Source organism: Streptomyces sp. NPDC041970, from assembly GCF_055588985.1.
Window position 1 is genome coordinate 166193 of record NZ_JBVJCD010000003.1, and the last position, 53094, is coordinate 219286.

At 72.5% G+C, this 53094-nt stretch carries 49 protein-coding genes and 1 pseudogene (1 of these 50 running past the window's edge); 23 read left to right on the forward strand and 27 right to left on the reverse strand.

Annotated elements, in window-relative coordinates; genetic code table 11:
* The 3 genes in view from ACZ6EJ_RS03285 to ACZ6EJ_RS03295 are tightly spaced (each overlapping or abutting the next) and all read right to left on the reverse strand, a layout consistent with a single transcriptional unit that may run on beyond the window.
* Positions 1-238, reverse strand: partial view of an ABC transporter ATP-binding protein gene (locus ACZ6EJ_RS03285; protein WP_469264175.1) — the beginning only. It extends 674 nt beyond the left edge of the window; 238 of the gene's 912 nt are visible here — the first part of the coding sequence; its start codon is at positions 236-238; the stop codon falls past the left edge of the window.
* Entirely contained in the window at positions 235-1143 is a 909-nt protein-coding gene (locus ACZ6EJ_RS03290; protein ID WP_469264177.1) for an ABC transporter permease, read from the reverse strand. Before ACZ6EJ_RS03290 ends, ACZ6EJ_RS03285 begins: the two co-directional genes overlap by 4 nt.
* Positions 1133-2128: an ABC transporter ATP-binding protein gene (locus ACZ6EJ_RS03295; RefSeq protein WP_469264259.1), complete on the reverse strand. Its 996-nt coding sequence runs from the start codon at positions 2126-2128 to the stop codon at positions 1133-1135. The genes ACZ6EJ_RS03290 and ACZ6EJ_RS03295 overlap by 11 nt, the downstream gene beginning before the upstream one ends.
* Before the next feature lie 410 nt (positions 2129-2538).
* On the opposite strand from ACZ6EJ_RS03295, the gene ACZ6EJ_RS03300 reads away from it, so the two are divergent.
* The 3 genes from ACZ6EJ_RS03300 (at position 2539) to ACZ6EJ_RS03310 (ending at position 6721) form a co-directional block, all read left to right on the forward strand.
* Positions 2539-4311 (forward strand): SDR family oxidoreductase, encoded by a 1773-nt coding sequence (locus tag ACZ6EJ_RS03300; RefSeq protein WP_469264179.1) that lies wholly within the window; start codon positions 2539-2541, stop codon positions 4309-4311.
* Entirely contained in the window at positions 4308-5294 is a 987-nt protein-coding gene (locus tag ACZ6EJ_RS03305) for a MerR family transcriptional regulator (protein WP_469264181.1), read from the forward strand. Before ACZ6EJ_RS03300 ends, ACZ6EJ_RS03305 begins: the two co-directional genes overlap by 4 nt.
* Positions 5295-5818: 524 nt before the next feature.
* The gene (locus ACZ6EJ_RS03310) at positions 5819-6721 is read left to right on the forward strand and encodes an LLM class flavin-dependent oxidoreductase (RefSeq protein ID WP_469264182.1); all 903 of its coding nucleotides are present in this window, start codon (positions 5819-5821) and stop codon (positions 6719-6721) included.
* A gap of 172 nt (positions 6722-6893) precedes the next feature.
* Here the strand turns inward: ACZ6EJ_RS03310 and ACZ6EJ_RS03315 are convergent, their stop codons facing one another.
* Positions 6894-7766, reverse strand: a complete 873-nt coding sequence (locus tag ACZ6EJ_RS03315) for a DUF72 domain-containing protein (protein ID WP_469264183.1) — start codon at positions 7764-7766, stop codon at positions 6894-6896.
* 260 nt (positions 7767-8026) lie between these two features.
* Between ACZ6EJ_RS03315 and ACZ6EJ_RS03320 the strand changes: the two genes are divergently transcribed.
* The gene (locus tag ACZ6EJ_RS03320) at positions 8027-8902 is read left to right on the forward strand and encodes a Cof-type HAD-IIB family hydrolase (RefSeq protein WP_469264184.1); all 876 of its coding nucleotides are present in this window, start codon (positions 8027-8029) and stop codon (positions 8900-8902) included.
* Between the two features lie 70 nt (positions 8903-8972).
* Here ACZ6EJ_RS03320 and ACZ6EJ_RS03325 read toward each other — a convergent pair whose 3' ends face one another.
* The 5 genes from ACZ6EJ_RS03325 to hisC form a co-directional block, all read right to left on the reverse strand.
* Positions 8973-10679: a GAF domain-containing sensor histidine kinase gene (locus ACZ6EJ_RS03325; RefSeq protein WP_469264186.1), complete on the reverse strand. Its 1707-nt coding sequence runs from the start codon at positions 10677-10679 to the stop codon at positions 8973-8975.
* 102 nt (positions 10680-10781) lie between these two features.
* Positions 10782-14291 (reverse strand): thiol reductant ABC exporter subunit CydD, encoded by a 3510-nt coding sequence (cydD, locus tag ACZ6EJ_RS03330; protein ID WP_469264187.1) that lies wholly within the window; start codon positions 14289-14291, stop codon positions 10782-10784.
* A gap of 91 nt (positions 14292-14382) precedes the next feature.
* The gene (gene cydB, locus ACZ6EJ_RS03335; protein ID WP_469264189.1) at positions 14383-15384 is read right to left on the reverse strand and encodes a cytochrome d ubiquinol oxidase subunit II; all 1002 of its coding nucleotides are present in this window, start codon (positions 15382-15384) and stop codon (positions 14383-14385) included.
* 16 nt (positions 15385-15400) lie between these two features.
* Positions 15401-16909 (reverse strand): cytochrome ubiquinol oxidase subunit I, encoded by a 1509-nt coding sequence (locus tag ACZ6EJ_RS03340; protein ID WP_469264191.1) that lies wholly within the window; start codon positions 16907-16909, stop codon positions 15401-15403.
* 406 nt (positions 16910-17315) lie between these two features.
* Positions 17316-18395 carry a histidinol-phosphate transaminase gene (hisC, locus tag ACZ6EJ_RS03345; protein ID WP_469264192.1) on the reverse strand — a complete coding sequence of 360 codons (1080 nt, stop codon included), beginning with the start codon at positions 18393-18395 and terminating at the stop codon, positions 17316-17318.
* Positions 18396-18790: 395 nt separating this feature from the next.
* Here hisC and ACZ6EJ_RS03350 point away from each other — a divergent pair, with 395 nt between their 5' ends.
* The 3 genes from ACZ6EJ_RS03350 (at position 18791) to ACZ6EJ_RS03360 (ending at position 22218) form a co-directional block, all read left to right on the forward strand.
* Positions 18791-19903, forward strand: a complete 1113-nt coding sequence (locus ACZ6EJ_RS03350; protein WP_469264193.1) for a LacI family DNA-binding transcriptional regulator — start codon at positions 18791-18793, stop codon at positions 19901-19903.
* A gap of 174 nt (positions 19904-20077) precedes the next feature.
* Entirely contained in the window at positions 20078-21223 is a 1146-nt protein-coding gene (locus ACZ6EJ_RS03355) for a metallophosphoesterase (protein WP_469264194.1), read from the forward strand.
* A 185-nt stretch (positions 21224-21408) separates the two neighbouring features.
* Positions 21409-22218: a hypothetical protein gene (locus ACZ6EJ_RS03360; RefSeq protein WP_469264196.1), complete on the forward strand. Its 810-nt coding sequence runs from the start codon at positions 21409-21411 to the stop codon at positions 22216-22218.
* Between the two features lie 99 nt (positions 22219-22317).
* Here the strand turns inward: ACZ6EJ_RS03360 and ACZ6EJ_RS03365 are convergent, their stop codons facing one another.
* Together ACZ6EJ_RS03365 and thiC are read right to left on the reverse strand one after the other, a co-directional pair.
* Positions 22318-22674, reverse strand: a complete 357-nt coding sequence (locus ACZ6EJ_RS03365) for a DUF805 domain-containing protein (RefSeq protein ID WP_469264198.1) — start codon at positions 22672-22674, stop codon at positions 22318-22320.
* Between the two features lie 280 nt (positions 22675-22954).
* The gene (gene thiC, locus ACZ6EJ_RS03370; RefSeq protein ID WP_469264199.1) at positions 22955-24730 is read right to left on the reverse strand and encodes a phosphomethylpyrimidine synthase ThiC; all 1776 of its coding nucleotides are present in this window, start codon (positions 24728-24730) and stop codon (positions 22955-22957) included.
* Positions 24731-24927: 197 nt separating this feature from the next.
* Here thiC and ACZ6EJ_RS03375 point away from each other — a divergent pair, with 197 nt between their 5' ends.
* Positions 24928-26274: a YibE/F family protein gene (locus ACZ6EJ_RS03375; RefSeq protein WP_469264201.1), complete on the forward strand. Its 1347-nt coding sequence runs from the start codon at positions 24928-24930 to the stop codon at positions 26272-26274.
* A 109-nt stretch (positions 26275-26383) separates the two neighbouring features.
* Here the strand turns inward: ACZ6EJ_RS03375 and ACZ6EJ_RS03380 are convergent, their stop codons facing one another.
* The 4 genes from ACZ6EJ_RS03380 to ACZ6EJ_RS03395 form a co-directional block, all read right to left on the reverse strand.
* Complete coding sequence (locus tag ACZ6EJ_RS03380) at positions 26384-26821, reverse strand: SsgA family sporulation/cell division regulator (RefSeq protein ID WP_030115079.1); 438 nt, start codon at positions 26819-26821, stop codon at positions 26384-26386.
* Positions 26822-26922: 101 nt separating this feature from the next.
* Positions 26923-27693 (reverse strand): IclR family transcriptional regulator, encoded by a 771-nt coding sequence (locus tag ACZ6EJ_RS03385; protein WP_469264202.1) that lies wholly within the window; start codon positions 27691-27693, stop codon positions 26923-26925.
* A gap of 361 nt (positions 27694-28054) precedes the next feature.
* A complete protein-coding gene (locus ACZ6EJ_RS03390; RefSeq protein WP_469264204.1) occupies positions 28055-28267 on the reverse strand; it encodes a DUF5326 family protein in 213 nt (70 codons plus the stop codon).
* A gap of 126 nt (positions 28268-28393) precedes the next feature.
* A complete protein-coding gene (locus ACZ6EJ_RS03395) occupies positions 28394-28711 on the reverse strand; it encodes a cupin domain-containing protein (protein ID WP_469264205.1) in 318 nt (105 codons plus the stop codon).
* A 78-nt stretch (positions 28712-28789) separates the two neighbouring features.
* Between ACZ6EJ_RS03395 and ACZ6EJ_RS03400 the strand changes: the two genes are divergently transcribed.
* The 5 genes from ACZ6EJ_RS03400 to ACZ6EJ_RS03420 all read left to right on the forward strand — a co-directional run bounded on the left by ACZ6EJ_RS03400 (position 28790) and on the right by ACZ6EJ_RS03420 (position 32556).
* Positions 28790-29167, forward strand: coding sequence for a phage holin family protein (locus tag ACZ6EJ_RS03400; RefSeq protein WP_469264206.1), 378 nt, complete (start codon positions 28790-28792; stop codon positions 29165-29167).
* 89 nt (positions 29168-29256) lie between these two features.
* The gene (locus ACZ6EJ_RS03405) at positions 29257-30393 is read left to right on the forward strand and encodes a cystathionine gamma-lyase (protein WP_469264208.1); all 1137 of its coding nucleotides are present in this window, start codon (positions 29257-29259) and stop codon (positions 30391-30393) included.
* Positions 30394-30503: 110 nt separating this feature from the next.
* Positions 30504-30983 carry an NUDIX domain-containing protein gene (locus ACZ6EJ_RS03410; RefSeq protein ID WP_469264209.1) on the forward strand — a complete coding sequence of 160 codons (480 nt, stop codon included), beginning with the start codon at positions 30504-30506 and terminating at the stop codon, positions 30981-30983.
* 146 nt (positions 30984-31129) lie between these two features.
* Entirely contained in the window at positions 31130-32011 is an 882-nt protein-coding gene (locus ACZ6EJ_RS03415; RefSeq protein ID WP_469264211.1) for a GNAT family N-acetyltransferase, read from the forward strand.
* 92 nt (positions 32012-32103) lie between these two features.
* Entirely contained in the window at positions 32104-32556 is a 453-nt protein-coding gene (locus tag ACZ6EJ_RS03420) for a GNAT family N-acetyltransferase (protein WP_469264213.1), read from the forward strand.
* A 114-nt stretch (positions 32557-32670) separates the two neighbouring features.
* Here the strand turns inward: ACZ6EJ_RS03420 and ACZ6EJ_RS03425 are convergent, their stop codons facing one another.
* Together ACZ6EJ_RS03425 and ACZ6EJ_RS03430 are read right to left on the reverse strand one after the other, a co-directional pair.
* Positions 32671-34047 (reverse strand): serine hydrolase domain-containing protein, encoded by a 1377-nt coding sequence (locus ACZ6EJ_RS03425; protein ID WP_469264214.1) that lies wholly within the window; start codon positions 34045-34047, stop codon positions 32671-32673.
* 71 nt (positions 34048-34118) lie between these two features.
* Entirely contained in the window at positions 34119-34703 is a 585-nt protein-coding gene (locus ACZ6EJ_RS03430; RefSeq protein WP_469264215.1) for a dihydrofolate reductase family protein, read from the reverse strand.
* Positions 34704-34869: 166 nt separating this feature from the next.
* Here ACZ6EJ_RS03430 and ACZ6EJ_RS03435 point away from each other — a divergent pair, with 166 nt between their 5' ends.
* Positions 34870-35520 carry a TetR/AcrR family transcriptional regulator gene (locus ACZ6EJ_RS03435; RefSeq protein ID WP_469264217.1) on the forward strand — a complete coding sequence of 217 codons (651 nt, stop codon included), beginning with the start codon at positions 34870-34872 and terminating at the stop codon, positions 35518-35520.
* On the opposite strand, the gene ACZ6EJ_RS03440 is transcribed toward ACZ6EJ_RS03435, so the two are convergent.
* A complete protein-coding gene (locus ACZ6EJ_RS03440; RefSeq protein ID WP_469264219.1) occupies positions 35478-36392 on the reverse strand; it encodes a LysR family transcriptional regulator in 915 nt (304 codons plus the stop codon). The two genes, ACZ6EJ_RS03435 and ACZ6EJ_RS03440, sit on opposite strands and share 43 nt — an antisense overlap.
* Positions 36393-36497: 105 nt before the next feature.
* On the opposite strand from ACZ6EJ_RS03440, the gene ACZ6EJ_RS03445 reads away from it, so the two are divergent.
* Entirely contained in the window at positions 36498-37343 is an 846-nt protein-coding gene (locus tag ACZ6EJ_RS03445; protein WP_469264220.1) for an oxidoreductase, read from the forward strand.
* A 102-nt stretch (positions 37344-37445) separates the two neighbouring features.
* Here ACZ6EJ_RS03445 and ACZ6EJ_RS03450 read toward each other — a convergent pair whose 3' ends face one another.
* Together ACZ6EJ_RS03450 and ACZ6EJ_RS03455 are read right to left on the reverse strand one after the other, a co-directional pair.
* Positions 37446-38321 (reverse strand): MBL fold metallo-hydrolase, encoded by an 876-nt coding sequence (locus tag ACZ6EJ_RS03450; RefSeq protein WP_469264261.1) that lies wholly within the window; start codon positions 38319-38321, stop codon positions 37446-37448.
* Positions 38213-39658 carry an MFS transporter gene (locus ACZ6EJ_RS03455; protein WP_469264222.1) on the reverse strand — a complete coding sequence of 482 codons (1446 nt, stop codon included), beginning with the start codon at positions 39656-39658 and terminating at the stop codon, positions 38213-38215. Before ACZ6EJ_RS03455 ends, ACZ6EJ_RS03450 begins: the two co-directional genes overlap by 109 nt.
* A 127-nt stretch (positions 39659-39785) precedes the next feature.
* On the opposite strand from ACZ6EJ_RS03455, the gene ACZ6EJ_RS03460 reads away from it, so the two are divergent.
* From ACZ6EJ_RS03460 to ACZ6EJ_RS03475, 4 genes and pseudogenes are all read left to right on the forward strand, one after another.
* A complete protein-coding gene (locus ACZ6EJ_RS03460; protein ID WP_469264224.1) occupies positions 39786-40013 on the forward strand; it encodes a hypothetical protein in 228 nt (75 codons plus the stop codon).
* The gene (locus ACZ6EJ_RS03465) at positions 40000-41391 is read left to right on the forward strand and encodes an amidase (protein WP_469264226.1); all 1392 of its coding nucleotides are present in this window, start codon (positions 40000-40002) and stop codon (positions 41389-41391) included. The genes ACZ6EJ_RS03460 and ACZ6EJ_RS03465 overlap by 14 nt, the downstream gene beginning before the upstream one ends.
* A 92-nt stretch (positions 41392-41483) precedes the next feature.
* Entirely contained in the window at positions 41484-42062 is a 579-nt protein-coding gene (locus ACZ6EJ_RS03470; RefSeq protein WP_469264228.1) for a TetR/AcrR family transcriptional regulator, read from the forward strand.
* A 155-nt stretch (positions 42063-42217) separates the two neighbouring features.
* A pseudogene (locus ACZ6EJ_RS03475) lies at positions 42218-42646 on the forward strand (dihydrofolate reductase family protein); the annotation flags it as partial.
* A gap of 20 nt (positions 42647-42666) precedes the next feature.
* Here the strand turns inward: ACZ6EJ_RS03475 and ACZ6EJ_RS03480 are convergent.
* The gene (locus ACZ6EJ_RS03480; RefSeq protein WP_469264263.1) at positions 42667-43008 is read right to left on the reverse strand and encodes a hypothetical protein; all 342 of its coding nucleotides are present in this window, start codon (positions 43006-43008) and stop codon (positions 42667-42669) included.
* Between the two features lie 136 nt (positions 43009-43144).
* Positions 43145-44605, reverse strand: a complete 1461-nt coding sequence (gene dnaB, locus ACZ6EJ_RS03485; protein ID WP_469264265.1) for a replicative DNA helicase — start codon at positions 44603-44605, stop codon at positions 43145-43147.
* Positions 44606-45080: 475 nt separating this feature from the next.
* Between dnaB and ACZ6EJ_RS03490 the strand changes: the two genes are divergently transcribed.
* Positions 45081-46418, forward strand: a complete 1338-nt coding sequence (locus ACZ6EJ_RS03490; protein ID WP_469264229.1) for an MATE family efflux transporter — start codon at positions 45081-45083, stop codon at positions 46416-46418.
* 242 nt (positions 46419-46660) lie between these two features.
* Here ACZ6EJ_RS03490 and rplI read toward each other — a convergent pair whose 3' ends face one another.
* From rplI to rpsF, 4 genes are all read right to left on the reverse strand, one after another.
* Positions 46661-47107, reverse strand: coding sequence for a 50S ribosomal protein L9 (gene rplI / locus ACZ6EJ_RS03495; RefSeq protein ID WP_030576021.1), 447 nt, complete (start codon positions 47105-47107; stop codon positions 46661-46663).
* Positions 47108-47125: 18 nt separating this feature from the next.
* The gene (gene rpsR, locus ACZ6EJ_RS03500) at positions 47126-47362 is read right to left on the reverse strand and encodes a 30S ribosomal protein S18 (RefSeq protein WP_003967857.1); all 237 of its coding nucleotides are present in this window, start codon (positions 47360-47362) and stop codon (positions 47126-47128) included.
* Positions 47363-47406: 44 nt separating this feature from the next.
* Positions 47407-48018 carry a single-stranded DNA-binding protein gene (locus ACZ6EJ_RS03505; RefSeq protein WP_469264231.1) on the reverse strand — a complete coding sequence of 204 codons (612 nt, stop codon included), beginning with the start codon at positions 48016-48018 and terminating at the stop codon, positions 47407-47409.
* A 74-nt stretch (positions 48019-48092) separates the two neighbouring features.
* Positions 48093-48383 (reverse strand): 30S ribosomal protein S6, encoded by a 291-nt coding sequence (gene rpsF / locus ACZ6EJ_RS03510; RefSeq protein ID WP_030930552.1) that lies wholly within the window; start codon positions 48381-48383, stop codon positions 48093-48095.
* A 300-nt stretch (positions 48384-48683) separates the two neighbouring features.
* Here rpsF and ACZ6EJ_RS03515 point away from each other — a divergent pair, with 300 nt between their 5' ends.
* The 3 genes from ACZ6EJ_RS03515 (at position 48684) to ACZ6EJ_RS03525 (ending at position 51391) form a co-directional block, all read left to right on the forward strand.
* Positions 48684-48995 (forward strand): hypothetical protein, encoded by a 312-nt coding sequence (locus ACZ6EJ_RS03515; protein ID WP_469264233.1) that lies wholly within the window; start codon positions 48684-48686, stop codon positions 48993-48995.
* Positions 48996-49155: 160 nt separating this feature from the next.
* Entirely contained in the window at positions 49156-50274 is a 1119-nt protein-coding gene (locus tag ACZ6EJ_RS03520; protein WP_469264234.1) for a lipid II:glycine glycyltransferase FemX, read from the forward strand.
* Positions 50275-50359: 85 nt separating this feature from the next.
* Positions 50360-51391 (forward strand): alanine racemase, encoded by a 1032-nt coding sequence (locus ACZ6EJ_RS03525; protein WP_469264236.1) that lies wholly within the window; start codon positions 50360-50362, stop codon positions 51389-51391.
* A gap of 23 nt (positions 51392-51414) precedes the next feature.
* Here the strand turns inward: ACZ6EJ_RS03525 and ACZ6EJ_RS03530 are convergent, their stop codons facing one another.
* A complete protein-coding gene (locus ACZ6EJ_RS03530) occupies positions 51415-52929 on the reverse strand; it encodes a glycosyltransferase family 87 protein (RefSeq protein WP_469264237.1) in 1515 nt (504 codons plus the stop codon).
* Between the last annotated feature and the right edge of the window lie 165 nt (positions 52930-53094).

Genomic DNA, 53094 nt, shown 5'->3' on the forward strand with positions numbered 1-53094 from the left:
GGACGATGCCGACCTGCTGGTAGACGGCCTCGTTGCGCCAGATCGGCCGGCCGTCGAGCGTGACCTTCCCCGTCGAGGGGGCGAGGAATCCGCCCATCATGTTGATGAGCGTGGACTTCCCGGCGCCGTTCGGGCCGAGCAGCCCGGTGACGCCGGGGCCGATGGTCATGGAGACGTCGTTGACGGCGACCACGTTGCCGAACCAGCGCGAGGTGTGGTCGATCTCGATGGTGGTCACAGCCCGACCCTCCGGTAGCGGCGCATCAGGACGGCGTACGAGCCGGCGACGAGCGCGAGAACAACGATCAGGTAGACCACTCCGGCGCCGGCTCCCGGACCTTCCCCTCCGGGGAAGGCGGACGTCGCGCCGAGGAACGCGGTCTGGACCCCGTCGATCAGCGTGATCGGCGAGAAGAGGCCGAGCCACTGCACGGCCCCGTCCGACCCGGTCTCCCAGGCGATGGCCTGGACGGTGGAGACGGCCCCGTAGGTGATGGTCAGGAGGGCGATCACCGCGGCGACGCCGAAGCCGCGCCGCGGGGTCAGGGCGGCCATGACCAGGCCGAGCCCGGCGAACAGCACGGAAAGCAGCGCCACCGACACCAGCCCCTGGCCGAACCACTTGGTCTGATCGGCGAAGTCGAACTCCGCGAGCAGAGATCCCACGTACAGGATGAGCAGCGGCGTGCCGGTGAGGATGAACAGCGCGGACGCCGTGGCGGCGAACTTCGCGACGACGTAGTCGGCGCGTTCGATCGGCCGCGAGAAGTACAGCGGGATGCTCTTGAACCGGAGGTCCCGTGAGACCGCCTGCGGTGCCTGGGCGGCGATGAACAGACCGATGACGGCCTGGAGGTAGATCGCGTACGAGGTGTACTCGATCACCAGCTTCGTGCCGTCCGGCACGGCCATGGAGACCGCCACCAGGATCGCCGCGACCAGCGTCATCACGCCGAACAGCAGCATGGGCAGGACCTTGGACTTGGCGGAGCGGCCGAGTCCGAAGGAGCCCCGCAGGGTCTGCGAGAACAGCGAGCGGCGGGCGTAGGACCGGCCGAGCCGCGGTCCGTCGTAGGAGCGGTAGCCGATGTTGTGGATGCGGGAGGCGTCGCGCCCGGCCGCGGTCCCGGTCTCAGTGCTCATCGCGACCGCTTCCCTTCTGCTGTACGGGCACGGCCCCGGCGGTGGCGGCGGTATCCCGCGCCCCGCCCTGTTCGGTGCGGAAGACCTCGGCGATGTGGTGGCGGCGCTGCTCCATGCGGACCAGGCCGAGGCCGAGGCCGGCGACGCTGTCGCGGACCAGGTCGTACGTCTCCTCGCCGGCGGCCTCGATCAGCAGGATGTGGCCCGCGCCCGGCAGCCCCTCCGTGTCGATCCCGTCGTGTCCGACGAGCGTGACCCCGGCCTCGGTGAGGGCCCGGCGCAGTGCTGCCGTGCCGTCGGGGTGGGCGTCGCTGTCGGTGACCTCGACCGCGAGGGTGGTGGTGGTCTGGGTGAAGTCGCTGGTGGAGCTGGAGCGCAGCAGCGTTCCGCCGTCGATGACGACGACGTGGTCGCAGGTGCGCTCCAGCTCGCCCAGGAGGTGCGAGGTGACCAGCACGGAGATGCCGAAGTCGGTGTGGATGCGGCGGATCAGGCCGAGCATCTCGTCGCGGCCGACCGGGTCGAGCCCGTTGGTCGGCTCGTCGAGCAGGACCAGTCGGGGGTCGTGGACCAGGGCCTGGGCCAGCTTCACCCGCTGCTTCATGCCGGTGGAGTAGCCGCCGATGGGGCGGTAGCGCTCTTCGTAGAGGCCGACGTGGCGCAGGGTGTCCGCCGTGCGCTCGCGGGCCGCCGTCGGCGGCAGCCCGGACATGCGAGCCATGTGCACGACGAACTCGGTGGCCGAGACGTCGGGGGGCAGGCAGTCGTGCTCGGGCATGTACCCCACCCGCTCCCGGATGGCGGCGCCGCGGGTCGCGACGTCGAGCCCGAGCACCGCGGCCCGGCCCTCGGTGGCGGGGGAGAGACCCAGCAGGATCTTGATCAGTGTGGACTTGCCGGCCCCGTTGGAACCCACCAGGCCGGTCACGCCCGGTCCGATGTCCAACGTGAGCCGGTCAAGCGCGGTCACCCGGGGGAACCGCATACTCAGGGCTTCGGTCACGATCACAGTCACGGGGACGACGCTAGTGGCGCACAGCGCCGGGGTCGTCAGCCCTGGCGGCTGGATCGGCATCAGCCTCCAGGCGTACGGCCCCGTAGGGGAGGGGCGGGGCGGAGGTTGTCCACAGGCCGGGCGCACCCCTTGACGCCGCCGCCGGGCATTGTCACATTCATCAGTGTCACGTTACGAGCACGTACCGCACACGGCGGGCCCCGGCGGCCCGCCGCGGCCCGGCCTGCGCACGGTCGCCCCGGTCAAGGGAACTACGGCGCTCGGGCGCGGAGTTCGAGAGGACCGCGGCCGTTCCCGGCGACCGGGCGCCGTGCGGTGCGCCCGAGGCCGGGCGACGACCTGCCGCACCCGCGGCGCTGGACCGAGGAGAAGGTGGCGGAGTGGATCTGTCTCAAGCGCGTGAGCGACGGGTGCGCACGGGCGGCGTCGAGCTGTGCGTCGCCGAGCTGGGGGACGCGGCCCGGCCGACCGTGGTGCTGGTCCACGGCTATCCGGACAGCAAGGAGGTCTGGTCGGACGTCGCCGTGCGGTTGGCCGAGCGGTGGCACGTCGTGCTGTACGACGTGCGGGGGCACGGCCGGTCCACCGCCCCCGCGCCGCTGCGCGGAGGCTTCACGCTGGAGAAGCTCACCGACGACTTCGTGGCCGTGATCGACGCGGTCAGCCCCGACCGGCCGGTGCACGTCGCCGGCCACGACTGGGGGTCGGTGCAGTCCTGGGAATTCGTCACGGTCGCGCGGACCAGGGGCCGGATCGCCTCCTTCACCTCGATCTCCGGCCCGTCGCTGGACCACTTCGGGCACTGGATCAAGCGGCGGACGACCCGGCCCACCCCGCGCCACGTCGGCCAACTCCTCGGTCAGGGAGCCAAGTCGTGGTACGTGGCGATGCTCCACACACCGGTCCTGCCGGAGCTGGCCTGGCGCGGTCCGCTCGGCAAGCGGTGGCCGCGCATCCTGGAGCGGCTGGAGAAGGTCCCGGCGGGCGACTACCCCACCGCCTCCCTGCCGGACGACGCGGCGCACGGCGCCTGGCTCTACCGCGACAACGTCCGCGCCCGGCTGAGCCGGCCGCGCGCCGACGCCCACGCCCACGCCCCGGTCCAACTGATCACGCCGACCGGGGACGCCTTCCTCTCCGAGCAGCTCTACGACCGCCTGGAGGAGTGGGTCCCCACGCTGGTACGCCGGTCGCTGCCGGCCAAGCACTGGGCGCCCCGCACCCGGCCGGACCAGGTGGCCTCCTGGATCGGGGACTTCGTCACGGCCAACGAGTCGGCGGGACAGGGGGGCCCGCCCGTACGGGACGCGGCGGCCGAGAGCCCGTACGCGCGGTGGTTCGCCGGCCGGCTCGTCCTGGTGACGGGCGCGGCCTCCGGGATCGGCCGGGCCACCGCGCTGGCCTTCGCCGGGGCGGGCGCCCGCGTGGTGGCCGTGGACCGCGACGCGGAGGGCGCTGCCCGGACCGCCGAGACGGCGCGGCGCGTCGGGGCGCCGGCGGCCTGGGGCGAGGAGGTCGACGTCAGCGACGAAGCCGCCATGGAGAAGCTGGCCGACCGGGTGGCCGCCCAGTACGGGGTCGTCGACGTCCTGGTCAACAACGCCGGGATCGGCCTCTCCGGCCCCTTCCTGGAGACGACCGCACAGGACTGGAAGGCGGTCCTGGACGTCAACCTGTGGGGCGTCATCCACGGCTGCCGGATCTTCGGCAAGCAGATGGCCGACCGCGGCCAGGGCGGCCACATCGTCAACACCGCGTCGGCCGCCGCCTTCCAGCCCTCCCGGACGCTCCCCGCGTACAGCACCTCGAAGGCCGCCGTGCTGATGCTCAGCGAGTGCCTGCGAGCCGAGTTGGCCGAGCGGTCGATCGGGGTGAGCGCGATATGCCCCGGCATCGTCAACACCGGCATCACCTCCACGGCACGGTTCGCGGGGGCCGACGCGGTCGAGGAGGAACGGCTGCGGAAGCGGGCGGGACGGCTCTACGGACGGCGGAACTACCCGCCGGAGAAGGTCGCCGACGCCGTCCTGCGGGCGGTGGTGCGCAACCAGGCCGTGGTGCCGGTCACCCCGGAGGCGCGCGGCGCCCGGCTGCTGTCCCGGCTGAGCCCGACGGCCCTGCGCGCCGTCGCCCGGCTGAAGCCTCCGCTGTGAGCGGGGCGGGTGCGGCGTCCCCCGCCTCCTCGGCCCCGTCGGCGGAGGTCCGGAGCGCCGAGTACCGGATCGAGGACCTGGCCCACGCCAGCGGGGCCACGGTGCGCACGATCCGCGCCTACCAGGACCGGGGGCTGCTGCCGACCCCCGAGCGGCGCGGCCGGGCCAACGTGTACCGGGCCGCCCATCTGGCCCGGCTGCGGCAGATCGCGGACCTCCTCGACCGCGGCTACACCCTGGCCAGCATCAAGGAGCTGCTGGAGGCGTGGGACGCGGGCCGGGGGCTGGGCGGCGTCCTGGGGCTGGCCGCCGAGGTGCACGGCCCGTGGACGGACGAGGAGGCGGGCCGGATCACGCGCGACGAGCTGGACGCCCGGTTCGGCGGCGGCTCGCAGGTCGACGAGGCGATCGCGGAGGCGGTGGAGCTGGGGGTGCTGGAGCCGGTCCCCGGCCGGGACGACGCGTTCCTCGTGCCGAGCCCGCAGGAGCTGGCGGTCGCCGTGGAGCTGCACGCGGCCGGCGTCCCGCTCCCGGCGATATCCGGGCACCTGCGGGAGCTGCGCGGGCAGGTGGAGCACATAGCGGCCCGCTTCCTGGAGTTCACCACCGAGCACGTCTTCGCCCGCTACCTGGCCCACCACCCGCCCACCGACGCCGACGCGGCCGAAGCGGCGACCCTGGTGCGCCGGCTGCGGCCCCTCGCCCAGCAGACGGTGGACGCCGAACTCGCCCGCGCCATGCGGACGTTCGCCACCCGGTCGCTGCACCACCACCTCGGCGCGGAGGCGCCCGCGGCCGACGACGAGGCGACCCGCCCGGTCCTGCTCCCGCTCCGGACGGCCCGAGCCGTGCAGCGGTTGGTGGGCGCGGACCGGGTGGCCGACTTCGTCACGGCGGCGACGGAACGCGAAGTCCAGGCCCGCACGTTGGACGCACTCGCCCCATTGCCCACAGAACCACAGAAGTCCGGCCAAATGCCCTGAAACGCACCGCCGTTGTCCACAGAAACGTCATATCCCTTGTGGAAAAGTCGAGTTCGCTGTGGATCAAACCTGGGAGCGGCGAACAGTGGAGGCAATCGGGAGAACATCCGGGAAAGGCGGAGGAAAGGGGGCGCACGCCGGGAGGGGCGCTGAACCCGAATGCGCCGATGTCCTGGCGCGCGTGGGCGGGGGGGCAGCGGGGCGACCTCGCGGGCGGGGCGGCCGGACGGACGGGGGGGCAGGGCGGCCGTCACGGATGAGCTGTGGGAGCGGGCGAACGTCGCGGAGGGGCCGTGGGCGCGGGCCGAACACCGTAGGCACGGGCGGAAGGGGTGGCCGTCATGGACAGTCCATGGGCGCGGGCCGGAGGGACGGCCGTCACGGCCGGACACCGTGGCCGTAGACGACCGCCCTCGCACCGCCGCCGGGCCGGCTCGTTGCGCGGGCGGTCGGTCGCCCGGTGCTCGGACGGGGCGCTCACGCGGCCTGTGGATCATCAGGAACGCGGGTCGTAGGCTCGGGGCATGACTCTGCGCCTGAGCACCGTGATCCTGCCTGTCGACCGCTGGCACGAGGGCGGCCGCGCGAAGTGGCGGCGCGCCGAGGAGCTGGGCTTCCACACGGCGTACACCTACGACCACCTGTCCTGGCGAAGCTTCCGCGACGGGCCCTGGTTCGGTGCGCTGCCCACGCTCACGGCCGCCGCCACGGCGACCGAGCGCCTCCGTCTGGGCACGCTGGTCACCTCCCCGAACTTCCGCCATCCCGTGACGCTCGCCAAGGAGTTGATCTCCCTCGACGACATCTCGGGCGGGCGGGTGACGCTCGGCATCGGCGCGGGCGGCAGCGGCTTCGACGCGACGGCTCTCGGGCAGGAGGCGTGGACGCCGCGGGAGCGGGCCGACCGCTTCGGCGAGTTCGTCCCGCTGCTCGACCGGCTGCTCACCGAGGGCGCGGTGACGCAGGGCGGGGACTTCTACGCGGCGGTCGAGGCGCGGAACATTCCGGGCTGCGTGCAGCGGCCCCGGTTGCCCTTCGCCGTCGCCGCGACCGGCCCGCGCGGGTTGAAGCTGGCCGCCCGGCACGGACAGGCGTGGGTGACGACCGGGGACCCGAAGCTGTTCGAGAAGGGGACCCCCGAGCAGTCGGCGGCGGCGCTGCGGAACCAGATCGAGCGGCTCGGCGCGGCCTGTGCCGAGATCGGACGGGACGCCGGAACCATGGACAAGATCCTCCTCCACGGCTTCACCCCGGAGCGCAACACCCCGTTGGACAGCGTCGAGGCCTTCGTCGACTACCTGGGCCGCCACCGTGAACTCGGCTTCACCGAGATCGTCGTCCACTGGCCCGTCGCCGACTCCGACTTCAGCGTGGACCCGGCCGTCTTCGAGGCCATCGCCACCGAGGCGGTCGGCCGGCTGGGCTGAGGAAGCCGGCCGTGCGCCCCAGGGCGTCGACGCGCCGTCGCCGCCCGGCCTCGTCGCCCAGGCGGCGGTGCGGCGAGGCGGCGGTGCGGCGAGGCCCCGACACGGCAGTGCGGCGAGGCGGCGAGACCCCGACGCGGTGCACCGCCGCACCGCCGCACCGCGCGGCACGCCCCTACCGGAGACCGAGCAGCTTCCGCATCGACTCGGCGGCACGTACGGCGGCGTCGCCGCAGCAGTTGTTGAACAGGACGTGGACCTCCCGCGCCCGCTCCGCCATCGCGCGGACGCGCGGCACCCACTCGGAGAGTTCTTCCGGCGTGTACGCGTGCCGGAACCGCTCCTCCTTGGTGCCGGTCCCCCAAGCGGTGTTGCGGCCGTGGAAACGGACCAGGGCCAGCTCCGGGGTCGTGACCCGTACGACCGGCGGGAGGGACGCGGGGAGCGTCTGCACCATGTCCACGGCCACGGCCGTGGCGTCCAGCTCCGCCAGCAGGGCGGTCGTCGCCGCGGCCTGGTCCTCCCGCCACCAGCCGGGGTGCCGGAACTCCACGGCCACCGGCCACCCCGCCGCCCGTTCGCGGCAGCGGCGCAGGAACTCCACCGCCGGCCGGCCCGGCGCCAGCCGGGGCGGGAACTGGAAGACCAGCGTGCCCAGGCGGCCCGCATCGCGCAGCGGCGCGAGGGCCGCGCTGTAGCGGTCCCACACCTCGTCGAGCAGTGCGGGGTCGACACCCGCCCCTCCGTGCGGGCGGGCGAGCGCCGGGCGCAGGTCCGCGGGCAGCGCCTCGGGCCGGGTCGGGTGCCCGGTGAGCAGGGAGAACGCCTTCACGTCGAACCGGAAGCCCTCAGGGGTGCGGTCGGCCCAGAGAAGGCTGTTGCGGGTGCTGGGCAGCCCGTAGTAGGTGGAGTCCACCTCCGCCACCGGGAACTGCTCGGCGTAGTACCGCAGCCTGCCCTCCGCGTCGCGGTGGCCCCGCGGGTACCACCCGCTGGACACCAGCGCCTTGTCCGTCCACGAACACGTTCCAACCCGGATCTCTCCCATGCCGCCCGTCTTCCCGCCGCGCGGTGACGGATGCCCCCGGCGCGTCGCCCTGCCGCCCGAGCCCCGCCGCACGCGCGTCCGCGCCCGCGCGCCCCGGACGGGCGCGCCTCGACACGAGGCGTCCGGCGAGGTGCGCCCGCGCTACCGCGGGCTCCGGCGGGGCACGCCCGCGATAGCTCTGGCATATGCCTCGGGGATGTTCCGCAGGTCACGGGCTCACCCCCTCAGATGTGCGCCCCTCCGCACGCCCGTGCACCTCTATGGGCGAGAATGACCGGGTGACCTCAGTGACCGATGCGCCTCTCCCCGCCGTGACCCGGTTGATCGCCACCGACCTCGACGGCACCCTGCTGCGCGACGACAAGACGCTGTCCGCGCGCACGGTCGCGGCCCTCGCCGCAGCCGAGGAGTCCGGGATCGAGGTCTTCTTCGTGACCGGCAGGCCCGCCCGCTGGATGGACGTCGTCCGGGAGCACTGCCACAGCCACGGCACCGCGATCTGCGCCAACGGGGCCGTGGTCACCGACCTGCGGACCGACGGCGACCTGCTCTCCGTACGGCCGCTGGACCGCGAGCGCGCCCTGCGCGTCGTCCACACCCTGCGCGCGGCGGCCCCCGGCACCTCGTTCGCCGTCGAGCTGACGACCGGCATCAACTACGAACCCGCCTACCCGCCCTTCCACCTGGACCCCGGCGCGGCGGTCGCCGACGCCGAGAAGCTGCTGCACGAGGACGCGCCGGACTCCGGGGCGCCCGTGCTCAAGCTCCTCGCCCACCACACCGAGCTGGCCCCCGACGTCTTCCTCGCCCTGGCCCGCGAGACCGCCGGCGACCACGCCTCCATCACCCGCTCCAGCCCCTCCGCCCTTCTGGAGATCAGCGGTCTCGGGGTCTCCAAGGCGACGACGCTCGCCGCCTGCTGCGCCGAGCGGGGCATCTCCCCCGCCGAGGTGGTCGCCTTCGGCGACATGCCCAACGACGTCGAGATGCTGAGCTGGGCCGGCGCCTCGTACGCCATGGGCAACGCCCACCCGGACGCGCTGGCCGCCGCGTCCGGGCGGACCGCGACCAACGAGGAGGACGGCGTGGCGATCGTCATCGAGCGCATCCTCGCCGCCCGCGCGGCAACGCGCTGAAGTCCCGCGGCGGCCGGGCGCACCCCGCCGCCGGCCCCTGAAGCCCGCCGGGCCCGGCCCGCCCCGGACCTCACAGCGGGGCCTCCCACACCACCGTCGTACCGCCGCCGCCCTCCCCGATCCCCGGCCCGAACCAGCTCGCCCCGCCCAGGGACTCGGCCCGGCGGGCCAGATTGCGCAGTCCGCTGCGGCGACCGCCCTCCGGGATGCCCACCCCGTCGTCCGCGACCGAGAGGCGGACCGCGCCCCGGCCGTCCGGCAGGGTCGCCGTCGCGTCGACGACCACGTCGATCACACCGGCCCCGGCGTGCCGGAAGGCGTTGGAGAGCGCCTCGCGGAGCGCCGCGACGAGGTTCTTGCCGGTCAGCTCGCCGACGAGGGAGTCCACCGGGCCCACGAAGCGGTGCGAGGGCTTGAAACCGAGCGGGACGGCGGCCAGGTTGATCTCCCGCAGCACCCGCGTGCGCAACCCCGAGGGGGCCTCGGCCGGTTCCTGCTGGAGCGCGAAGATGGCCGTGCGGATCTCCTGGATCGTCACGTCCAGCTCGTCGACCGCCCGGCCGACGCCGGTCCGCACCTCGGGGGCCACCGGCCTGCGCTGGGCGCTCTCCAGCATCATCCCGGTGGCGAACAGCCGCTGGATGACCAGGTCGTGGAGGTCGCGGGCGATGCGGTCGCGGTCCTCGTACACCGCCAGCCGCTCCCGGTCCCGTTGCGCCTCGGCCATCATCAGCGCGAGGGCGGCCTGGGAGGCGAACTGGGTGGCCAGCGTCCGCTCGGCCGCCGTGAACGGCCGCGCACCGCGGCCGCGGGGGGTCGCCAGCGCGCCGAGCACCCGGCCGCCACTGTGCAGCGGCAGCATCATGCTCGGGCCGAACCGGTCCGCGAGCCCGGTGACCATCCGGCTGTCGGCGGCCGAGTCGTCGACGAACACCGCGTCGCCGGCGAGCAGCCGCTCCACCACCGGGCTCTCCGGCCCGACGATCATGCCGAGCGGGGGCGAGGGATCGTCCGACGACACCGCGACGATCTCCAGACCGCCCTCCTCGGCCGGCAGCAGCACGATCCCCGCGGCGGATTCGGCGAGCCGGCGGGCCTGTTCGGCCACTACCGACAGCGCGTCGTCGGCGTCCCCGCCCGACAGCAGCGCCGTGGTCACCGCGACCGAGCCGTCGATCCAGCGCTCCCGCTGCCGCGCCGCCTCGTACAGCCGGGCGTTGCCGAGGGCGATCCCGGCCTCCGTGGCGAGCACCCGCACCATGTGGAGGTCGTAGTCGCCGAACTCCGCGCCGTCCCGCTTCCCCGTCAGGTAGAGGTCGCCGAAGACCTCCCCCTGGACCCGGATGGGCACCTGGAGGAAGGTCCGCGCCCCAGGGCCGCCTGGCGGCGGTCCGGCGGCCTCCGGACCGCCCGGCGGATCTGCCGGCCGCACGGATGCGGACGCGCGGAGCAGCGCGGACAGGAGGCCCCGGCCCCCGTCGGCCCGCCGGCCGACCTCCGCGACGACCTCCTCGGGAACGCCGTGGGTGACGAAGTCCGCGAGCGCCCCGCCCTCGTCGTCGACGACGCCGATCGCCGCGCACCGGGCGTGCGCGAGGTCGGCGGCCGTCTCGCAGATCCGGTCCAGCGTGGAGTGCAGCTCCAGCCCCGTCCCGACGGAACGCAGCGCCTCCAGGAGCTGCGGCACCCGCGCGGTCAGCTCGGCGGAGAGGCCCTGGAGGCTCCGGGCGGCCCCGGTGGAGTCGGCGGGCGGGTCCTTCGGGTCGGGCTCTGCCATGGGCCGAGCCTAGTTAGTGAGGGTTTGTACGGAAAGTCGGACGTGTTCCCCTCCCGTACGCCCCCGAATCCCACCGCCCGACGCGGCCCCCCGGCAGCCCGCTCAGCGGGCCGCCCCCACCGTGTCCCGTTCGCGCTCCACCATGCGGCGCAGCGGTCCGTCCTCGGCGGCGAGTTCGGCGTACGGGCCGCGCTGCACCACCCGGCCCTCCTCCAGGACGAGCACTTCGTCCACGGCGTCGAGGCCGGTCAGCCGGTGGGTGATCAGCACCGTCGCCCGCCCCCGCGTCGCGGCCAGCAGGTCGGCGGTGAGGGCGTCGGCCGTGGCCAGGTCCAGGTGCTCGGCCGGCTCGTCCAGGACGAGGACGGGGAAGTCGGCGAGCAGTGCCCGAGCCAGCGCGAGCCGCTGGCGCTGACCGCCGGAGAGCCGGGCGCCGTGCTCGCCCACCGGGGTGTCGAGCCCCTCCGGCAGGGCCGACGCCCAGTCCAGCAGCCGGGCCTCCGCGAGCGCGTCGCGCAGTTCGGCGTCGGTCGCTCCGGGGCGGGCCAGGCGCAGGTTCTCCCGGACCGAGCTGTCGAAGACGTGCGCGTCCTGGGCGCACAGCCCGACCGAACGCCGCACCGTGTCCGACTCCAGCGCCGCCGCGTCGATGCCGCCGAGCCGGTACGTCCCCGACGAGGCGTCCAGGAAGCGCAGGAGGACCTGGGCGAGGGTCGTCTTGCCCGAACCGGACGGGCCCACGACCGCGATGCGCCGTCCGGGGGTCAGCGTCAGGTCGAGCGACGCCAGAGCGTCCCGCCCGGCCCCCGGATAGCGGGCGGTCAGCCCCCGGACCTCCAGCGGGAACGGGGAGCCGGGCCCCTCGGCCGGGACCGCGGGCTCCCTGACCGGGACGGGCGCGTCCAGCACCTCGAACACCCGCTCCGCGCTCCGCGCCACCCGCCGGCGGTACCGCACCGCCAGCGGCAGCCCGGTGACGGCCTCGAAGGCGGCGAGCGGGGTCAGCACCACCACGGCGAGCGCCACGCCGGGCAGCCGTCCGTCGTGCACGGCGGGTACCGCGACGAGCGCGGCCGCCACCACGGTGAGCCCGCAGACCAGGGCGGACAGCCCGCCGCTCAGTGCCGTCGCGGCGGCCGCGCGGGAGGCGATCCGGGTCAGCCGCGCGTCGGCCGCCCGCAGGTGCTCCTGCCGGGCGGGCAGCGCACCCGCCACGGTCAGTTCGGCCGTCCCGCCGAGGAGATCGGTGACCCGGACGGCCAGCGCGGCACGGGCGGGCGCGAGCTGACGCTCCGTACGGCGGGCGCAGGCCACGCCGACCAGGGGCACGCCGACCCCGGCGGCCAGCAGCCCGACCGCCAGGACCGCCCCCGCCTCCGGGAGCAGCCACCCGGTGAACCCGACCGCCGCCGTCCCCACGAGGAGCGCGGTCCCGGCGGGCAGCAACCAGCGCAGCCAGTAGTCCTGGAGCGCGTCCACGTCCGCGACGAGCCGGGACAGCAGGTCGCCTCGGCGCGCGGTGCGCAGCCCTGCGGGGGCGATGCGTTCGAGCCCCCGGTAGACGGCGACGCGCACCCCGGCCAGCAGCTTCAGCACCGCGTCGTGCGAGACCAGCCGCTCGGCGTAGCGGAACACCGCCCGGCCGATGCCGAAGGCGCGCGTCGCGGTGACCGCCATCATCAGGTGGAGGACCGGGGGCTGTTCGGAGGCGCGGGAGATCAGCCAGCCGGAGACCGCCATGAGCCCCACGGCCGACCCGACCGCCAGGCTGCCCAGCAGCAGGGCCAGCGCCAACTGCCCCCGCTGCGCCCCGGCGGACGCCCGGACCCGTGCGAGGACCCGGCCCGAGCGCTGCGCGGACTCCGCGTGCGGCTCCTCCGTCCGGCGCGCGTCCAGCAGCTCCCCGCCGGCGAGCGGCTGCGGCACGGCCGGGCCCGGAGCCCCGGCGTCCCCGTGACGGTCCGCCGCTCGTTCTCCGGGGTGCGCCTCCAGCGTCACCACGCGGTCGGCGACCGCCAGCAGCGCCGGGCGGTGGACGACGAGCAGCACGGTCCGCCCGGCCGCCAGCCTCCGCACGGCGTCGACGATGCCCGCCTCGCTCTCGCCGTCCAGGCTCGCGGTCGGCTCGTCCAGCAGCAGGAGCGGCCGGTCGGCGAGGAACGCGCGGGCCAGGGCGAGACGCTGGCGCTGCCCGGCGGAGAGCCCGGCGCCGTCCTCGCCCAGCGGGGTCCGCGCCCCGTCGGGCAGGGCCGCGACGAAGTCGTACGCCCCCGCGTCGCGCAGGGCCGCGAGGACGGCCTCGTCGTCGGCGTCGGGGCGGGCGAGCCGGACGTTCTCGGCGATCGTCCCCGCGAAGAGGTGGGGGCGCTGGGGGACCCAGGCGATACGGCTCCGCCAGCGCTCGGCGTCGAGCTCCGCGAGGTCCCGGCCGCCGACCCGGACGGTCCCCTCGTCGGGCGTCGTGAAGCCGAGGACCACGTTCAGCAGCGTGGACTTCCCCACGCCGCTCGGGCCGACCAGGGCGACGGTCTCCCCCGGTTCCACGGTGAGCGAGGCGGCGGCCGGCGAGGGTTCGGCGCGGCCCGCGTGGCGTACGGTCACGTCCGCCAGCTCCAGGCGCAGCGTCCCCGGCGCGTCGTGGCCGCCGGTGGCGCGGGGCTCGGTCTCCAGGACGGTGAAGATCTCCTCTGCGGCCGAGAGCCCCTCGGCCGCCGCGTGGTACTGCGCTCCGACCTGGCGGAGCGGCAGATACGCCTCCGGGGCCAGGATCAGGACGACCAGCCCGGTGTAGAGGTCCAGTTCCCCGTGGACGAGCCGCATCCCGATGGTGACGGCGACCAGGGCCACCGACAGGGTCGCCAGCAGCTCCAGCGCGAACGAGGAGAGGAAGGCGATCCGCAGGGTGCGCAGGGTGGCGCGGCGGTAGTCGGAGGTGATCGCGCGGATCGACTCGGCCTGGGCCTTGGCCCGGCCGAAGACCTTCAGGGTGGGCAGCCCGGCGACGACGTCCAGGAAGTGGCCGGAGAGCCGGGACAGCAGGCGCCACTGCCGGTCCATGCGGGACTGGGTGGCCCAGCCGATGAGGATCATGAAGAGCGGGATCAGCGGCAGGGTGACGACGATGATCGCGGCCGAGACCCAGTCCTCGGTGACGATCCGGGCCAGTACCGCCGCCGGGACGACGACCGCGAGTCCGAGCTGCGGCAGGTAGCGCGCGAAGTAGTCGTCGAGCGCGTCGATGCCTCGGGTCGCGAGCGCGACGAGGGACCCGGTGCGCTGCCCGCTCAACCAGTCGGGCCCGAGTCGCGCGGCGCGCTCCAGGAGCCGGCCGCGCAGTTCGGAGACGACGGCCGCGCTCGCCCGGTGGGCCGCCAGCTCGGTGAGCCAGGCGACCAGGGCCCGCCCGAGGGCGACCCCGGCGAGCAGGAAGAGGGGGGTGCGCAGGGCGGTGACCGTGAGCCCGTCCTCGAAGCCGCCCACCACGATCTCGGCGATGAGCATCGCCTGCGCGATCACCAGCAGGGCGCTGACCAGGCCGAGGACGACGACGGCCGCCAGGAAGCGGCGGGTGGCGCGTGCGTGGCGGAGCAGTCGCGGATCGATCGGTTTCACGTGAAACATCTCCCAGGGGGACCGGCGAGATCGTCGGCCTCGTCGGCCCCGCCGGAGCGGCGGAGCCGACGAGGCCCGCGGGAAGCGGCTGTCAGTGCGCGTCGGCGATGTGCTGGGTGCCGATCCGCTTGCGGAACACCCAGTACGTCCAGCTCTGGTAGAGCAGCACCATGGGCGTGGCGATGCCCGCGCACCAGGTCATGATCTTGAGCGTGTACGGACTGGACGAGGCGTTGGTGACCGTGAGGTTCCAGGCGTCGTCCAGCGAGGACGGCATGACGTTCGGGAACAGCGCGAGGAAGAGCATCGCCACCGCGGCCGCGATGGTCACCCCCGACAGCGCGAACGACCAGCCCTCGCGTCCCTTGGCGATGGCCCCGATCGCGCCCACGAGCGACACCGCCGCCACGATCAGCGCGAGCAGGCTCCAGGAGCCGCCGCTGTCCGCCTGCGTCCAGAGCAGGAACGCCAGCGCCGGCACCGCGGTGACCGGCCCCAGCTTCAGCGCCAGGGCGCGGGACCGGGCCCGGATGTCGCCGACCGTCTTGAGACCGGCGAACACCGCTCCGTGGAAGGTGAACAGGGAGAGCGTCACGAGGCCGCCGAGGAGCGCGTACGGGTTCAGCAGATCGAGGAGGTTGCCGACGTACTCCATGTCGGCGTCGATCTTCACGCCCCGCACGATGTTCCCGAACGCCACGCCCCACAGGAAGGCCGGGATGAGGGAGGTCCAGAAGATCGCGGTCTCCCAGTTCCTCTGCCACCTCTCCTCGGGCCGCTTGGCCCGGTACTCGAAGGCGACGCCGCGCACGATCAGGCAGACCAGGATGACCAGCAGCGGCAGGTAGAACCCGGAGAAGAGCGTGGCGTACCACTCGGGGAAGGCGGCGAAGGTCGCGCCGCCCGCGCTGAGCAGCCAGACCTCGTTGCCGTCCCAGACCGGGCCGATCGTGTTGATCAGGACCCGCCGCTCCTTGCGGTCGCGGGCCAGCAGCCTGGTGAGGACCCCGATGCCGAAGTCGAATCCCTCCAGGAAGAAGTAGCCGGTCCAGAGGACGGCGATGAGCACGAACCACACGTCGTGGAGTTCCATCTCTCAGCTCCTGTGCTCAGTACGAGAAGGCCATCGGCCGGTCGGCGTCTTCGGCGTCGTGGCCGCCGATCCGGGTGGGCGGGTTGAGGTCGTCCTCGGTGAGTTCCGGCGGCCCGGCCTTGACGTACTTCACGAGGAGCTTCACCTCGATCACGGCGAGCACCGCGTAGAGCAGGGTGAAGACGATCATCGAGGCGAGCACCTCGCCCTGCGAGACGCCGGGGGAGACCCCCGCCCGCGTCTGGAGCACCCCGTAGACGACCCACGGCTGGCGACCCGTCTCGGTGAAGATCCAGCCCCAGGAGTTGGCGATCAGCGGGAAGAGCATCGTCCAGAGCGCGACGACCCAGTAGAGCCTGGTGAACCGCGGGCTGAGCGGCTTCCGGAACAGGACCAGACGCGGCACCTCGTCCTCGGCGGTCCGCAGCGCCGGCGGCAGCAGGAACCTCTTCCTGGTCAGCCAGAGCCCCAGCAGGCCGAGGCTGAAGGAGGCCATGCCGAAGCCGATCATCCACCGGAAGCTCCAGAACGCGACCGGGATGTTGGGCCGGTAGTCGCCCGGCCCGTACTTCTCCTGCGCCGCCTTGTTGACGTCGTTGATGCCGGGGACGTAGGCGTCGACGTCGCTGTGGGCGAGGAAGGACAGTACGCCGGGCAGCGAGATCTCCACGGAGTTGTGGCCCTCGCTGACGTCCCCGTACGCGAAGATCGAGAACGGGGCGCGGTCCTGGCCCTCCCACAGCGCCTCGGCGGCGGCCATCTTCATCGGCTGCTGCCGGAACATGACCTTGCCCAGGCTGTCGCCGCTGACGGCGGTGAGCAGTCCCGCGACCACCACGGTGATCAGGCCGAGCCGCAGCGAGGTCCGCATCACCGGGATGTGCCTCTTGCGGGCCAGGTGGAACGCGGCGATGCCGACCATGAAGGCCCCGCCGACCAGGAACGCCGCCGTGATGGTGTGGAAGAACTGGGTCACCGCGGTGTCCTGGGTGAGCACCCGCCAGAAGTCGGTCAGCTCCGCCCGGCCGCGCTCCTCGTCGATCCGGTAGCCGACCGGGTGCTGCATCCAGGAGTTGGCCGCCAGGATGAAGTACGCCGACAGGACCGTGCCGATCGAGACCATCCAGATGCACGCGAGGTGGATCCTCTTCGGCAGCTTGTCCCAGCCGAAGATCCACAGCCCGATGAAGGTGGACTCGAAGAAGAACGCGATCAGCGCCTCGAACGCCAGCGGTGCGCCGAAGACGTCCCCGACGAAGCGCGAGTAGTCGGACCAGTTCATGCCGAACTGGAACTCCTGGACGATGCCCGTGACCACGCCCATGGCGATGTTGATCAGGAACAGCTTGCCCCAGAACTTGGTCGCCCTGAGGTACTTCTCGTCGTCCGTCCGCACCCAGGCGGTCTGCAGGCCCGCGGTGAGCGCGGCGAGCGAGATCGTCAGCGGGACGAAGAGGAAGTGGTAGACGGTGGTGATGCCGAACTGCCAGCGCGCCAGGGTCTCCGGCGCCAGAGCGAGGTCCACGTCTTGTCTCCTTACATCGCCGTGGTCACACCGGCCGCGTCCCCGACGTTCCGCCCGATCACGGGAGAAAGCGGGGTGCGCTTGTGAACGCGTTCACATTCACAAGCGATTATGACGCACAGGCTTTCGAGCCGTTCGCCGGGCCCCCCTTTTTCGGCCACGCCCCCACGCACAGGGCCCCGGACCTCGTCGTTCGAGGTCCGGGGCCCATGGATCGCACCGGCTCCACCGGCGCGGAAGCGCCGCCCGGCGTGCGGTACGTCACATCCCGCCGTACGCCGGTCCCGTGTGCGTCACACCACACTCCGCCCGGCGCCGAACCCGCGGCGCCGCGTCCGGCCGCACGCCGGCGGCGGACGCGTCCCGCCTCGGCGCCGGCCGCTCCGCGCGACGGGCTCGGGCTCGGTCACGTCCGGGCGCGGAACGCCTCCGCCGCCTTCAGGAACAGGTCGTTGCCCTCGCTCTCCCCGATCGTGACCCGCACGCCCTCGCCCGCGAACGGCCGCACCACCACACCGGCCCGCTCGCAGGCGGCCGCGAACTCCAACGTCCGCTCGCCGAGCCGCAGCCAGACGAAGTTGGCGTGCGACTCCGGGACCGCCCACCCCTGGCCCACCAGCGCCTCGGTCACGCGGGTGCGCTCGGCGACCAGCGCGCCGACCCGGCCCAGCAGCGCGTCCTCGGCGCGGAGCGAGGCCACCGCCGCGTCCTGGGCGACCTGGCTGACGCCGAAGGGCACGGCGGTCTTGCGCAGCGCCGCGGCCACCGGCTCATGGGCCACCGCGAACCCGACCCGCAGCCCGGCCAGGCCGTACGCCTTGGAGAAGGTCCGCAGCACCGCCACGTTGGGCCGGTCCCGGTAGACCTCTATCCCGTCCGGCACGTCCGCGTCGCGGACGAACTCCTTGTACGCCTCGTCCAGCACCACCAGCACATCGCTCGGCACCCGGTCGAGGAACCGTTCCAGCTCGGCCCGGCGCACCACCGTGCCGGTGGGGTTGTTGGGGTTGCAGACGAAGATCAGCCGGGTCCGGTCGGTGATCGCCCCCGCCATCGCGTCGAGGTCGTGCACCTCCCCGTCGGTCAACGGCACCTTGACCGAGGTCGCACCGCTGACCTGCGTGATGATCGGGTACGCCTCGAAGGACCGCCAGGCGTAGACCACCTCGTCCCCCGGCCCGGAGGTGGCCTGCAGCAACTGCTGGGCCACGCCCACCGACCCGGTCCCGGTGGCGATGTGCGAGACGGGCACATCGAAACGGCCGGCCAGCTCGTTCATCAGGCCGGTGCACGCCATGTCCGGGTAGCGGTTGAAGCTCCGCGCCGCGGCGAGCGCCGACTCCAGCACGCCCGGCAGCGGCGGATAGGGGTTCTCGTTGGACGACAGCTTGTACGCGACCGGTCCGCCGGCGGCAGCCGGCCTGCCCGGCACGTAGGCGGGAACGCCGTCCAGTTCGGCGCGCAGCTTGGGGCTCGTCTCGCTCACCGCAGGGTCCTCCTCGACCGTCCGTGCACAGCAATACTGCTCACCTTATGAGGATTGGCCGCCGCTGCGAACGGTGCGAGCGCCCCGGCGGCCGCGGCGCCCGGAGACAGCGCGCCCGCGGCCCGCCTCTCGGGGGGGCGCATTCGCCATAACGGCGTGCGCCGGTGGCCTGCGCCGTGGCGCGCGTCCCCCGAACCGGTGAGTTGAGACCTCTTCGAGACATCGCACATTTGGCAGGCTGCCACCCATCCGCACCTGATAGTCATATGCAATACGCGCCAACACCCTTGGTTTACAGGGGTATTAGGGGCGAACTGCCATGCAGAAACGTGACTGCCCACCCGTGCATATGCGACCGGACCGACCACCCTCGGGAGCCCTACTATCGGCTCGCCATGACAGCAGCAGGGAAGCACCAGGTGAGCCGGGCGGAGACCCCCCGGCGCAGCGGCCGGCCGGGACGGGCAGGAATCCGTGACGTGGCCGCCGCGGCCGGCGTCTCGATCACGACCGTCTCCGACGCGCTCAACGGCAAGGGCAGGCTCCCGGACGCCACCCGCCGCCATGTCCGCGAGGTCGCCGAGCGCCTGGGCTACCGCCCGTCCGCCGCGGCCCGAACCCTCCGTACGGGCAGGTCGGGACTGATCGGCCTGACCGTGACCACGTACGGGAATGAACCTTTCACCTTCACCGAATTCGCGTACTTCGCGGAGATGGCGAGAGCCGCGACCTCCGCGGCGCTCGCCCGCGGCTACGCCCTCGTCATCCTCCCCGCCACCTCCCGGCACGACGTCTGGTCCAACGTCGCGCTCGACGGGACCGTCGTCATCGACCCCTCCGACCAGGACCCGGTCGTCACCGAGCTGGTCCGCCAGGGCCTGCCCGTCGTCTCGGACGGCCGACCCGCCGGGTCGCTCCCCGTCACCGCCTGGGTCGACAACGACCACCGGGCCGCCGTGCTCGACCTCCTCGACCACCTCGCCGCCGCCGGCGCCCGCCGCATCGGGCTGCTGACCGGCACCACCACCGACACGTACACCCGGCTCTCCACCACCGCCTACCTGCACTGGTGCGAGCGGGTCGGCCAGGACCCGGTGTACGAGTCCTACCCGGCCCACGACCCGTGCGCGGGCGCGGTCGCCGCCGACCGGCTGCTGGCCCGCCCGGACCGCCCGGACGCCGTCTACGGCCTCTTCGACCCCAACGGCACCGATCTCCTCGCGGCGGCCCGCCGCTACGGGCTGCGGGTCCCCGAGGACCTTCTGCTGGTCTGCTGCAGCGAGTCCACCGTGTACGCGGCCACCGACCCGCCCATCACGACCCTCTCGCTGAAGCCCCGCCGCATCGGCACGGCCGTCGTCCAGCTCCTCATCGACGCCATCGAGGGGGTGGAGCACGACGGCCCGGTGGAGCAGGTCATACCGACGGAACTCATCGTCCGGACCTCCTCGCAGCGACGGCCGCCCCGTACGACGGTCAGCGCACCGCGCTCGCCCACCGGGGACTGATCGCCTCATTTCGGACGAATCAGCCGATGAACCGTGTGCGCACCGGGATTCACCACCCCTGGTGCGTCACACGGAGCGATCCGCATTCCTATGATGGGCGCACGACACCGCGGACCACCTCTACCAGGCAGGGCCCGTCAGGTGTACGGCGGCGCGACGGTGGTGGAGGGGTCGATGACTCAGGGGGCCGGTCAGGAACCCGTGGTGCGGGCGGCGACGTTGCGTGACTTCAGGGTTCCGCCGTATGCGCAGACGCCCGTGCCACCGCAGTCGCCCGGAGCGGTCGCGCCGCATCCGGCGCCCCCGGCGCCCGCGCCGCAGGCCGCCGTGCCGACGTACGCGCCCGCGCCGCCCCCTGCGCCGCACCCCGGCAACGCCGCCCTCGGAGACGAGCCGCCCGCGGGCTACACCCCGACCGAGCGGGACCTGCCCGTCATCAACCGCGCCGACACCGCCCAGGTGCTGGCCGGTCCCGAGGCGGGACCGGCGTACGAGGACGGGCGCGGCCCGCTGTTCGTCGTCGGCGACGTCCACGGCTACCTGGACGAGCTGCTGGCCGCCCTCGTCGAGCAGGGCCTCATCGACGCCGACGGGAACTGGGCCGCGGGCAACGCCCGGCTCTGGTTCCTCGGCGACTTCACCGACCGCGGGCCGGACGGCATCGGCGTCATCGACCTGGTCATGCGGCTCTCCGCCGAGGCCGCGGCCGCCGGCGGCTACTGCAAGGCCCTGATGGGCAACCACGAGCTGCTGCTGATCGGCGCCAAGCGGTTCGCCGACACGCCCGTCAACTCCGGGGCCGGCACCGCCACCTTCCAGGCCGCCTGGCTGCTCAACGGCGGCCAGAAGAGCGACATGGACCGCCTCCAGGACGTGCACCTCCAGTGGATGTCGCGCCTCGACGCGGTCGTCGAGGAGGACGGGCACCTGCTGATGCACTCCGACACGACGGCCTACCTCGACTACGGGTCCACCATCGAGGACGTCAACGACACGGTCCACGCCATCCTCACGCGCAACGACGCCGACGAGTGCTGGGACCTGTTCCGCAAGCTCACCAAGCGGTTCGCCTTCCGGGACGAGGGCGGCGCCGACGCGGTGCGCGAGCTGATGACCACGTATGGGGGCCAGCGCGTCGTCCACGGCCACAGCCCCATCCCGTACCTGCTGGGCGAGGTCGGCTCGGAGGACGGGGAGGACGGCTCCGGGCCCGTGGTCAACGGCCCGCACGTCTACGCCGACGGGCTCGCGATCGCCATGGACGGCGGAGTCACCATGGCCGGAAAGCTCCTGGTCGTCCAACTGCCTCTGCGTGGCTGAATCTCGGCGGAGAAGCGACGCCCCCGCCGGGCCGAAGGCCCCTCCACGGGGTCGGATTCCGGCAGCACCCTGTCCCCCCGTGGCGTGATCGCTCTACCATCGGCCTGTCCGTAGCAGGCTCTCCTCCGTTTCCGCCCTCCTCGCCCGGCCACACGGGCAGTCGGGCGCCGACGGGGCATCGGGGGATGCAGATGACAAGCGCTCCGCACCTGCTGGCCGAGGACGGCCCCGAGTACGAGCGGATTCTGGCCGAGGTATTGCGCCACGCCCACGAGCGCCCGGAGCTCGCGGGCCTCGGGGACCGGTTCAGCGCCGAGCACCTGCGCGCCATGGCCCTCGGCGCGACGGCGCCGATCACCTCGGCCGCCGCCGCCGAGTACGCGCACTACGTCCGCGCCCGCGCCGCGACGGCCGGCGGAGACCCGCACGGCGCCCCCGCCGGGGCGCGGACCGCGGCGGCCGGACCGGGCGCGGGGGTCGGACCGGGCGCGGGGGTCGGCGCGGTCCTGACGGTCCTGACCCCGCTGCTGGCCGGTACCGCGGCGGTCATCTTCCTGCTGGCCGGCCACCTGCTGAGGACGGCCGCGTCGTCGAGGGACTTCGGCGCCACCCTGGTCACGGCCGGGTGGTTCTTCGCGGCCGTCGCCGCGGCGGCCGCCCTGGTCGCCGCGGCCGGGCTGCTCGTCACCGCGCTCCGCAACGGCACCGCGCCCCCGGCGGCCGAGCCCGCGGAGGAGGAGCCTTCGGAAGAGGTCGCGCGGTCCCGTGAGGCCTGGCGGCACGCCCTGTTGGAGCGCGGCATCCTGCCGTTCCTGCGGGACGCCCTGGCCGACCGGGGCCCGGACCGCCCGCCCCACCGCCTCCCGAGGGTCGGGTACAGCAGGCCGGAGTTCTCCGGACCGGGCGAGGGCCCGGCGGCCGGCCCCCGGCCGACCTTCACCAGCCCCGACTTCACGAGCCCGGACTTCGGCGGCCCCGAGCACCGACCGGAGTGACGGCCGCCCCGCCGCGGACGGGCCCGGACATGCCACGGGCCGGGGCGGCGGATGCCGCGCCCGGCCCGGAAGGCGCTCCGGAACGACCGGAGCGGTGGATCAGACGGTCTGCGGAGCCAGCTTCGGGTTCACGCCGTACTGGTTCGTCTCCGGCTTGCCCTCCGAGGCGAGGAAGACGAGCAGGATGATGCCGCCGACCAGCGGGATGAAGCTGATGAAGAACCACCAGCCGGAGCGGCCGGTGTCGTGCAGTCGACGCACCATGACCGCCAGCGACGGGACGATCACCGCGACGACGTAGATGCCGTACGGGATCTGCGTGCCTATCGCGGCGCCGATGGCGTAGAGCACCACGGCGGCGATGAAGTTGAAGAGCACGAACATCCAGTACTCCTTGCGGCGCGCGCGTCCGCTGAAGCCTGCGTAGTTCTTGAGTACGGCCAGGTACCAGTTCACTGCGATTCCCTCCCCGAGCCCCCGTGCGAGGGCGCAAAAACAAGCCAAGCAAGCCGGAAAGTAAGCCACAGATAAGGAACGGGTCAAGCTGGGACGAGCCGCTGGCCAAACGTACACAGAGATGCCGCCCGACCGTGTCCATACTGTCGTTTGACAAGGGGCCAACCAGGCCAGACAGCCCCGAAGAACACGAACCGGCCCATAGGGCACGGACGTTCACGTTCCGGTCGGGCCCAGGCGCCCCCGTCCGCCCCTCGCCGAGGAGCGGACGGGGGACCGGTCAGTCCGCGATGGGGAGGTAGACCCGGTTGCCCGAGGCCGCGAACTCCTTCGACTTCTCGGCCATGCCCTCCTCGATCTCCCGCTGGGAGCCGCCGTGCTGACGGCGGATGTCCTGGGAGATCTTCATCGAGCAGAACTTCGGCCCGCACATGGAGCAGAAGTGCGCCGTCTTCGCCGGTTCCGCGGGCAGCGTCTCGTCGTGGAACGCCCGCGCCGTGTCGGGGTCCAGCGCCAGGTTGAACTGGTCCTCCCACCGGAACTCGAACCGCGCGTCGGAGAGCGCGTCGTCCCACTCCTGCGCTCCGGGGTGCCCCTTGGCGAGGTCGGCCGCGTGCGCCGCGATCTTGTAGGTGATCACCCCGGTCTTCACGTCGTCCCGGTCGGGCAGCCCCAGGTGCTCCTTGGGCGTGACGTAGCAGAGCATCGCCGTCCCCCACCAGGCGATCATCGCGGCTCCGATCCCCGAGGTGATGTGGTCGTAGGCGGGGGCGACATCCGTGGTCAGCGGGCCCAGCGTGTAGAACGGGGCCTCCTCGCAGATCTCCTGCTGGAGGTCGATGTTCTCCTTGATCTTGTGCATCGGGACGTGGCCGGGGCCCTCGATCATCGTCTGGACGCCGTGCCGCTTGGCGATCGTGTTCAACTCGCCCAGCGTCCGCAGTTCGGCGAACTGCGCCTCGTCGTTGGCGTCGGCGATCGAACCGGGGCGCAACCCGTCACCGAGTGAGTAGGTGACGTCGTACGCCGCGAGGATGTCGCACAGCTCCTCGAAGTGCTCGTAGAGAAACGATTCCTTGTGGTGCGCCAGGCACCAGGCCGCCATGATCGAGCCGCCGCGCGAGACGATGCCCGTCTTGCGACGGGCCGTCAGCGGGACGTACGCCAGGCGCACTCCGGCGTGCACCGTCATGTAGTCCACGCCCTGCTCGGCCTGTTCGATGACGGTGTCCTTGTAGATCTCCCAGGTCAGCTCCTCGGCCCGGCCGTCGACCTTCTCCAGTGCCTGGTAGAGCGGGACCGTGCCGATCGGCACCGGGGAGTTGCGCAGCACCCATTCACGGGTGGTGTGGATGTTGCGGCCGGTGGACAGGTCCATGACCGTGTCGGCGCCCCATTGCGTCGCCCACGTCATCTTGTCCACCTCCTCCTCGATCGAGGAGGTGACCGCCGAGTTCCCGATGTTCGCGTTGACCTTCACCAGGAACCGCTTGCCGATGATCATCGGCTCGATCTCCGGGTGGTTGACGTTGGCCGGCAGCACGGCCCGGCCCGCCGCGATCTCCTCGCGCACGGTCTCGGCCGCGACGTTCTCCCGGATGGCGACGTACTCCATCTCCGGGGTGATCTCGCCCCGCCGCGCGTACGCGAGCTGGGTGACCGGACGGCCGTCGCGGCTGCGGCGCGGCTGGCGCGGCCGACCGGGGAACACGGCGTCGAGGTTGCGCAGCCCGCCGCGCGGCGATGTGTGCTTGACCCCGTCGTCCTCGGGGCGGACCGGCCGGCCCGCGTACTCCTCGGTGTCGCCGCGGGCGACGATCCAGCCCTCCCGCAGAGGCGCGAGGCCCCGGCGGACGTCGGTCTCGACGGCGGGGTCGGTGTACGGGCCCGAGGTGTCGTACAGCGTCACGTCCTTGCCGTTGGTCAGGTGCACCTGTCGGACCGGCACCCGGAGGTCCGGGCGCGAGCCCTGGACGTACCCCTTGTGCCAGCCGATGGACTTCCCGGCCTCGTCGTCCCGCTGCGAGGCAGGCGTGCGTGCGTCCGATGTGGTCATGTGACCTACTCCCTACGCCGGCATTACCCGGTAACAGGTTCAGCGGTCGGCGCAGCGTGTCCCGTACGGCGTACGGCGGTCAGCGCCCTCTCAGCCCGGTGCTCCGAGCTCCCGCGTGTGCAAAGGCGCCCCCACGCTAGCGTCCTTTCCGGCGAGCTGACCAGAGGGGGCCTTGCCGTACTTGCGATGATCGCCGTGTGACCTCCCCCCAGAGCGACCCCGCACCCCAGCCGCCCTCGGGCCACGCCCACGGCCACACGCACAGCCACGGACCGGCCGCCCCGGTCTCCCGGCACCTGCGCAAGGTGATCGCCGCCGTCCTGATCCCGTTCGCCACGGCGGTCGTCGTCGGCCTGATCGCGTTCTGGCCGGGCGGCGCGCCGGAGCACGAGCGCACCGGCGTCGGTTTCGACCGGCAGACCCAGGACGGCAGGGTCGTCCGGGTCGACGAGGTCGACTGCGCGGAGGTCAACGCCGGGCAGGTGCCCCCGACCGGCGACACCTCCACGCCCTCGGGCCGGGAGGCGGTGAACGAGCAGCAGGGGAGGTGCGCGAAGGCCACGATCGAGGTGACCAGCGGCAACGACAAGGGCCGGACGTTCGTCGAGGTGGTCCAGCCGGACGCGCCCCGTCAACTGCGCGAGGGCCAGGGCGTGGTCGTGGCGTACGCCCCCGACGCGCCGCGCGACCTCCAGTACTCCGTCACCGATGTGGACCGGCGGCTTCCGATGACGCTGCTGGCCGGGGTCTTCGCCCTGGCGGTGGTCGTGGTGGGCCGGCTGCGCGGGCTGATGGCGCTGGTGGCGCTCGCCGTGTCGTTCGCCGTGCTGACCCTGTTCATCCTCCCGGCGATCCTCCAGGGTTCGAACCCGCTGGTGGTGGCGGTGATCGGGTCCAGCGCCATCATGCTGGCGGCGCTCTACATGTGCCACGGGGTGACGGCCCGTACGTCCGTCGCGGTCATCGGCACGTTGATCTCCCTGCTGCTGATCGGGCTGCTGGGCTCCCTGTTCATCGGCTGGGCGAGCCTGAGCGGCAACACCGACGACAACACCGGTCTCATCCACGGCCTGTACCCGGACATCGACATGAGCGGCCTGCTGCTGGCCGGCGTCATCATCGGTTCGCTCGGCGTGCTCGACGATGTGACGGTCACCCAGACCTCCGCCGTCTGGGAGCTCCACCAGGCGGACCCGCGCATGGGGTGGAAGGGGCTGTACCGGGCGGGCATCCGCATCGGCAGGGACCACATCGCCTCGGTGGTGAACACTCTCGTGCTGGCGTACGCGGGCGCGGCTCTGCCCCTGCTGCTGCTCTTCTCCATCGCCCAGAGCAGTGTGGGCACGGTGGCCAACAGCGAGCTGGTCGCCGAGGAGATCGTCCGCACGCTGGTCGGCTCGATCGGACTGGTCGCCTCCGTGCCGGTGACCACGGTGCTCGCCGCCCTGGTGGTCTCCGCGGACCGGCAGGGGGCCGGGGGCGCGCCGGCGGCGACGGCCGCGCCCGCCCGGACCGGCCGGGGCCGCCGCCGCAAGACGGGATGACGGACCGCGGGGCCGGGCGGGGGTGCGGGGGGAGCGCGTACGGGAGCGCAGGCGGCGCGATCGCGCGACCGGCGGGTGGGACCGGTGGGCGTGCGCCGGGCGCACCCGGTCAGCCGGCGTTCTGCTCCTCGGCGAGGATGCGTCCGAGCGCCTCCTCCAGGTTTCCGTCGAAGTCACCCAGCGTGTGCTCCTGCCCGAGCGGCACCAGCTTGTCCGTCCGATCGAGGAACGCCACCAGCGGCGCCGTGCCGGCCCGGAAGAGCGCGCGGTCCTCGCCGACCTGGAGCCGGATGTGCACATCGCCCAGCCCCTCCGGTTCGGTCGGGCCGATGTGCACATCGCCGTCGCCACTGGGGCTGTTGAGCCCGTCCAGCAGCAGTTCCCGGCCGAACGCCCAGGTCACAGGGGCATCGCCGGGCAGATGGAAGGTCATCCGGATGGCGTATGGATCGCCGACCTCGTACCGGAGCTCTACCGGAATACGGAAAGAGAGTTCCTCGGAGACGAGGAAGCTCATCATGACCTCTGCTTGAACCGACTCGCGCATCGTTCAACCCCGCAGTAGATGAAACTGGCCAGGAATGATCCCCCTTGGCCCCATTGACGCCATCGTGGTGCACGCGATAGCAGATCACAAGGAGTGATTTTTCAGATACTGATAGAGAACACGAACGAACGCAAGAGGCTGGTCACTTCGCCACGTAACTGTTCGACTGCGGGGAGCAATCGTTCTTCTTGGTCAAGGGGTACGGAAATGGCCATCGCGGCAATGGTGGTCCCGGCGGTGACCGGGATGGCGGCGCACACGGTCCCGAGCGTGTACTCCTGACGTTCGATGACCGGTTCACCCCTGCGGAGCTTGCGCAACCGGTCAAGAAATGCCGCGCGATCTCGCACTGAGTAACGGGTGAGGGGTCGAACAGGGTGGCGGTCGAGGTGGTCCTCACGGGCCTTCTCGTCGAGCTGGGCCAGGAGGCACTGCCCTATCGCGTGCGCGTGACCGGTCTCGCGGAACGAGGCCCACTCCTCCACCGCCGGGGTGTCGGGAGCGTCCGCGACCGCGACCAGCTCGATCTCGCCGTCGCAGTAGACCGCGCAGTACACCGGGGCGCCGATGGCGTCGCGCCAGTGGCCGAGGGAGTCGGCGACGGAGGCGGGCCGGCTCCTGCCTCCCGGCGCCGAGGTGAGGTTCTCGGCGGCCGCGCCGAAGAGGAAGACCCCGTTCTCCCGGCGGAGATAACCCTCATGGGTGAGCGTGCGCAGCAGGTGGTACGCGGTCGGCAGCGGAAGCCCCGCCTCGCGTGCGAGCTGTTTGGCGGGCGCGCCGTCCCGATGGGCGCCCACAGCCTCCAGCAGCCGCAATGCCCGCTGGACCGAGCCGATCAACGTCGGGACAGCGGTGCTCGATGCCGTGGTCAAAGGCCACCCCCAGGCATGGTGACGGGCGATCAGCCCTCCCGCGGGGGCCGCCCCCGCGAGCCTGCCACGATCCCGAGGCGCCGGAGGGAACCGGAATACCGGAGCATCGGGCCCAACCACCGGCGAGGACCGGGCCGGACGCCGGCGATCGGAGGCCAACGACCGGACTGTCGTACTCCCCGAATGATCACTCAGTCAGCTCAGTGACAGAAGGTCACATTCCGGATGGCGGCAGTGGTAGGTCACTGTATCGGCCGCTTCCGGCAGACGAGTGGTTTCGCCTGCGACTTAGCTCGCCTGGGCTAATCCCGGCCGGGTCCTCGCCTGCTCTGGGGAGCGTTCGTTCGCCCGAATCCGTGTACTACCAGTCACCGCGCGAGGTCGACGACGACATGAACTTCCGGACGACGAAGACCAGCCCACCGACCAGGACGACGAAGACCAGGGCCTTGAAGAGCAGGCTCACCACGAAGCCGACCACGCTGGCGATCAAGCCGCCGAACACGAAGAGCGCGATGAGGGGCACCGCGATCCACTTCACCCACCACGGCATTCCCGCGTATATCTCCCGCACGGCCATCACCTCTACCTCTTCTCTCTGGGCTCCTCCCTCGATGCTAGGCGCGCGAAGGCGCCCGGCGGCCCCCCGCACCCCTTGAAAACCCCTGATCGAGCCCCTAGGGACTGTCGGCGCGCGGCCTCAGCCCTCCGGCGGCGAGAAGACGACCATCACCCGCAGATCCTCGGTGATGTGGTGGAACTTGTGCGCCACCCCCGCCGGCACGTACACGACGCTGCCCCTGGCGACCTGGGTCGTCTCCGTCCCGACCGTGATCGACGCGCGGCCGCTGACGACGAGGTAGACCTCGTCCTGCTGGTGCGGCTGCTGCGGATCGAGCGCCCCCGCGTCCAGCGCGTACAGGCCGACGGACATGTTGCGCTCCCGCAGGAACTGCAGGTACGCGCCGTCGTTGGCGGCCCGCTCCGCTTCCAGCTCGTCCAGTCTGAATGCCTTCATGGCCCGTCCGCCCCTCGTCGTCCCCGCCGCCGGTTGCTCCGGTGTCGGCCGCCGATCATGTCTGCCACGATCACACACATGATGAATTTCGTAGTCAAGACGATCGCCAACGCGGGCGCGCTGGCCGTCGCCATCTGGCTGATCAGTGACATCACCCTGGAGGGCGGCAGCACCGGCCGCAAGGCCCTCACCCTGATCCTGGTCGCTCTCCTCTTCGGCCTGGTGAACTTCCTGGTGAAGCCGGTCGTCCAGTTGCTGACCTTCCCGCTGTTCATCCTGACGCTCGGGCTGATCACCCTGGTGGTCAACGCCCTCATGCTGCTGCTGACCTCCTGGCTGGCCGGCGTGCTCGATCTCAGCTTCCACGTCGAGGGGTTCTGGACGGCCGTGCTCGGCGGGCTGGTCATCTCGGTCGTGTCCTGGGCGCTCAACGTCGTCCTGCCCGACGAGGACTGACGCGGGCCCCCGGCGAAGGCGTGCTCCGGGGGCCTGGAAGAGTGCGGGGCAGCCGGTCAGCCGCCGGGGGAGAGCAGTGGAGGAGCAGCATGAGCGCCATGGGCGAGGGAACGCGTGCCGTACGTGCCGGACTTCCCGCACCGGAGCAGTTCGAACCCGCCCTGCCCGGTCCGGTCTTCGCCGCGCACTTCCACCTCTCCGGCGATCCGGTCGGCCCCTACACCTACGGCCGGGAGACCAACCCGACGTGGAGCCGCCTGGAGCAGGCCATCGGCGCGTTGGAGGCGCCCGGTGAGGACGTGGGCACCACGGTGTTCGCCTCCGGCATGGCGGCGATCACCGCGGTGCTGCTCTCCCAGGTCCGCTCGGGCGACGCGGTGGTCCTGCCGGACGACGGCTACCAGGCGCTGCCGCTCGTCCGGGAGCAGTTGACGGCGTACGGCGTCGAGGTCCGCACCGCCCCGACCGGGGGCGACGCCCAGTCGGCCCTGCTGTCGGGGGCGAAGCTGCTGTGGATCGAGAGCCCGTCCAATCCGGGCCTGGACGTCTGCGACATCCGGCGGCTGGTGGCGGCCGCACACGAGGCGGGCGCCCTGGTCGCCGTCGACAACACCCTGGCCACGCCGCTCGGCCAGCGCCCGCTGGAGCTGGGCGCCGACTTCTCGGTCGCCAGCGACACCAAGGCCATGACCGGGCACGGGGACCTCCTCCTCGGCCATGTGACCTGCCGCGATCCCCGGCTGACGGCGGACGTGCGGCGATGGCGCAAGGTGGTCGGGGCGATCCCCGGCCCGATGGAGGCCTGGCTCGCGCACCGCTCTCTGGCCACGCTGCCGTTGCGCGTCGACCGCCAGTGCGCCACCGCCCTCGTCCTCGCCGAGGCGCTGGCGCAGCGCGCGGAGGTCACCGGGGTGCGGTATCCGGGGCTGCCCGCCGACCCCTCGCACGCCACGGCGGCGCGCCAGATGCGGCGCTTCGGCTCGGTGGTGTCCTTCACCCTGCCCGATCGGGAGAGCGCCGAGCGCTTCCTGTCCGCGCTGCGTCTGGTCGACGACGCCACGAGCTTCGGCGGCGTCCGCTCCACGGCCGAACGGCGGGGCCGCTGGGGTGGTGACGCGGTGGCGGAGGGCTTCATCCGGTTCTCGGTCGGCGTCGAGGACCCCGAGGACCTGCTGGCCGATGTCGCGCAGGCCCTGGACGCGGCTCTCGACCAAAGCGGGGCGTAGGTCCGGGCCCGGCTCCGCACGGGCGCGCGGCGACGATTGCCGACCGTGGGGGCGGGGCCCCGGCGGGCCGCGGGAGTTTCAGACCGGGCTCCCTGGGCCACGCTCTTGCCATGACCGAACGCCCGGTGGTCAAGCGCACCGCACGTGCCATCCTGCTCGACGGCGACGATCTCCTCCTCATCAAACGCACGAAGCCGGGGGTCGATCCGTACTGGGTCACCCCCGGTGGCGGGGTGGAGCCGGAGGACGCCACCGTCGTCGACGCCCTGCACCGCGAGGTCCACGAAGAACTCGGGGCGGAGGTCGTCGATGTCGTCCCCTGCTTCGTCGACACCGTCGAGCACATCGCGGACGGCGGGGTGGCGGGCGTGAAGGTCCAGCACTTCTTCGTCTGCCGGCTGGCGTCGATGGACACCTCCCTCCGGCACGGCCCGGAGATCGAGCAGCCCTGCGGGGAGTACGAGATCGTCCGGGTGCCGTTCAACCGGGTCGGGATCGCGGCCGTGCACCTCGTGCCCCTCTCCCTGCGGCACTACCTGGACGGCAACATCGAAGGCGTACGGGCGCTGCACGCCCCCGACCTCGGCTGACCGCCCGGCAGGGAGGTCGCGGTCTCATGTTTCACGTGAAACCACCCACCTGCCCCGTCCGTCCCGCCCGGTCCGCCGATCGTGGTTCTCGGCCAGTTCCGCCAAACCGCTGGACGCACGATCACCCCGTCAGACAGCCTGATCCCATGCACAACCCATCACCCCACCCCCTCGTCGACCTGCCGATCCGGCGCCTGAACCGGGCTGACCTCGTCGCCTGCGCCGATCTCTGCGAGGACCGCGGCTGGACGCGCGACGAGCATCGGTGGGGGCTGCTGCTCTCGGCGGGCACGGGTTACGGGATCGACGCTCCGGACGGCAGGGGTTTGGCGGCGACCTGCGTGCTGACGTCGTACGGGCCGCGCCTCGCCGCCATCGGCATGTTGCTCGTGGCACAGCGCTACGCGCACCAGGGGCTCGCGCGGCGGTTGATGGAGCAGGTGATGGAGGAGACGGCCCACACCCCGCTCGCCCTGTACGCCACCGCGCAGGGGCAGCCGCTCTACGAGAAGCTCGGCTTCTCCGCCGTCGGGGTGGCCCAGCGGCTGGAAGGCCCGTTCCGCGCCCCCTCTGGTGCCGCGTCGCCCTCGTCCTCCACCGTGGCCACCCGTCCGGCGGCGGCGGATGATCTGCAGGCGATCGTCCGGCTCGACCTCGCGGTGTTCGGCGTCGACCGGACCCATCTCCTCGCCCGGCTCCCGGCGTTCTCCGACCGGATCCAGGTCGCCGAGGACCGGGGTGAGCTGATCGGCTTCGCGGCCTGTTGGCCGAGCGGCGGTGCGCACGCGGTCGGCCCGTTGGTCGCGCGGGACACGGCCACCGCGCAGGCCCTCGTCACCGCTCTGGCCTCGGCGACGGACCGGCCGCTGCGGGTCGACCTCGACGCCCGGCACACGGAGCTGCTCGGCTGGCTGACGGCTCGGGGGCTGGAGCTCACGATGCGGAGCGCCGCGATGACGTACGGCATCCCGGACCTGCCGGGCGACGGCGCACGCGGCTTCGCCCCGTTCTCCCTCGCCACGGGCTGAGCCCCGGCCCCCGTCGCGTCGGCTGCCGCTCGGGCGCACCAGTGCCGAGTGGCCCTCAAGCCGTCCGCACGCGGCGTCCTAGGATGCCGATCATGAGCGATCTGGAGATACGCCCCACCACCGAGGACGACCTGCCGGCGGTGGTCGCGATGCTCGCCGACGACCCGCTGGGCGCGCGGCGCGAGTCGCCGGACGACCTCGCCCCCTATCGGGCGGCGTTCCGGCGGCTGGCCGACGACCCCCACCAGCACGTCGTCGTCGCCGTGCGCGAGGGCCGTGTCATCGGGACCCTGCAACTGACCATCGTCCCCGGACTGTCCCGGCGCGGTGCGACCCGCTCGATCATCGAGGGCGTCCGCATCCACGCCGACGAACGCGGCAGTGGCCTCGGCACCCGGTTGATCCAGTGGGCGGTGGACGAGTCCCGCCGCCTGGACTGCCGGCTCGTGCAGTTGACCTCGGACGCCACCCGCGAGGACGCGCACCGCTTCTACGAGCGGCTCGGCTTCACCGCCAGCCATGTGGGCTTCAAGCTGACCCTCTGACGGGCCGGTCCCGGCCCGCGCCTGTCGTATGCCTGCACGCACCGGCGGGTTCCTGCTGGAGCAGGAGGGGAGGGGCTGGTGTTTCACGTGAAACACCGGCCCCTGCTGCTGGGTTCAGCCGGGGAGGCCCCGCCAGCCCGCCGCGTCCACTCCGCCGGGCACGTCCGCTCCCACCTCGTACGGCTCTCGGGTGAAGACGAACGAGCCCAGGTCGAGATGGTCCACCGATCCGTCGTCCTTGCGCACGATCCGGAGCGTCTCCCCCGCGTAGTAGCCGCTCAGTCCCGTCCAGGAGCCGTCCGGGCCGGCGGTGAAGCCCGAGCCGCGACCGCCGCCGTTCAGCGGTGCGAGTTCCAGGCCCCGGTCCGCCAGGAGCCTGACCGTGAAGGCGTGGGTCCCCCAGTACCAGACGCCCGTCAGGGCGAGCAGTTCCCCGTCCGCGTCGGGCAGGGGGCGCCAGGGGTCCGGGAGCCGCGGCTCCGCCTCCGCGACGATCCCCACCAGTTCGGCGGCCACCGATGCGGCGGGCAGACCGGAGGTGGCGTTGGCGAGCACGATCGCGGAGACGTCCTCCTGCGCGTTGATCCACAGCCCCGCCACGAATCCGGGCAGCGACCCCGAGTGGCCGAATAGCACGCTGCCTCCACCCGACACGATCTGGAGGCCGAGACCGTATCCGCCGCCCCCTTCCTCGGCCGGCGCGGCGGGGGTGCGCATCTCCCGTACGGAGGCCGCCGACAGGACCCGGTCGTCCCCCTCGGACAGGAACGCGGCGAACGCCGACAGGTCTGCCGCGGTCGACCAGAGCTGCCCGGCCGACGCCATCAGCCCCAGATCCTCGGCGGGCTCGCTCACCATCACATCGGCCCAGGGATGGACGGCCCAGCCGGCCGCGTGCGGTGCCACGGGCTCGCACGTCGTGCGGTCCAGGCCCAGGGGCTCCAGGATCTCGCGGCGCAGCGCCTCCTCCCAGGAGACGCCGCGTACCGCTTCGATCAGGGCGCCGAGCAGCGTGTAGCCCGGATTGGAGTAGTGGTGGCGGTGACCGGCCGGGTGCTTCCGCGGCCGGTCGCCCAGCACGTCGGCGAGCCGGGGACGCAGGCTGCCGGGCGTCCGCTCCCACCAGGGGGCCGGTGCCTCGGCGCCCAGCCCGGCGGTGTGCCCGAGCAGTTGGAAGACGGTCGCGTCGCCCGCTCCGGTGCCGGGAAGGTGCTTCTCCAGCGGATCGTCCAGGTCGATCAACCCCTCGTCCCGCAGCCGCAGGACGAGCACCGCGGTGAACGTCTTGGTGAGGGAGCCGATCCTGAACTGCGTGTCCGCGTCGGGGGCCCGGCCCTCCCCGCAGGTCCGCGCCCCGCTCCAGACCATGCGCCCGTTCCGCTGCACGGCGGCCACGAGGGACGGCGCACGGCCGTCCTTCTGCGCGACGGCGATGCGGTGCAGCAGGGCGCGGCGGGTGCTCGGGAGCAGGTCTTCATCGGGAGGAGTCATGGGCAACACCTACCCGACGGGCCGCCCGCTGACGAACCGGTTTCCTGGAGCGCGCCCGGCCGCCCGCGGGCTCAGCGTGTCCGGCTGTACGTCCGGACGAGGGCGCCGTTCTCGAAGGTCCGCACCCCCTCCAACGTGAACTCGGTGGCCGCGAACTCCGCGCCGAACATCGGCATCCCGGCCCCGTACACGATGGGGTAGGTCTTGATCACCAACTCGTCGATCTCCTCGAACAGCTCCCCCGCGAGCTGGGAGCCGCCGCAGAGCCAGATGCCCAGCTCGCCGTCCTGGGCCTTGAGCTGCCTGATCCGGGCGACCGGGTCCTCCGCGATCAGTTCGACGTCCGGGTGCGGGGCCTCCGTGAGCGTCCGGGAGGCCACGACCTCCCGCAGGTGGGCGTAGGGGCTGGTGATCCCGGCGTCCAGCGCGAGCTGGTAGCTCCTCCGCCCCTGGACCACGGTGTCGAACCTCCGGTTCTCGGCGTCGTCGCACCCGAGGGCCTTGCGTCCCTCGGCGGCGATCGTCTCCGGGTACTCCGAGGTCAGGAACCCGATGAACTCCTCGCTGACGAAGCGCATCATCGCCGAGGCGTCGCCGCCGCGGTCTCCGATGAATCCGTCGATCGAGCAGGCGATGAAGTAGGTGAGCTTGCGCATACGTCCTTGTTCTGTCGATGGGCTCGGGCCGATCGACCCGAGCGGCCTCCTGCGGAGGGCTGGTTGGGCGCCGCCCGACGGGCGGACGCCGACCACGACGCTGATAGTGCTTCAGGTGTAGTGGTTGCGCAACCGATCCGGGCGCGACCGATCCGGGAGGCGCCTCATGGCGAAGAACCCCGAGCGCAGGGCGGCGCTCGCGGGCGCGGCGATCGACGTCCTCGCGCACGAAGGGGCCCGCGGGCTCGCCTTCCGCGCCGTGGACGAGCGGGCGGGCGTGCCGGTGGGCACCGCGTCGAACTACTTCACCAGCCGCGACGACCTCCTGATGCAGACGACGCGCGCATCCACAGCCGGATGGCACCGGACCCGGTCCAGGTCGGACAGGCGATGCGCCCCGCCCTCGCGGGAACCGGTCGCGGAGCTGATGCACTGGCTGGTCAGGCGGATGACCGCCGACCGCACGGGCTATCCGGCCCTGCTGGAACTCCGCCTGGAGGCGACCCGCCGCCCGGAGCCGCGCAGGCGACTGACCGGCACCGTGCGTTCCGCCTCCGACGAGAACGCCTCCTTCCACCGGGAGAGCGGGCTGCCGGGCGACCGCGACGCGTTCCTCGTCCTCCACCTGGCCATGACCGGTCTCCTCCTGGAGCACTCACCCTGCCGGACATGCTCGCGGACACCGCCCTCGACCACCTGGTCGACACCGTCGTCGCCCGCGTCGTCCCCGCCGACTGAGTCCGCCCCGCTCGCCGCCCCGCGCCGGACGCCGCGTCAGCAGGCCGCCGCCCCGAGGTCCCGTGCGGCGGCGAGGTAGGCGAGCACCAGCGGCCTCTCGTCGCCCCGCCGGGCGGCCACCGCGAGCCGGGACGGCGAAACGCCCCGGACCGGCACGGCGACCACCCCGTCCCGAGCGACCAGCGGGGCGTTGCCGGCGGCCAGCAGCGCCACCCCCTGCCCGCCGGCGACCGCCTCGTGGGTCTCCTCGGCGCTGGCCACCACCCCGCCGATCCGCGGCCGGCGGCCGTCCCGCGCGTCCAGGGCCAGCCAGTAGTCCCGCAGGGGGCCGGCCTCCGCGGGGAGGGCGAGGAAGGGCTCCGCCATCAGCTCCGCGAAGTCCACCTTCCCCTCGGGGTCGGACGCGGCCCGCACCGCCAGGGGGTGCCCGTCCGGCAGCGCGACCGACCGGGGTTCGCGGGCCACCACCGCGTACCGGTAGCGGGCCTCGTCCAGCAGCGGCAGCCAGACGAAGGCGACGTCGCTGGTCCCGTCGGCCAACCCGGCGGTGGCGTCCGACCACGGGACCTGGCGCAGGACGGGTCGCGCCCGCGGGCGCCCGGCCAGGAGCCGGGCCCGCAGGGCCGGCAGCAGCCCGCGCCCCGGACTGGTGGACATGCCGATCACCAGGGTGTGCCGCTCGGCCGTCTTCGCCTCCTCCACCGCCGCCCGCGCGCCCTCCCAGGCGGCCAGCACCGCGCGGGCGTGCGGCAGCAGGGCCGTGCCGACGGCGGTCAGCCGCACGGTCCGGCGGTCCCGCTCGAACAGGTCCGCGCCGAGCAGCTTCTCCAGCGCCCGTATCTGCTTGCTCAGCGCGGGTTGGGAGACGTACGACCGTTCGGCGGCGCGGGTGAAGCTCAACTCCTCGGCGACCGAGGCGAAGTAGCGCAGGTCGCGACCGTGGACATCCATAACTGATGGTTATCACAACGGGTCTTGGACGCGCCCCCGCCGTCCGGCGAAGGATGGGGCCTGCCGACGGGGAGCCCCGGACGGCGGGCGACGAGGGGGACGAAGATGAGCGAGAACGCCAAGGTCTGGCTGGTCACCGGCGCGAGCAGCGGTTTCGGGCGGGCCATCGCCCAGGCCGCGATCGCGGCCGGCGACACGGTGATCGGCACGGCCCGGCGGACGGAGGCGCTGGACGACCTGGTCGCCGCGCACCCGGACCGCGCGGAGGCGATCAGCCTGGACGTCACCGACGGCGCACGGATCGACGCCGTGGCCGCCGACGTCCTGGCCCGCTACGGCCGGGTGGACGTGCTGGTGAACAACGCCGGCCGCACCCAGGTGGGAGCGTTCGAGGAGACGACCGAGCGGGAGCTGCGCGACCTGTTCGACCTGCACGTGTTCGGTCCGGCGCGACTCACCCGCGCGCTGCTGCCGCACATGAGGGAGCGGGGCAGCGGTGCGATCGTCAACATGAGCAGCTTCGGCGGGCAGTTGTCCTTCGCCGGGTTCTCCGCGTACAGCGCGACCAAGGCGGCGCTGGAGCAGTTGTCGGAGGCCCTGGCCGACGAGGTGGCGCCGTTCGGCGTCAAGGTGCTGATCGTGGAGCCCGGCGCGTTCCGCACCAACCTGTTCGGCAAGGGCGCGGCGTACTTCTCCGAGGAGAACCCCGCGTACGCCGAGAAGGTCGGCGCGACCCGGCAGGCCGTCCTGGGCGGCGACGGAAGCCAGCCCGGCGACCCGGCGAAAGCGGCGGCGGCGATCCGCCTGGCCCTGGACGCCGACAGCACCCCGCTCCGCCTCGCGCTCGGCAGCGACGCGGTCGACCTGCTCACCGGCCACCTGGACTCCGTACGGGCCGAACTGGCCCAGTGGGAGAAGGTCTCCCGCGGCACCGACTTCGACCCGGCCTGACGTCCGGCCGGGTCGGCTCACGGGGACCCGGCGGCGGATTCCGAGCAACGGCCCTGGTGGGTCCGAGCGGCCGGGCCCCCGCCGCGGCGGGGCCGGTGCGGCTCAGTGGGCGGGGACGGGCTCCAGCCGGTAGGCGTCCCCGTGGGCGACCACGCGGCCCGCGGTGGGCGGGGCGAAGTGGGTGCCGAGGAGGAGGGTGTCCGTGCCGGCGAGGGAGCCGAGCAGCGTGCGGCGGGTGGCCTCGGACCGGCGCGGGTCGATGTCGACGCAGGCGCCGATGCCGGGGTGGGCGAGCTGGACGGGGTGGTGGACGCAGTCGCCGGAGACCAGCGCCCTCTCCCCCCGGCTGGTCAGTTCCACGGCGACGTGGCCGGGGGTGTGGCCGGGGGTCGGGACCAGGCGCAGGCCGGGAACGATCTCGGCCCCCGCGGGCGGGACGTCGACCGTGCTCAGCAGACCCGCCTGTTCGACCGGGACCACGGAGTCGCGGAACATCTGTGCGCGTGCCTCCTCCATGGCGTACCCGGCCCAGAACTCCCGCTCGGCGCGGGAGGTGAGGTAGCGGGCGTTGGGGAAGGTGGGGACCCACGCGCCGTCCACCCGCCGTGTGTTCCAGCCGACGTGGTCGGCGTGCAGGTGGGTGAGGATCACCAGGTCGACGGAGTCCGGGGGGAAGCCGGCGGCGGTGAGGCGCTCCAGGAAGTCGGTCCGCAGGTCGTGCCAGGCCGGGTTGGCCCGCTCCTTGCCGTTGCCGATGCCGGTGTCGACGAGCACGCGCACCCCGTTCACGGCGAACGCGAAGCTGTGGCTGTCGATGTGCAGCGCCCCGTCCCGGCCGGCGAAGTGGGGGTGCAGCCACTCCTGGGCCGTCACCACCTCGGGCGTGGCGTCGGGCAGCAGCCAGGGCCCGGTCGCGGGCGGGAGGGCGACTTCGTCGATCCGGTGGACGGTGAGGCCGCCCAGCGTCCAGGAGGGGATGGGGGCGGTGGGGGAGGTGTGCATGGCGTGTCGACTCCTTGTTCTGTTCCGTGGGGCAGGTCGGCCGCGGGACGGGCCGCCCCGCGCCGTGACCCGGTGAGTGCCGCCAGGGCCGCCAGGGCCGCCAGGGCGAGCAGGGCGGCGGTGACGGCGTAGGCGTGCGAGGTGGCCCCCAGCCCGTAGCGCTGGGTGGCGGCGCCCGCGGCGACGGCGGGCAGGCTCATGGAGAGGTAGCTGAGCAGGTAGTACGCGGCCAGGGTCGCGGCGCGGTCCCGCTCGTCGAGCGAGGCGAGGAGCGTACGCAGCACCCCCTGGGAAACCGCGCCGAACGCGATGCCGGCCAGCACCGCGCCGCCGTGGACGGCCGGCAGCCCGGCGCCGTGCAGACCGCTCACGGTCAGGGCCGCGGCGGGCAGGACGGACAGGCAGCCGCCGATCGCCGTGGCGCGGGGTGGCTTGTTCCTGAGCGCCCACACCGTGCAAGCGGCGGCGGCGCTGAGGGTGAAGAAGACCATGCCGCGGGCTGCTTGCGGGGCGTCGGGGGCCACCAGGCGTACGAGGGCCGGGCCGAGGGAGGAGGTGAAGCCGCCCAGCGCCCAGACGGTGCCGACAGCCGCGCCCGCGGCCGACAGGGTGCGGCGGGCCGGGGGCGGGAGGCCGACGCGCGGGCGCAGCGACCGCAGCGCGCCCGCGTGGCGGCGGGCCGTCTCCGCGGTGAAGACGGCAGCGATCGCCTGGGCGAGGAACAGCGCCGCCAGCAGTGCGTAGACGGTGGCGGTGGGTGCGGGGGCGAACCGGACGAGCAGGGTGGATACGAGCACGCCGGCGGCCATGCCGGCGACCGGGGTGACGCTGTTGGCCAGGGCGGACCGGCCCGGACGCCGGGGGTTCTCCAGGTCGAGGAGTGCCGCGCCCGCGGCGCTGGTGGCCGCGCCGGTGGCCGCCCCCTGCAGGAGCCGGGCGACGGTCAGGGAGCCCGCGCCGTCCGCCGAGGCCAGCAGGACCATGGAGCCGGCCGCCACCAGCAGGGCTCCGACCAGGACGGGGCGCCGCCCCAGGTGGTCGGAGAGCGCCCCGGTGGTGAGCAGGGCGAGCAGCAGGGCCAGGGCGTACGCGCCGAAGACCACGGTGACGGCGAGCGCGGAGAGGCCCCACCGGTCCTGGTAGAGAGGGTAGAGCGGGGTCGGGGCGCTGGACGCGGCCAGGAGGGCCGCGAGGACCGACACGTGGAGAGCGAAGGAAGCCGTGCGCCTCCGCGTACGGGTGCGGGCGGCCTGTCCAGCGCCGTGGGCGGCGGCGTCGGGGGCCGCGGGCGCGCCGGAGGTGGCGCCGGGCATGGGGGGCTCCCTTCCTAAAAGCAACGTATTTGCTTTAGCTCGACGGTAGGCCCTACGGTCGGGTTAAAGCAAACCGTTAGCTTTTGGCGCGGGCTCCCGTTGCCGCGCCCCTGACCAGGAGAAACCTGTGCCCTCCCCTGAACTCGCGCCGTCCGAGGCCGCCCGCTGGGCCGACCGTGCCGGACTTCCGCTGCCCGATGACCGCCACGCCGCGGTCGCCGCCACCGCCGACCACATCCACTCCGTCGTCGCGGTCCTGCGCGAGCTGGACTTCGGGGACGTCCCGCCCGCCGGCGCCTACCGCGCCGGAAAGCCCGGAAAGCCCGGAAAGGAGGGGCGCGATGCAGCCGTATGAGCTGACCCTCGCCGCCGCCGCTCGGCAGATCCGCGCCCGCCGGCTCTCCCCCGTCGAGCTGGTGGACTCGGTCCTCGACCGCATCGGCCAGGTGGACCCGCACGTCGGGGCGTACGTCGCGGTCACCGCCGAGCAGGCCCGCGACGCGGCGCGGGAGGCCGAGCGGGAGGCGGCCCGCGGCGTGTTCCGGGGGCCGCTGCACGGCGTCCCGGTCGCGCTCAAGGACCTGATCGACGTCGCCGGCTCGCCCACCAGCGCCAGTTCACGGGTCCGGGCCGGCCACCGGGCCACCGCCGACAGCACGGTCGCCGCCCGGCTGCGGGCCGCGGGCTCCGTCCTCGTGGGCAAGACCCACACCCACGAGTTCGCCTACGGCCTGACCACCCCGCAGACCGGCAACGCCTGGGACCGCGACCGGATCGCGGGCGGCTCCAGCGGCGGGTCCGCCGTCGCGGTGGCGGCCGGGGCGGCGACCTTCGCCCTCGGCACCGACACCGGCGGGTCGATCCGCGTTCCCGCCGCGCTGAACGGGGTCGTCGGCCTCAAGCCGACCTACGGGCTGGTGCCGCGCCACGGCGTCACGTCGCTGTCCTGGTCGCTGGACCACGTCGGCCCGGTCGCCCGCACCGTCGAGGACGCGGCCCTGGTCCTGACCGTCCTCGCCGGACACGACCCGCGCGACCCCGCCTCGTCGGCCGCCCCCGCCGTCGACCACCGGCCGGAACGGGACCCGGACCTGACGGGCGTACGCGTCGGGGTGCCGCGCGACTACTACTTCGTCCATGTCGACGCGGAGGTGGAGACCGCCGTCCGCCGGGGCATCGCGCGGATGGAATCGCTCGGCGCCCGCCTCGTGGAGATCGGCATCCCGATGACCCGGTACATCCAGGCCACCCAATGGGGGCTGATGGTGCCGGAGGCCACCGCCTACCACGAGGGCACGCTGCGTACGGTCCCCGAGCTCTACCAGGCGGACGTCCGCGTCCTCCTGGAGGCCGGCGAGCTGATGGGCGCGGGCGACTACCTGCGCGCCCAGCGCTCCCGGACGCTGATGCGGGAGGCATGGGCCCGCGTTCTGGAGAAGGTCGACCTGATAGCCGCCCCGGCGGTCCCGATGACCGCGGTGAGGGCCGGCCAGGAGAGCGTCACCTGGTCCGACGGCGCGACCGAGGCCGTCTCCGACGCCTACGTACGCCTGTCCTCCCCGGCCAACATCACCGGAGTGCCCGCGCTGTCCGTCCCGGTGGGCCACGACTCGGCGGGGATGCCGATCGGTATGCAGCTGCTCGGCCGCCCCTTCGGCGAGCGGGAGCTGCTGCGGGCGGGACACGCCTACGAGCGGACGCAGTCCGTCCGACCGCTCGCGCCGGCCGCCTGAGCGCGCCGGGCGGACCGTGCGGTCCCGGCGCGGCCGTCGAGCACGGCCCACTCACCCTCTAAACGCAATATCCGTGCTTTAAGGTGGGGGCCATGAGTCGTCAGCCCATGGTTCGCCCCGGTGGGCGCAGTGCACGGGTCCAGGCTTCGGTGCACACCGCGGTCCGCGAGCTCCTGTCGGAGCGGGGCCGCGACGCGGTGACCGTCCCGCTGGTCGCCCAGCGCGCCGGAGTCACCCCCTCGACGATCTACCGCCGCTGGGGCGACCTCCAGGAGCTGCTGTCGGACGTCGCGGTGGAGCGCCTGCGGCCCGACACCGCGCCGGAGAGCCACGGCGACCTGCTGTCCGACCTGGCGGCCTGGGCCGAACAGTTCCTCGACGAGATGTCGTCCCCGTCCGGCCGCGCCTACATCCGTGACGCCCTGCTCGGCGACCCGGACGGTGGCAACGCCGGTCAGTGCTCGGCCTACGCGGCCGAACAGGTCGACGTCATGCTCGCCCGCACGGTCGGCCGCGAGGAGGACGCCCCCGACGTGGAGACGGTGATGGACCGCGTGGTCGCCCCCCTGATGTACCGCATCCTCTTCCGCCCGGCCGGACTCGACGCCGCGTACGCCCGTCGCCTCGTGACCGATCTCCTCGCCGCGGGCGGAGAACCGCCCCGCCCCTGATCCGGAGCGCCCGGCACACCGACTGCGGGGCCTCGTCGCCGCCCACCGCGACCTGCTGGCCCTCCGCGTCCCACCGCGACGTCGCCCGAGACCGGTACCGGAGCGGCCCCTTCCCCCGGCGGACCGACGCGTCGGGGGCTGGGCCACCGAGTCCGACGCTGTACGGGCGCAAGCTGTGGCGGACGATGAACTCCTCCTGGCCGACCGGCGACCAGCGGCCCGACGCCACTCCGGCGGAGATCGCCTTCGCGCGCCGCTGGCGGGACATGGCGAAGGTGCTGTTCTCCTCGACGATCGACGAGGTCGACGGGAACGCCCGTCTGGTCACCGGCGACGCGGTCGCCGAGGTCACCCGGCTCAAGGCCGAGGACGGCGGCCCGATGGACATCGGCGGCGCGACGCTCGCCGGGGCGGCCGCGCGGGCCGGGCTGGTCGACGAATACGTGCTGGCCACCGCGCCGGTCCTGGTGGGCGGCGGCACGCCGTTCCTCCCCGCGCTGGACAGGCGGGTGGACCTGAAGCTGGTGGAGACGCGGACGCTTCCCGGCGGCGTGATCCTGACCAGGTACGAGACGAGCCGCTGAGCACCCGTCACACGCCTCGATCACCTGCCGGGCCCACGCCCCACCACTACGGGACCCTGTTCAGCGGTGCGACGGGCGATCTGCCGGCGGGCTGGACCCCAGACCTCCTCGAACTCCTCAGCAGTGAGTTGTCCGGGGTCGTGGCCTTCCCATTCCGAGACGGGCAGCTCGGCGGTGATCCCGAACCTGCTGTCGTACTCATCGAGGCGGCCCGCGTCGCGGGCCCGCTGCCACTCGGCGAGGGAGGCGGCCGCGATCGGGTTCCGCTCCGGCCCTTCCAGCTCGACCTGCCGGATCACCTGGCCTACGGCGTCGACCTCCAGGTAGAACCAGGTGTCTTCCTCGTCCCAGTAGCAGCGCATCCATGTGGTCACCCAGACCATGATGCCGGGGATGCCGGGCCGGATGCGGCGCACGTGACCTTCTCCTGAAGGGGGTCCGGGTCGGTGGTGGCTCCGAGATCCCGACACGCGATGCGAGGCCCCGCGCGGACGCCCGTCAGGTCTGGGCCATGTCGACGAACCGGGAGTAGTGGCCCTGGAAGGCCACGGTGATGGTGGCCGTCGGGCCGTTGCGGTGCTTGGCGACGATCAGGTCCGCCTCGCCGGCGCGCGGGGACTCCTTCTCGTAGGCGTCCTCGCGGTGCAACAGGATGACCATGTCCGCGTCCTGCTCGATGGAACCGGACTCGCGCAGGTCGGAGACCATCGGCTTCTTGTCCGTACGCTGCTCCGGGCCACGGTTCAACTGGGACAGGGCGATCACCGGCAGCTCCAGCTCCTTGGCCAGCAGCTTGAGGTTTCGGGACATGTCCGAGACCTCCTGCTGGCGGCTCTCCGCCCGCTTGGAGCCGCCGGACTGCATGAGCTGGAGGTAGTCGATGACCACGAGCTTCAGCTCGTTGCGCTGCTTGAGCCGCCGGCACTTCGCCCGGATCTCCATCATGGACAGGTTCGGCGAGTCGTCGATGTAGAGCGGGGCGGCCGAGACGTCCGGCATCCGCCGCGCGAGACGGGTCCAGTCCTCGTCCGTCATCGTGCCCGAGCGCATGTGGTGCAGGGCCACCCGCGCCTCGGCGGACAGCAGGCGCATCGCGATCTCGTTGCGCCCCATCTCCAGGGAGAAGATCACGCTGGGCAGGTTGCTCTTGATCGAGCAGGCGCGGGCGAAGTCCAGCGCCAGCGTGGACTTTCCCATGGCGGGACGGGCCGCGATGACGATCATCTGCCCCGGATGCAGCCCGTTCGTCAGGGCGTCGAGGTCCGTGAACCCGGTCGGGACGCCGGTCATCTCGCCGCTGCGCGAGCCGATGGCCTCGATCTCGTCGAGCGCGCCCTCCATGATGTCGCCGAGGGGGAGGTAGTCCTCGCTGGTGCGCTGCTCGGTGACCGCGTAGATCTCGGCCTGCGCGGAGTTGACGATCTCGTCGACGTCCCCGTCGGCCGCGTACCCCATCTGCGTGATCTTCGTACCGGCCTCGACCAGCCGCCTCAGCACGGCCCGCTCGTGGACGATCTCCGCGTAGTAGGAGGCGTTGGCCGCGGTGGGGACCGACTGCACCAGGGTGTGCAGATACGGCGCTCCGCCGACCTTGGTGATCTCACCGCGTCTGACCAGCTCGGCGGCGACCGTGATCGGGTCGGCCGGCTCGCCCTTCGCGTAGAGGTCGAGGATCGCCGTGTAGACGGTCTCGTGGGCGGGGCGGTAGAAGTCGTGGCCCTTGATGATCTCCACGACGTCCGCGATCGCGTCCTTGGAGAGCAACATGCCGCCGAGGACCGACTGCTCAGCGTCGAGGTCCTGCGGGGGCACCCGCTCGAACCCGGCGGAGCCGCCGTCCCAGGCCTCGTCCGGCCCCCGGTCGTGCCGGTCCTCGCGCCCCTTGCGGTCCCCGCCGCGGCGCTGGCGGGAGACAGGCAGACGGTCGCCGGGACCGGCCTCGGTCCAGGGGTCGTCCAAAGGCTCGGGAATGCTCACCGCGCCGCCTCCTCCCGTCCGCATCGCGGACCTAGCCGTGCCACTCTTTCTTACGGCACGGCACCGACAAACAGGTCGCCCGACTCCGCTTCCGGTGCGTCTGGTTCTGCGGATTCCGGTACCGGAACGGAGTGCGGGCGCCGGACCACGGTAGGCCCGTCTGCACCGTCAGCCAATCTGGTTATCCACAGGCCATGTGGACGACGGACCAGATGCTGTGGAGAACTCCGCCGATCCTGTGCACGGACCGGGGGACAGCACTGTGGACAAACTCATAGCCGCACCTGCGTAACCGCTCTGACCTGCACCTTCTCCGTCCACCGACTGTGGGGGAGAAAAACTTTCACCCGCTTTTCAAGATCACTGGAAACCCTGTGGGAACCCACACCCCCCGGCACCAGAAGTAAGGGCCACAGATGGATTGCATCGCTTACCTGTGGAAGATTAGATTGGCCTCATGACCCAGGCCCCCACGACCCCGAAGAACGGCCGCCGCCGGCATGATCGCGAGATCATCGCCCTGGCCGTCCCCGCGTTCGGCGCGCTCGTCGCCGAGCCGCTGTTCGTGATGGTCGACAGCGCCGTCGTCGGGCACCTCGGCACCCCGCAACTGGCCGGTCTCGGAATCGCCGCGGCCCTCCTGATGACCGCCGTGAGCGTCTTCGTCTTCCTCGCCTACGCCACCACCGCGGCCGTCGCCCGCCGGGTGGGAGCGGGCGATCTGCCCGCCGCGATCCGCCAGGGCATGGACGGCATCTGGCTCGCCCTCCTCCTCGGAGCCGCCGTCGTCGCGGTCGCGCTCCCCTCGGCCCCCTGGCTCGTCGACGTCTTCGGCGCGTCCGACACCGCCGCCCCCTACGCCGTCACCTATCTCCGGATCTCCAGCCTCGGCATCCCGGCCATGCTCGTCGTGCTCGCCGCCACCGGCGTACTGCGCGGCCTCCAGGACACCCGCACCCCCCTGTACGTCGCCATCGGCGGTTTCACGGCGAACGGCGTCCTCAACGTGACCCTCGTCTACGGTGCCGGGCTCGGCATCGCCGGTTCCGCGTGGGGCACGGTGATCGCCCAGGCGGGCATGGCCGCCGCGTACCTGGTCGTCGTGGTGCGAGGGGCCCGCCGCCACGGCGCGTCCCTGCGCCCGGACGCGACCGGCATCAGGGCCAGCGCACGAGCCGGGGCGCCACTGCTGGTCCGGACTCTGTCGCTGCGCGCCGTCCTGATGATCGCCACCGCCATCGCGGCCCGGCTCGGGGACACGGACATCGCCGCGCACCAGATCATCCTCTCCCTCTGGAGCCTGACCGCCTTCGCACTCGACGCCATCGCCATCGCGGGCCAGGCGATCATCGGCCGGTACCTGGGGGCGGGCGACGAGAAGGGGGCGCGGGAAGCCTGCCGTCGCATGGTCGAGTGGGGCATCGGCTGCGGCATCGTGCTCGGCGTCCTGATCGTGCTTGCCCGGCCTCTGTTCATTCCGCTCTTCACGAGTGACCCGTCCGTCCGAGGCGCCCTGCTCCCCGCCCTCCTGGTCGTCGCGGTCTCCCAGCCGATCGCCGGAGTGGTCTTCGTCCTGGACGGCGTCCTGATGGGAGCCGGCGATGGGCGCTACCTGGCCTGGGCCATGCTGGTGACGCTCGCCGTCTTCGCCCCCGCCGCCCTGCTGGTCCCCGCCTTCGGCGGCGGGCTCACCGCGCTCTGGTGGGCGATGACGCTGATGATGGCCGTCCGCCTCGCCACGCTCTGGTTGCGTACCCGGTCGGGCCGGTGGATCGTCACCGGCGCGACGCGGTGAGGTAGGCCCCTGTGTTTCACGTGAAACAACGGGGGACGCTCGGCTGCTGTTTCACGTGAAACGGCGAGGGGCGCGGCAGCGTTTCACGGGAAACCACTCCGCACCCGTCATGTTTCACGTGAAACACACCGAGCCGCCCATGTTTCACGTGAAACAGTGGCTCCCCGAAGCGCGATCGACCTCAGGCACGGCGAAGGGCCGCACCCACCGGGTGCGGCCCTTCACTGCATCTACGTGCTGCCTCAGGCGGCAACGACCTCGACGCCGAGCTTCGCTGCGACCTCGGGGTGCAGACGGACGGACACCTGGTGTCCGCCGAGCGTCTTGATCGGCGAGCCGAGCTCGACGCGACGCTTGTCGACGTCGGGACCACCGGCAGCCTTGATCGCCGAGGCGATGTCGGCCGGGGTCACGGAGCCGAAGAGACGGCCGGCGTCGCCGGAGCGAACAGCCAGACGGACCTTCACGCCCTCGAGCTTGGCCTTGATCTCGTTGGCCTGCTCGATCGTCGCGATCTCGTGGATCTTGCGGGCGCGGCGGATCTGCGCCACGTCCTTCTCGCCACCCTTGGTCCAGCGAATGGCGAAGCCACGCGGAACCAGGTAGTTGCGGGCGTACCCGTCCTTGACGTCGACGACGTCGCCGGCGGCACCGAGGCCGGAGACCTCGTGGGTGAGGATGATCTTCATGCTGTTGTCACCCTTCCCTTATCGCGCGGTGGACGTGTAGGGCAGCAGCGCCATCTCACGGCTGTTCTTGACTGCCGTGGCGACGTCACGCTGGTGCTGCGTGCAGTTGCCGGTGACGCGGCGGGCACGGATCTTGCCGCGGTCGGAAATGAACTTCCGCAGCATGTTCGTGTCCTTGTAGTCCACGTACTGGGTCTTGTCCTTGCAGAATGCGCAGACCTTCTTCTTAGGCTTGCGCACAGGCGGCTTCGCCATGGTGTTTCTCCTGTGTGATCAAGAAGTGGGGGTACGAGCCCGCCCTAGAAGGGGGGCTCGTCCGAGTAGCCGCCGCCAGAGCCGCCGGAACCGGAGGGGCTTCCGCCCCAACTGCCTCCGCCGCCCTGCTGGCCCCCGCCGGACTGGCCGCCGGCCGGCGAGCCGGTCGCCCACGGGTCGTCGGCGGGTGCGCCGCCGCCCTGCTGGCCACCGCCACCGGGACCGCCGCCCCAGTTGCCGCCGGCCTGCTGGCCGCCGCCGTATCCACCCTGGCCGCCCTGGCCGCCGCGACCGGTGGTCTTGGTGACCTTGGCCGTGGCGTTCTTGAGGCTGGGGCCGACTTCCTCGACGTCCAGCTCGTAGACCGTGCGCTTGACGCCCTCGCGGTCTTCGTAGGACCGCTGCTTCAGCCGGCCCTGCACGACGACGCGCATACCTCGCTGAAGCGACTCCGCGACGTTCTCCGCCGCCTGACGCCAGACCGAGCAGGTGAGGAACAGGCCTTCGCCGTCCTTCCACTCATTGGTCTGCCGGTCGAAGATGCGGGGAGTGGACGCGACACGGAACTTCGCGACCGCCGCACCGGACGGGGTGAAGCGCAGCTCGGGGTCGTCGACGAGATTGCCGACGACCGTGATGACGGTCTCGCCTGCCATGGGTGAACCTCTCGGCGGGGATTGCTTCTGGCTGCTTGCTGCTACTCGGACCCGATGACCGCTGAGCTAGAAGCTCAGTGGATCTCGGGACGGAGGACCTTGGTCCGGAGGACCGACTCGTTCAGGTTCATCTGGCGGTCGAGCTCCTTGACGATCGCAGGCTCGGCCTGCAGATCGATGACCGAGTAGATGCCCTCGGGCTTCTTCTTGATCTCATAGGCGAGCCGACGACGGCCCCAGGTGTCGACCTTCTCCACCTTTCCGTTGCCCTCACGGACGACGGAGAGGAAGTTCTCGATCAGCGGGGAGACTGCTCGCTCCTCGAGATCGGGGTCGAGGATGACCATCACCTCGTAGTGACGCATGTGGAACCCACCTCCTTTGGACTCAGCGGCCACGGTCGTTCCGTGGCAGGAGGGTCGTGATGCGTGAGCAACGGTGTCCCCGAGGAGAACACCCGGCACTGACGTTCCTTGGTCCCGACAATCCCGTGGAGGGAGTCGGGGGGAGGTTCGCCGCGCTGGCCTGGGCAGACACCGGTGCAGACCGTACAGACTACCCGCAGACCGGCCTCCAGTTGAAATCCGGTGCTCAGAGGGCACAATCGAGACAGACGCGGTGTGAGAGGCGCTACACCCACCGCCCGCTCGGCCAGGAGGTGCTCCATGGCACAGACCATCCGCCCCGCCAACGGTTCGCTCTTCGCGACGGACGGCAAGCCGCACCCGGTCCAGGACACCCTGCTCGCCGTCGCCCTGGTCCTGGGGGCCCTCGCCTTCGTGACGGCGATGTTCCACCACCTGCACCTGATCAGCTCGTGGGCCGGGCTGTTCGGCATCCTGGCCGGTGGATACGGGATGTACGTCTCCCGGACCACCGCGGAACGGTTCGGGCTGATCGTCGGGCTCGGCGCGTCCGGCGTCGGCTTCTTCCTCGGCATGGCGCACGGCGGCCTCTTCGGCGGCGTGATCACCTGACCGGTCCGCCGGCCGGCGCGGCCTCCCAGGCGTCCGCGCCGGTCCGCAGGGCTTTCCGGCCCCACGGGGCCAGGCCGGGCGCCCCTCGGTCGCAGTAGGCTTCGGCGCGAGAGCCGGAGCCCCTGACCGATGGGGACACACCTGCCGAGGAGCGCCCCGCATGAGCCTGACCCTGAGGACCATCAGCCGAGAGCAGCATCTGGCGTACATCCAGAGCCTCCCCTCGGCCAGTCACTGCCAGGTCCCGGCGTGGGCTGACGTGAAGACCGAATGGCGCGCCGAGAACCTCGGCTGGTTCGACAAGAACGGCGAGATCGTCGGCGCGGGACTCGTCCTGTACCGCCAGTTGCCCAAGATCAAGCGCTACCTCGCGTACCTGCCCGAGGGCCCGGTCATCAACTGGTACGCCCCCAACCTGGACGACTGGCTCCAGCCGATGCTGGCCCACCTCAAGCAGCAGGGCGCCTTCTCCGTGAAGATGGGGCCGCCCGTGGTCATCCGCCGCTGGGACTCGGCCGCCATCAAGTCCGGCATCCAGGACCCGGACGTGAAGCGCCTCCGCGACGTCGAGGCCACCCACATCGAGCCGCGCGCCTTCGAGGTCGCCGACCGGCTGCGGAAGATGGGCTGGCAGCAGGGCGAGGACGGCGGCGCCGGATTCGGCGACGTACAGCCCCGCTACGTCTTCCAGGTGCCGCTGGCCAACCGCTCCCTGGAGGACGTCCTCAAGGGCTTCAACCAGTTGTGGCGCCGCAACATCAAGAAGGCCGACAAGGCCGGCGTCGAGGTCGTCCAGGGCGGTTACGAGGACCTGGCCGAGTGGCAGCGGCTCTACGAGATCACCGCCGTGCGCGACCGCTTCCGGCCGCGCCCGCTCTCGTACTTCCAGCGCATGTGGACGGTCCTCAACTCCGAGGACCCCAACCGGATGCGGCTCTACTTCGCCCGGCACAACGGCGTGAACCTCTCCGCGGCCACCATGCTCGTCGTCGGCGGCCACGTCTGGTACTCCTACGGCGCCTCGGACAACATCGGGCGCGAGGTCCGGCCGTCGAACGCGATGCAGTGGCGGATGCTGCGCGACGCGTACGCGATGGGCGCGACCGTCTACGACCTGCGCGGCATCAGCGACTCGCTGGACGAGACCGACCACCTCTTCGGCCTGATCCAGTTCAAGGTCGGCACCGGCGGCGAGGCCGTCGAGTACGTCGGCGAGTGGGACTTCCCGCTCAACAAGCTGCTGCACAAGGCGCTCGACATCTACATGTCGCGCCGCTGACGCCCGCACCACCCACCGTACGCACCGTTCGTTCCTGATCCACCGCAGCATTCACCGCAGCCATCAGAAAGGTTCCGGGCCGGCCATGGCGCTCTCCCTCTACGTCGACACCGCGCGCTGGCGGGCGCACCAGAAGTCCGTGCTGGACCAGTTCCCCGGCCTCGTGCCGGTCTGCAAGGGCAACGGGTACGGCTTCGGCCACGAGCGGCTCGCCGACGAGGCGATCCGGTTCGGCTCCGACACGCTCGCCGTCGGAACGACCTACGAAGCGGCCCAGATCAAGGACTGGTTCAGCGGCGACCTGCTGGTGCTCACCCCGTTCCGGCGCGGTGAGGAACCCGTCCCGCTGCCGGACCGCGTCATCCGGTCCGTCTCCTCCGTCGACGGGGTGTACGCCCTGGTGGGCGCGCGAGTGGTCATCGAGTGCATGAGCTCGATGAAGCGCCACGGCGTCAAGGAGGAGGAGCTCGGGCTGCTGCACGCGGCGATCGAGGACGTACGGCTGGAAGGCTTCGCCCTCCACCTGCCCCTGGACCGCACCGACGGCTCCGACGCCGTCGAGGAGGTCATCGGCTGGATGGACCGGCTGCGCGCGGCCCGGCTGCCGCTCCACACGCTCTTCGTCAGCCATCTGCGCGCCGAGGAGCTGGCCCGGCTCCAGCAGCAGTTCCCGCAGACCCGCTTCCGCGCCCGCATCGGGACCCGGCTCTGGCTCGGCGACCACGAGGCCACCGAGTACCGGGGGGCCGTCCTGGACGTGACCCCGGTCGTCAAGGGCGACCGGTTCGGCTACCGCCAGCAGAAGGCCGCCTCCGACGGCTGGCTGGTCGTCGTCGCCGGCGGCACGTCCCACGGGGTCGGCCTGGAGGCGCCCAAGGCGCTGCACGGCGTGATGCCGCGGGCCAAGGGCGTCGCCCGCGCGGGTCTGGCCACGGTCAACCGCAACCTGTCGCCGTTCGTCTGGGCCGGCAAGCAGCGCTGGTTCGCCGAGCCGCCGCACATGCAGGTGTCGATCCTGTTCGTGCCGGCCGACGCGCAGGAGCCGCGGGTCGGCGACGAGCTGGTCGCCCACCTCCGCCACACGACGACCCAGTTCGACCGGCTCGTCGACCGCTGACCTGCGGGGGCCGGGGCCCCGGCTCAGTCGGTCCGGGCCGGGGCCGCGCCCCACTCCACTCGGGGCCCGGTGACGGCCGCGGCGGTGCGGCCCGAGGCGGGGGCGCCCTCCGCCCGTACGGACGCGTCCGGCGCCCCGTCCAGCACCCCGCCCGACGGGTCGTCCGAGCCGTCCCGGCGCACCGGGTCCCGCTCCGGCAGCAGGATGTCCCGGACGACCAGTGCGCACAGGTAGAGCGTGCCCAGCAGGTGCAGCGCGACCGCGACCTGGTAGCCGTCCTGGGGCAGCCCCTGGTGCTTGTCCCCGTCGCCGGTGTGGGCGAGGTAGAGCCAGATCGCGAGGAAGTACATGACCTCGCAGGTCTGCCAGACGAGGAAGTCGCGCCAGCGCGGCCGGGCCAGCGCCGCCAGCGGGATCAGCCAGAGCACGTACTGCGGTGAGTAGACCTTGTTCGTCAGGACGAACGCGGCCACCACCAGGAACGCCAGTTGGGCGAAGCGCGGCCGGCGGGCCGCGGTGAGCGCCAGGCCGGCGATGCCCGCGCAGAACACCGCCATCAGGACCACCGAGGCGGTGTTCACCGTCTCCACGTCGATGGGCTTCCCGGTGCGCTGGGTGATGATCAGCCAGAACGATCCGAAGTCGATGGGCCGTTCCTGGCTGAACGTGTAGAACTTCCGCCACCCCTCGGGCGCGTACAGCATCACCGGCAGGTTCACCGCCAGCCAGGCCGCCCCCGCGCCGAGCAGGGCCGTGCCGAACGCGCGCAGTCGGCCCGCCCGCCAGCAGAGCACCAGGAGCGGGCCGAGCAGCAGGACGGGGTAGAGCTTGGCGGCCGTCGCCAGGCCGATGAGGACGCCGAAGAGGAGCACCCGGCCCCGCGACCACATCAGCATCGCCGCGGCCGTCAGGGCGACGGCCAGCAGGTCCCAGTTGATGGTGGCGGTGAGCGCCAGCGCGGGGGCCAGTGCCACCAGGAGGGCGTCCCAGGGGCGCCGCCGGTGGGTGCGCGCGGTGCACACGGCGGTGATCACCGCGCAGGCCATCAACATGCCCGCGTTGACCATCCAGTACATCTGCTCGCGCTGCTGGATGGGATCGCTCTCGGGCGTCAGCGTCAGCCAGGCCGCCACCTGCATGAAGATCCCGGTCAGCACGGGGTACTCCAGGTACTGCATGTCGCCGCTCAGCCGGTCGACGTACGGCACGAGTCCGTCGGCGAACCCGCGCCCCAGGTAGAGGTGCGGGATGTCGGAGTAGCAGGCGTGGGCGTACTGGGAGGTGGCTCCGCGGAACCACGCCCACTCGTAGCAGGGGATCTTCTGCACCATGCCGAGGGCGAACATGCCGATCATGACCAGCGCGACGACCCGTACGGGCGTCAGCGGGCCGTCGCCCAGGCGCGCCCAGCGGCCCACCCGGCCGCCGAACAGCTCACTGCCGGCCGCCGCGACCTCGTCCTGTTCGGTGGGTCGCACGACGGACCGCTCCTGGTCCACGCTCGTCTTTTCTGCGCTGGGGCTTGGCATGTCGCACATCCTGCCGTACGGGGCGGTGTCCGGAACGGCGACGACCCGCGGGACGCGGCGGCACCGCCCGTAGGGGTCGGGAACGGGGGGGGGGGGGGGGGGCCGGGGGGGGGGGGGGGGGCCCCCCGCGGGGGGGGGGGGGCCTATTCCGTGTCCGGGGGGGGCGTCCGCCAG

What these genes read in the sequence shown, in the direction of transcription:
- ACZ6EJ_RS03490 (WP_469264229.1), top strand. Translation starts at nt 45,081, where the DNA reads ATGACCCAGGCCCCCACGACCCCGAAGAACGGCCGCCGCCGGCATGAT.
- ACZ6EJ_RS03435 (WP_469264217.1), top strand. Translation starts at nt 34,870, where the DNA reads ATGGCGAAGAACCCCGAGCGCAGGGCGGCGCTCGCGGGCGCGGCGATC.
- ACZ6EJ_RS03430 (WP_469264215.1), bottom strand. Translation starts at nt 34,703, where the DNA reads ATGCGCAAGCTCACCTACTTCATCGCCTGCTCGATCGACGGATTCATC.
- ACZ6EJ_RS03505 (WP_469264231.1), bottom strand. Translation starts at nt 48,018, where the DNA reads ATGGCAGGCGAGACCGTCATCACGGTCGTCGGCAATCTCGTCGACGAC.
- ACZ6EJ_RS03420 (WP_469264213.1), top strand. Translation starts at nt 32,104, where the DNA reads ATGAGCGATCTGGAGATACGCCCCACCACCGAGGACGACCTGCCGGCG.
- ACZ6EJ_RS03515 (WP_469264233.1), top strand. Translation starts at nt 48,684, where the DNA reads ATGGCACAGACCATCCGCCCCGCCAACGGTTCGCTCTTCGCGACGGAC.
- ACZ6EJ_RS03520 (WP_469264234.1), top strand. Translation starts at nt 49,156, where the DNA reads ATGAGCCTGACCCTGAGGACCATCAGCCGAGAGCAGCATCTGGCGTAC.
- ACZ6EJ_RS03310 (WP_469264182.1), top strand. Translation starts at nt 5,819, where the DNA reads ATGACTCTGCGCCTGAGCACCGTGATCCTGCCTGTCGACCGCTGGCAC.
- ACZ6EJ_RS03480 (WP_469264263.1), bottom strand. Translation starts at nt 43,008, where the DNA reads ATGCGCTGCTACTGGGACGAGGAAGACACCTGGTTCTACCTGGAGGTC.
- ACZ6EJ_RS03440 (WP_469264219.1), bottom strand. Translation starts at nt 36,392, where the DNA reads ATGGATGTCCACGGTCGCGACCTGCGCTACTTCGCCTCGGTCGCCGAG.
- rpsF (WP_030930552.1), bottom strand. Translation starts at nt 48,383, where the DNA reads ATGCGTCACTACGAGGTGATGGTCATCCTCGACCCCGATCTCGAGGAG.
- ACZ6EJ_RS03315 (WP_469264183.1), bottom strand. Translation starts at nt 7,766, where the DNA reads ATGGGAGAGATCCGGGTTGGAACGTGTTCGTGGACGGACAAGGCGCTG.
- ACZ6EJ_RS03380 (WP_030115079.1), bottom strand. Translation starts at nt 26,821, where the DNA reads ATGCGCGAGTCGGTTCAAGCAGAGGTCATGATGAGCTTCCTCGTCTCC.
- ACZ6EJ_RS03360 (WP_469264196.1), top strand. Translation starts at nt 21,409, where the DNA reads ATGCAGATGACAAGCGCTCCGCACCTGCTGGCCGAGGACGGCCCCGAG.
- ACZ6EJ_RS03470 (WP_469264228.1), top strand. Translation starts at nt 41,484, where the DNA reads ATGAGTCGTCAGCCCATGGTTCGCCCCGGTGGGCGCAGTGCACGGGTC.
- ACZ6EJ_RS03410 (WP_469264209.1), top strand. Translation starts at nt 30,504, where the DNA reads ATGACCGAACGCCCGGTGGTCAAGCGCACCGCACGTGCCATCCTGCTC.
- ACZ6EJ_RS03415 (WP_469264211.1), top strand. Translation starts at nt 31,130, where the DNA reads ATGCACAACCCATCACCCCACCCCCTCGTCGACCTGCCGATCCGGCGC.
- ACZ6EJ_RS03445 (WP_469264220.1), top strand. Translation starts at nt 36,498, where the DNA reads ATGAGCGAGAACGCCAAGGTCTGGCTGGTCACCGGCGCGAGCAGCGGT.
- rplI (WP_030576021.1), bottom strand. Translation starts at nt 47,107, where the DNA reads ATGAAGATCATCCTCACCCACGAGGTCTCCGGCCTCGGTGCCGCCGGC.
- ACZ6EJ_RS03465 (WP_469264226.1), top strand. Translation starts at nt 40,000, where the DNA reads ATGCAGCCGTATGAGCTGACCCTCGCCGCCGCCGCTCGGCAGATCCGC.
- ACZ6EJ_RS03355 (WP_469264194.1), top strand. Translation starts at nt 20,078, where the DNA reads ATGACTCAGGGGGCCGGTCAGGAACCCGTGGTGCGGGCGGCGACGTTG.
- ACZ6EJ_RS03290 (WP_469264177.1), bottom strand. Translation starts at nt 1,143, where the DNA reads ATGAGCACTGAGACCGGGACCGCGGCCGGGCGCGACGCCTCCCGCATC.
- ACZ6EJ_RS03400 (WP_469264206.1), top strand. Translation starts at nt 28,790, where the DNA reads ATGATGAATTTCGTAGTCAAGACGATCGCCAACGCGGGCGCGCTGGCC.
- ACZ6EJ_RS03530 (WP_469264237.1), bottom strand. Translation starts at nt 52,929, where the DNA reads ATGTGCGACATGCCAAGCCCCAGCGCAGAAAAGACGAGCGTGGACCAG.
- ACZ6EJ_RS03320 (WP_469264184.1), top strand. Translation starts at nt 8,027, where the DNA reads ATGGGCGAGAATGACCGGGTGACCTCAGTGACCGATGCGCCTCTCCCC.
- ACZ6EJ_RS03425 (WP_469264214.1), bottom strand. Translation starts at nt 34,047, where the DNA reads ATGACTCCTCCCGATGAAGACCTGCTCCCGAGCACCCGCCGCGCCCTG.
- ACZ6EJ_RS03325 (WP_469264186.1), bottom strand. Translation starts at nt 10,679, where the DNA reads ATGGCAGAGCCCGACCCGAAGGACCCGCCCGCCGACTCCACCGGGGCC.
- ACZ6EJ_RS03395 (WP_469264205.1), bottom strand. Translation starts at nt 28,711, where the DNA reads ATGAAGGCATTCAGACTGGACGAGCTGGAAGCGGAGCGGGCCGCCAAC.
- cydB (WP_469264189.1), bottom strand. Translation starts at nt 15,384, where the DNA reads ATGGAACTCCACGACGTGTGGTTCGTGCTCATCGCCGTCCTCTGGACC.
- ACZ6EJ_RS03405 (WP_469264208.1), top strand. Translation starts at nt 29,257, where the DNA reads ATGAGCGCCATGGGCGAGGGAACGCGTGCCGTACGTGCCGGACTTCCC.
- rpsR (WP_003967857.1), bottom strand. Translation starts at nt 47,362, where the DNA reads ATGGCGAAGCCGCCTGTGCGCAAGCCTAAGAAGAAGGTCTGCGCATTC.
- ACZ6EJ_RS03350 (WP_469264193.1), top strand. Translation starts at nt 18,791, where the DNA reads ATGACAGCAGCAGGGAAGCACCAGGTGAGCCGGGCGGAGACCCCCCGG.
- ACZ6EJ_RS03455 (WP_469264222.1), bottom strand. Translation starts at nt 39,658, where the DNA reads ATGCCCGGCGCCACCTCCGGCGCGCCCGCGGCCCCCGACGCCGCCGCC.
- ACZ6EJ_RS03295 (WP_469264259.1), bottom strand. Translation starts at nt 2,128, where the DNA reads ATGCGGTTCCCCCGGGTGACCGCGCTTGACCGGCTCACGTTGGACATC.
- ACZ6EJ_RS03525 (WP_469264236.1), top strand. Translation starts at nt 50,360, where the DNA reads ATGGCGCTCTCCCTCTACGTCGACACCGCGCGCTGGCGGGCGCACCAG.
- thiC (WP_469264199.1), bottom strand. Translation starts at nt 24,730, where the DNA reads ATGACCACATCGGACGCACGCACGCCTGCCTCGCAGCGGGACGACGAG.